Origin of the sequence: Phenylobacterium sp. (genome assembly GCF_030679875.1) — a bacterium.
Classification (GTDB): domain Bacteria; phylum Pseudomonadota; class Alphaproteobacteria; order Caulobacterales; family Caulobacteraceae; genus Phenylobacterium.
Genome location: NZ_JAUXSP010000002.1, coordinates 1 through 52312, shown reverse-complemented (window position 1 = coordinate 52312; position 52312 = coordinate 1). Strand labels below are relative to the sequence as shown.

58 protein-coding genes and 1 tRNA gene (1 of these 59 cut by a window edge) are annotated in these 52312 nt (G+C 68.5%); 27 read left to right on the top strand and 32 right to left on the bottom strand.

The genetic code is table 11. From position 1 onward, the window contains the following. From Q8K84_RS00665 to Q8K84_RS00650, 4 genes are all read right to left on the bottom strand, one after another. Positions 1–2808, bottom strand: partial view of a 2-oxoglutarate dehydrogenase E1 component gene (locus Q8K84_RS00665; protein ID WP_305279568.1) — the 5' portion only. 144 nt of this gene lie to the left of the window's left edge; only the first 2808 of its 2952 coding nucleotides appear in the window; its start codon is at positions 2806–2808; its stop codon lies off the left edge, out of view. A gap of 75 nt (positions 2809–2883) precedes the next feature. Further along, positions 2884–3762: a succinate--CoA ligase subunit alpha gene (gene sucD / locus Q8K84_RS00660; RefSeq protein ID WP_305279565.1), complete on the bottom strand. Its 879-nt coding sequence runs from the start codon at positions 3760–3762 to the stop codon at positions 2884–2886. Then, positions 3762–4961, bottom strand: coding sequence for an ADP-forming succinate--CoA ligase subunit beta (gene sucC / locus Q8K84_RS00655; protein ID WP_305279563.1), 1200 nt, complete (start codon positions 4959–4961; stop codon positions 3762–3764). Before sucC ends, sucD begins: the two co-directional genes overlap by 1 nt. A gap of 127 nt (positions 4962–5088) precedes the next feature. Next, positions 5089–5655: a DUF2306 domain-containing protein gene (locus Q8K84_RS00650; protein WP_305279560.1), complete on the bottom strand. Its 567-nt coding sequence runs from the start codon at positions 5653–5655 to the stop codon at positions 5089–5091. An 87-nt stretch (positions 5656–5742) separates the two neighbouring features. Here Q8K84_RS00650 and Q8K84_RS00645 point away from each other — a divergent pair, with 87 nt between their 5' ends. Beyond that, entirely contained in the window at positions 5743–6582 is an 840-nt protein-coding gene (locus Q8K84_RS00645; RefSeq protein WP_305279557.1) for a LytTR family DNA-binding domain-containing protein, read from the top strand. Here Q8K84_RS00645 and Q8K84_RS00640 read toward each other — a convergent pair. Then, entirely contained in the window at positions 6579–7142 is a 564-nt protein-coding gene (locus Q8K84_RS00640; RefSeq protein ID WP_305279554.1) for a GNAT family N-acetyltransferase, read from the bottom strand. The genes Q8K84_RS00645 and Q8K84_RS00640 overlap by 4 nt on opposite strands. An 81-nt stretch (positions 7143–7223) precedes the next feature. On the opposite strand from Q8K84_RS00640, the gene Q8K84_RS00635 reads away from it, so the two are divergent. Beyond that, positions 7224–7967, top strand: a complete 744-nt coding sequence (locus Q8K84_RS00635) for a lysozyme inhibitor LprI family protein (protein ID WP_305279551.1) — start codon at positions 7224–7226, stop codon at positions 7965–7967. A 91-nt stretch (positions 7968–8058) separates the two neighbouring features. On the opposite strand, the gene Q8K84_RS00630 is transcribed toward Q8K84_RS00635, so the two are convergent. Then, on the bottom strand, positions 8059–9048 hold the full coding sequence (locus Q8K84_RS00630) for a malate dehydrogenase (protein WP_305279548.1): 990 nt from the start codon (positions 9046–9048) through the stop codon (positions 8059–8061). 110 nt (positions 9049–9158) lie between these two features. On the opposite strand from Q8K84_RS00630, the gene Q8K84_RS00625 reads away from it, so the two are divergent. Then, positions 9159–9581, top strand: a complete 423-nt coding sequence (locus Q8K84_RS00625; protein WP_305280018.1) for an HIT domain-containing protein — start codon at positions 9159–9161, stop codon at positions 9579–9581. Here Q8K84_RS00625 and Q8K84_RS00620 read toward each other — a convergent pair. Then, a complete protein-coding gene (locus tag Q8K84_RS00620) occupies positions 9578–10336 on the bottom strand; it encodes a hypothetical protein (RefSeq protein ID WP_305279545.1) in 759 nt (252 codons plus the stop codon). The two genes, Q8K84_RS00625 and Q8K84_RS00620, sit on opposite strands and share 4 nt — an antisense overlap. A 33-nt stretch (positions 10337–10369) precedes the next feature. Beyond that, positions 10370–11254 (bottom strand): CoA ester lyase, encoded by an 885-nt coding sequence (locus tag Q8K84_RS00615; RefSeq protein WP_305279542.1) that lies wholly within the window; start codon positions 11252–11254, stop codon positions 10370–10372. A 52-nt stretch (positions 11255–11306) separates the two neighbouring features. Here Q8K84_RS00615 and Q8K84_RS00610 point away from each other — a divergent pair, with 52 nt between their 5' ends. Continuing rightward, a complete protein-coding gene (locus Q8K84_RS00610; protein WP_305279540.1) occupies positions 11307–11687 on the top strand; it encodes a DUF2237 family protein in 381 nt (126 codons plus the stop codon). Positions 11688–11710: 23 nt separating this feature from the next. Here the strand turns inward: Q8K84_RS00610 and thpR are convergent, their stop codons facing one another. Next, a complete protein-coding gene (thpR, locus tag Q8K84_RS00605) occupies positions 11711–12247 on the bottom strand; it encodes an RNA 2',3'-cyclic phosphodiesterase (protein ID WP_305279537.1) in 537 nt (178 codons plus the stop codon). Between the two features lie 186 nt (positions 12248–12433). Here thpR and Q8K84_RS00600 point away from each other — a divergent pair, with 186 nt between their 5' ends. Beyond that, positions 12434–13186 carry a Bax inhibitor-1/YccA family protein gene (locus tag Q8K84_RS00600; RefSeq protein ID WP_305279535.1) on the top strand — a complete coding sequence of 251 codons (753 nt, stop codon included), beginning with the start codon at positions 12434–12436 and terminating at the stop codon, positions 13184–13186. An 82-nt stretch (positions 13187–13268) separates the two neighbouring features. Here Q8K84_RS00600 and Q8K84_RS00595 read toward each other — a convergent pair whose 3' ends face one another. The 3 genes from Q8K84_RS00595 to ftsY all read right to left on the bottom strand — a co-directional run bounded on the left by Q8K84_RS00595 (position 13269) and on the right by ftsY (position 15499). Then, complete coding sequence (locus Q8K84_RS00595) at positions 13269–13871, bottom strand: MarR family winged helix-turn-helix transcriptional regulator (protein ID WP_305279532.1); 603 nt, start codon at positions 13869–13871, stop codon at positions 13269–13271. 105 nt (positions 13872–13976) lie between these two features. After that, complete coding sequence (locus tag Q8K84_RS00590; RefSeq protein WP_305279528.1) at positions 13977–14567, bottom strand: inner membrane-spanning protein YciB; 591 nt, start codon at positions 14565–14567, stop codon at positions 13977–13979. Further along, positions 14564–15499: a signal recognition particle-docking protein FtsY gene (gene ftsY, locus Q8K84_RS00585; RefSeq protein ID WP_305279526.1), complete on the bottom strand. Its 936-nt coding sequence runs from the start codon at positions 15497–15499 to the stop codon at positions 14564–14566. The genes Q8K84_RS00590 and ftsY overlap by 4 nt, the downstream gene beginning before the upstream one ends. 218 nt (positions 15500–15717) lie before the next feature. Here ftsY and Q8K84_RS00580 point away from each other — a divergent pair, with 218 nt between their 5' ends. Further along, entirely contained in the window at positions 15718–16353 is a 636-nt protein-coding gene (locus Q8K84_RS00580) for a trimeric intracellular cation channel family protein (protein ID WP_305279524.1), read from the top strand. 4 nt (positions 16354–16357) lie between these two features. Here Q8K84_RS00580 and mtaB read toward each other — a convergent pair whose 3' ends face one another. Together mtaB and dapF are read right to left on the bottom strand one after the other, a co-directional pair. Then, on the bottom strand, positions 16358–17638 hold the full coding sequence (gene mtaB, locus Q8K84_RS00575; protein ID WP_305279522.1) for a tRNA (N(6)-L-threonylcarbamoyladenosine(37)-C(2))-methylthiotransferase MtaB: 1281 nt from the start codon (positions 17636–17638) through the stop codon (positions 16358–16360). Continuing rightward, positions 17635–18465: a diaminopimelate epimerase gene (dapF, locus tag Q8K84_RS00570; protein WP_305280017.1), complete on the bottom strand. Its 831-nt coding sequence runs from the start codon at positions 18463–18465 to the stop codon at positions 17635–17637. The genes mtaB and dapF overlap by 4 nt, the downstream gene beginning before the upstream one ends. A gap of 94 nt (positions 18466–18559) precedes the next feature. Between dapF and Q8K84_RS00565 the strand changes: the two genes are divergently transcribed. The 3 genes from Q8K84_RS00565 (at position 18560) to Q8K84_RS00555 (ending at position 21895) form a co-directional block, all read left to right on the top strand. Continuing rightward, positions 18560–20653 (top strand): prolyl oligopeptidase family protein, encoded by a 2094-nt coding sequence (locus tag Q8K84_RS00565; RefSeq protein WP_305279518.1) that lies wholly within the window; start codon positions 18560–18562, stop codon positions 20651–20653. Positions 20654–20744: 91 nt separating this feature from the next. Continuing rightward, positions 20745–20834, top strand: a tRNA-Ser gene (locus Q8K84_RS00560). A gap of 521 nt (positions 20835–21355) precedes the next feature. Further along, positions 21356–21895 (top strand): SRPBCC family protein, encoded by a 540-nt coding sequence (locus tag Q8K84_RS00555; protein WP_305279516.1) that lies wholly within the window; start codon positions 21356–21358, stop codon positions 21893–21895. Between the two features lie 118 nt (positions 21896–22013). Here the strand turns inward: Q8K84_RS00555 and Q8K84_RS00550 are convergent, their stop codons facing one another. From Q8K84_RS00550 to Q8K84_RS00540, 3 genes are all read right to left on the bottom strand, one after another. Then, on the bottom strand, positions 22014–23153 hold the full coding sequence (locus tag Q8K84_RS00550) for a DUF1428 family protein (protein ID WP_305279513.1): 1140 nt from the start codon (positions 23151–23153) through the stop codon (positions 22014–22016). Between the two features lie 124 nt (positions 23154–23277). Continuing rightward, on the bottom strand, positions 23278–23928 hold the full coding sequence (locus tag Q8K84_RS00545; protein WP_305279510.1) for a class I SAM-dependent methyltransferase: 651 nt from the start codon (positions 23926–23928) through the stop codon (positions 23278–23280). 63 nt (positions 23929–23991) lie between these two features. Continuing rightward, a complete protein-coding gene (locus Q8K84_RS00540) occupies positions 23992–24567 on the bottom strand; it encodes a DUF1003 domain-containing protein (RefSeq protein ID WP_305279507.1) in 576 nt (191 codons plus the stop codon). Between the two features lie 153 nt (positions 24568–24720). On the opposite strand from Q8K84_RS00540, the gene Q8K84_RS00535 reads away from it, so the two are divergent. The 3 genes from Q8K84_RS00535 to Q8K84_RS00525 all read left to right on the top strand — a co-directional run bounded on the left by Q8K84_RS00535 (position 24721) and on the right by Q8K84_RS00525 (position 26777). Continuing rightward, positions 24721–25104 carry a DUF805 domain-containing protein gene (locus Q8K84_RS00535; protein WP_305279505.1) on the top strand — a complete coding sequence of 128 codons (384 nt, stop codon included), beginning with the start codon at positions 24721–24723 and terminating at the stop codon, positions 25102–25104. 106 nt (positions 25105–25210) lie between these two features. Next, positions 25211–25633, top strand: coding sequence for a hypothetical protein (locus Q8K84_RS00530; RefSeq protein ID WP_305279503.1), 423 nt, complete (start codon positions 25211–25213; stop codon positions 25631–25633). Positions 25634–25691: 58 nt separating this feature from the next. Next, positions 25692–26777, top strand: coding sequence for a serine hydrolase (locus Q8K84_RS00525; RefSeq protein WP_305279498.1), 1086 nt, complete (start codon positions 25692–25694; stop codon positions 26775–26777). Here Q8K84_RS00525 and Q8K84_RS00520 read toward each other — a convergent pair. From Q8K84_RS00520 to Q8K84_RS00510, 3 genes are all read right to left on the bottom strand, one after another. Continuing rightward, positions 26767–27057, bottom strand: coding sequence for a hypothetical protein (locus tag Q8K84_RS00520; RefSeq protein ID WP_305279494.1), 291 nt, complete (start codon positions 27055–27057; stop codon positions 26767–26769). The two genes, Q8K84_RS00525 and Q8K84_RS00520, sit on opposite strands and share 11 nt — an antisense overlap. Positions 27058–27131: 74 nt before the next feature. Continuing rightward, the gene (locus tag Q8K84_RS00515) at positions 27132–27989 is read right to left on the bottom strand and encodes a transglutaminase family protein (protein WP_305279491.1); all 858 of its coding nucleotides are present in this window, start codon (positions 27987–27989) and stop codon (positions 27132–27134) included. A gap of 17 nt (positions 27990–28006) precedes the next feature. Continuing rightward, complete coding sequence (locus tag Q8K84_RS00510; protein WP_305279488.1) at positions 28007–28135, bottom strand: hypothetical protein; 129 nt, start codon at positions 28133–28135, stop codon at positions 28007–28009. Between the two features lie 351 nt (positions 28136–28486). Here Q8K84_RS00510 and Q8K84_RS00505 point away from each other — a divergent pair, with 351 nt between their 5' ends. Both Q8K84_RS00505 and Q8K84_RS00500 read left to right on the top strand, forming a co-directional pair. Then, complete coding sequence (locus tag Q8K84_RS00505) at positions 28487–28816, top strand: hypothetical protein (protein ID WP_305279485.1); 330 nt, start codon at positions 28487–28489, stop codon at positions 28814–28816. Between the two features lie 70 nt (positions 28817–28886). Then, a complete protein-coding gene (locus Q8K84_RS00500) occupies positions 28887–29657 on the top strand; it encodes a TylF/MycF/NovP-related O-methyltransferase (RefSeq protein ID WP_305279482.1) in 771 nt (256 codons plus the stop codon). Here the strand turns inward: Q8K84_RS00500 and Q8K84_RS00495 are convergent. Further along, on the bottom strand, positions 29650–30135 hold the full coding sequence (locus tag Q8K84_RS00495) for a hypothetical protein (protein ID WP_305279479.1): 486 nt from the start codon (positions 30133–30135) through the stop codon (positions 29650–29652). The two genes, Q8K84_RS00500 and Q8K84_RS00495, sit on opposite strands and share 8 nt — an antisense overlap. A 169-nt stretch (positions 30136–30304) precedes the next feature. Here Q8K84_RS00495 and Q8K84_RS00490 point away from each other — a divergent pair, with 169 nt between their 5' ends. After that, positions 30305–31630, top strand: a complete 1326-nt coding sequence (locus Q8K84_RS00490; protein WP_305279475.1) for an amidohydrolase family protein — start codon at positions 30305–30307, stop codon at positions 31628–31630. An 18-nt stretch (positions 31631–31648) separates the two neighbouring features. Here the strand turns inward: Q8K84_RS00490 and Q8K84_RS00485 are convergent, their stop codons facing one another. Then, positions 31649–32722 carry a PLP-dependent cysteine synthase family protein gene (locus Q8K84_RS00485; protein ID WP_305279472.1) on the bottom strand — a complete coding sequence of 358 codons (1074 nt, stop codon included), beginning with the start codon at positions 32720–32722 and terminating at the stop codon, positions 31649–31651. Positions 32723–32933: 211 nt separating this feature from the next. Here Q8K84_RS00485 and Q8K84_RS00480 point away from each other — a divergent pair, with 211 nt between their 5' ends. Next, entirely contained in the window at positions 32934–33590 is a 657-nt protein-coding gene (locus Q8K84_RS00480) for an outer-membrane lipoprotein carrier protein LolA (RefSeq protein ID WP_305279468.1), read from the top strand. A gap of 222 nt (positions 33591–33812) precedes the next feature. Then, complete coding sequence (gene xth, locus Q8K84_RS00475) at positions 33813–34619, top strand: exodeoxyribonuclease III (protein ID WP_305279466.1); 807 nt, start codon at positions 33813–33815, stop codon at positions 34617–34619. 18 nt (positions 34620–34637) lie between these two features. Here xth and Q8K84_RS00470 read toward each other — a convergent pair whose 3' ends face one another. Next, positions 34638–35324, bottom strand: a complete 687-nt coding sequence (locus Q8K84_RS00470) for a response regulator transcription factor (RefSeq protein ID WP_305279464.1) — start codon at positions 35322–35324, stop codon at positions 34638–34640. 56 nt (positions 35325–35380) lie between these two features. Here Q8K84_RS00470 and Q8K84_RS00465 point away from each other — a divergent pair, with 56 nt between their 5' ends. Next, on the top strand, positions 35381–35887 hold the full coding sequence (locus Q8K84_RS00465) for a L,D-transpeptidase (protein ID WP_305279462.1): 507 nt from the start codon (positions 35381–35383) through the stop codon (positions 35885–35887). Between the two features lie 3 nt (positions 35888–35890). Here Q8K84_RS00465 and Q8K84_RS00460 read toward each other — a convergent pair whose 3' ends face one another. Beyond that, positions 35891–36565, bottom strand: coding sequence for a YggS family pyridoxal phosphate-dependent enzyme (locus Q8K84_RS00460; protein ID WP_305279461.1), 675 nt, complete (start codon positions 36563–36565; stop codon positions 35891–35893). Here Q8K84_RS00460 and Q8K84_RS00455 point away from each other — a divergent pair. Next, a complete protein-coding gene (locus Q8K84_RS00455; RefSeq protein ID WP_305279459.1) occupies positions 36564–37193 on the top strand; it encodes a thiamine phosphate synthase in 630 nt (209 codons plus the stop codon). The two genes, Q8K84_RS00460 and Q8K84_RS00455, sit on opposite strands and share 2 nt — an antisense overlap. On the opposite strand, the gene Q8K84_RS00450 is transcribed toward Q8K84_RS00455, so the two are convergent. Next, positions 37190–37561: an NtrZ family periplasmic regulatory protein gene (locus Q8K84_RS00450; protein WP_305279456.1), complete on the bottom strand. Its 372-nt coding sequence runs from the start codon at positions 37559–37561 to the stop codon at positions 37190–37192. The genes Q8K84_RS00455 and Q8K84_RS00450 overlap by 4 nt on opposite strands. A 268-nt stretch (positions 37562–37829) precedes the next feature. Here Q8K84_RS00450 and Q8K84_RS00445 point away from each other — a divergent pair, with 268 nt between their 5' ends. The 5 genes from Q8K84_RS00445 to Q8K84_RS00425 all read left to right on the top strand — a co-directional run bounded on the left by Q8K84_RS00445 (position 37830) and on the right by Q8K84_RS00425 (position 43477). Continuing rightward, a complete protein-coding gene (locus tag Q8K84_RS00445; RefSeq protein WP_305279453.1) occupies positions 37830–38306 on the top strand; it encodes a DUF3576 domain-containing protein in 477 nt (158 codons plus the stop codon). 119 nt (positions 38307–38425) lie between these two features. Continuing rightward, positions 38426–41005, top strand: a complete 2580-nt coding sequence (leuS, locus tag Q8K84_RS00440) for a leucine--tRNA ligase (RefSeq protein ID WP_305279451.1) — start codon at positions 38426–38428, stop codon at positions 41003–41005. A gap of 9 nt (positions 41006–41014) precedes the next feature. Further along, positions 41015–41512: an LPS assembly lipoprotein LptE gene (lptE, locus tag Q8K84_RS00435; protein ID WP_370867807.1), complete on the top strand. Its 498-nt coding sequence runs from the start codon at positions 41015–41017 to the stop codon at positions 41510–41512. A gap of 13 nt (positions 41513–41525) precedes the next feature. Beyond that, entirely contained in the window at positions 41526–42578 is a 1053-nt protein-coding gene (gene holA / locus Q8K84_RS00430; protein ID WP_305279447.1) for a DNA polymerase III subunit delta, read from the top strand. A gap of 395 nt (positions 42579–42973) precedes the next feature. Then, complete coding sequence (locus tag Q8K84_RS00425; protein WP_305279445.1) at positions 42974–43477, top strand: hypothetical protein; 504 nt, start codon at positions 42974–42976, stop codon at positions 43475–43477. Between the two features lie 63 nt (positions 43478–43540). On the opposite strand, the gene Q8K84_RS00420 is transcribed toward Q8K84_RS00425, so the two are convergent. From Q8K84_RS00420 to Q8K84_RS00395, 6 genes are all read right to left on the bottom strand, one after another. After that, entirely contained in the window at positions 43541–44476 is a 936-nt protein-coding gene (locus Q8K84_RS00420) for a ParB/RepB/Spo0J family partition protein (RefSeq protein WP_305279443.1), read from the bottom strand. A 2-nt stretch (positions 44477–44478) separates the two neighbouring features. Further along, the gene (locus tag Q8K84_RS00415; protein ID WP_305279439.1) at positions 44479–45339 is read right to left on the bottom strand and encodes a ParA family protein; all 861 of its coding nucleotides are present in this window, start codon (positions 45337–45339) and stop codon (positions 44479–44481) included. Then, positions 45323–45895: a 16S rRNA (guanine(527)-N(7))-methyltransferase RsmG gene (gene rsmG / locus Q8K84_RS00410; RefSeq protein WP_305280016.1), complete on the bottom strand. Its 573-nt coding sequence runs from the start codon at positions 45893–45895 to the stop codon at positions 45323–45325. The genes Q8K84_RS00415 and rsmG overlap by 17 nt, the downstream gene beginning before the upstream one ends. 128 nt (positions 45896–46023) lie before the next feature. Beyond that, positions 46024–47898, bottom strand: a complete 1875-nt coding sequence (gene mnmG, locus Q8K84_RS00405; protein ID WP_305279437.1) for a tRNA uridine-5-carboxymethylaminomethyl(34) synthesis enzyme MnmG — start codon at positions 47896–47898, stop codon at positions 46024–46026. Between the two features lie 190 nt (positions 47899–48088). Beyond that, entirely contained in the window at positions 48089–49399 is a 1311-nt protein-coding gene (mnmE, locus tag Q8K84_RS00400; protein WP_305279434.1) for a tRNA uridine-5-carboxymethylaminomethyl(34) synthesis GTPase MnmE, read from the bottom strand. Then, positions 49396–49650, bottom strand: a complete 255-nt coding sequence (locus tag Q8K84_RS00395) for a DUF6489 family protein (RefSeq protein ID WP_305279431.1) — start codon at positions 49648–49650, stop codon at positions 49396–49398. The genes mnmE and Q8K84_RS00395 overlap by 4 nt, the downstream gene beginning before the upstream one ends. Positions 49651–49777: 127 nt before the next feature. Here Q8K84_RS00395 and Q8K84_RS00390 point away from each other — a divergent pair, with 127 nt between their 5' ends. From Q8K84_RS00390 to Q8K84_RS00380, 3 genes are read left to right on the top strand one after another with little or no spacing between them, the layout of a single operon-like run. Continuing rightward, positions 49778–50476, top strand: a complete 699-nt coding sequence (locus tag Q8K84_RS00390) for a dienelactone hydrolase family protein (protein ID WP_305279428.1) — start codon at positions 49778–49780, stop codon at positions 50474–50476. Continuing rightward, on the top strand, positions 50476–51462 hold the full coding sequence (locus Q8K84_RS00385; RefSeq protein ID WP_305279425.1) for a quinone oxidoreductase: 987 nt from the start codon (positions 50476–50478) through the stop codon (positions 51460–51462). Before Q8K84_RS00390 ends, Q8K84_RS00385 begins: the two co-directional genes overlap by 1 nt. 12 nt (positions 51463–51474) lie before the next feature. Continuing rightward, positions 51475–51678 carry a hypothetical protein gene (locus Q8K84_RS00380; protein ID WP_305279423.1) on the top strand — a complete coding sequence of 68 codons (204 nt, stop codon included), beginning with the start codon at positions 51475–51477 and terminating at the stop codon, positions 51676–51678. A gap of 83 nt (positions 51679–51761) precedes the next feature. Here Q8K84_RS00380 and rho read toward each other — a convergent pair. Then, positions 51762–52312 (bottom strand): transcription termination factor Rho (rho, locus tag Q8K84_RS00375; protein WP_305279421.1); only part of this gene is annotated, 551 nt, incomplete at its 5' end.

Sequence of the window (52312 nt, the reverse complement as noted above, 5' to 3'; positions counted from 1 at the left end):
CCACGGATCGACGAAGGTCCAGCCGCCCATATTCTTCGGTTCTTCCTGGCACCAGACCAGCTCGGCGTCCTTGAACCGCTTGAGTTCGTTGGACAGGGACTTCACCGGCCAGGGGTAGAACTGCTCCAGGCGCAGGATGTAGACGTCATCGACGCCCTTGGCCTCGCGGGCCTCCAGCAGGTCGTAATAGACCTTGCCCGAGCACAGGAGCACCCGGCGGATCTTGTCGTCGGGAACTAGGCTGACCGTCGTGTTCTCGCCCCGCTCGGCGTCGTCCAGCAGCACGCGGTGGAAGGACGAGCCTTCGGACAGATCGGTCAGGCGCGAGACGGCCTTCTTGTGACGCAGCAGGCTCTTTGGCGTCATGATGATCAGCGGCTTTCGGAACTCCCGAAGCAGCTGGCGGCGCAGAATATGGAAATAGTTGGCCGGGGTGGTGCAGTTGGCCACCTGCATATTGTCCTCGGCGCAGGACTGCAGGAACCGCTCGAGCCGGGCCGATGAGTGCTCGGGGCCCTGGCCCTCATAGCCGTGAGGCAGCAGCATCACGAGGCCGCTCATGCGCAGCCATTTGCGTTCGCCCGACGAGATGAACTGGTCGATGACCACCTGGGCGCCGTTGGTGAAGTCGCCGAACTGAGCCTCCCAAAGGGTCAGGGTCCGGGGCTCGGCCAGGGAGAAGCCGTATTCAAAACCGAGCACCGCCTCTTCCGACAGGGCCGAATCCAGCACCTCGAAATGCGCCTGGGTCGGCGAGAGGTTGCGCAGCGGGAAATAGGTTTCCTCGGTCTTCTGGTCGATCAGGGCCGAGTGGCGCTGGGTGAAGGTTCCCCGCGCGCTGTCCTGGCCCGACAGACGGACCGGATAGCCCTCATCCAACAGCGCGGCGAAGGCGAGGTGTTCTGCGGTCGCCCAGTCCAGGCCCTCACCGCCCTCAATGGCGTCGCGGCGGGTCTGCAGAACCCGGGCGACGGTCTTGTGGACGCTGATGCGCTCAGGGGCGGCGGTGATCTTGCGGCCGAGGTCCAGCAGCTTCTGCAGGGGCACGGCGGTGTCGCCGCGACGATCCTCGGTGGTGGGCAGGGTCAGGCCTGACCACTTGCCGTCCAGCCAGTCGGCCTTGTTGGCCTTATAGTCCTTGCCGGCGTCAAATTCCTTGTCGAGGAAGTCGGCGAACTCGGCGATCCAGCCGTCCACCTCCTCGGTCGTGACAACCTTCTCGTCGATCAGGCGCTTGGTGTAGATTTCGCGGGTCGACGGGTGGCCCTTGATCTTGGCGTACATCAAAGGCTGGGTCATCGTCGGGTCGTCACCCTCGTTGTGACCAAACCGGCGATAGCAGAACATGTCGATGACCACGTCCTTGCCAAACTGCTGGCGGAACTCGGTGGCCACCTTGGCGGCGAACACCACGGCCTCGGGATCGTCCCCGTTCACGTGGAAGATCGGCGCCTCGACCATCAGGGCGACGTCGGAGGGATAAGGCGAGGACCGGCTGTTCTTCGGGCTGGTGGTGAAGCCGATCTGGTTATTGACGATGAAGTGGATCGAACCACCGACCCCATAGCCCTTGAGGCCAGACAGGGCGAAGCATTCGGCCACCACCCCTTGGCCGGCGAAGGCCGCGTCCCCGTGCAACAGCAGGGGCAGGACGTGACCACGCCCGGCTTCGGGGTTGTCCCGCAGGGCGAAGGCCTGCTTGGCCCGCGCCTTACCAATCACTACCGGATTGACGATTTCCAGATGGCTGGGATTGGCCGTCAGGGACAGGTGGACAGAGTTGCCGTCGAACTCGCGGTCCGACGATGCGCCCAGGTGATACTTCACATCACCAGAGCCCTCGATGTCGGTGGGCAGGGACGAGCCGCCCTGAAATTCGTGGAAGATCACCTGGTAGGGCTTGCCCATCACCGCGGCCAGGACGTTCAGGCGACCCCGGTGGGGCATGCCCAGCACGATGTCGCGGACGCCCAGGGCCCCGCCGCGCTTGATGATCTGTTCGAGCGCCGGGACCATGGCCTCGCCGCCGTCCAGGCCAAAGCGCTTGGTGCCGGGGAAGCGGCGGTGCAGGAAGCGTTCGAAGCCCTCGGCCTCGATCAGCTTCTTGAGAATGGCGACCTTGCCCTTCTCGGTGAACTCGATTTCCTTGTCGCGACCCTCGATCCGCTCCTGCATCCAGGCCTTCTGGTGCGGGTCGGAGATGTGCATGTACTGCACGCCCAGGTCGCCGCAGTAGGTGCGCCGCAGGATGTCGAGAATCTCCCGGACCGTGGAGGTCTCCAGGCCCAGGACATAGTCCAGGAAGATCGGTCGGTCGTAGTCGGCCTCAGTGAAGCCGTAGGAGGCCGGGTCCAGCTCGCTGGCGTCGCCGGGGACGATGGCGATGCCCAGGGGGTCGAGATTGGCCCGCAGATGTCCGCGCATCCGGTAGGCCCGGATCATCATGATGGCGCGCAGGGAATCCAGGGTGGCGGCGCGGACGGCGTCCGTGGAGGCGGCGGGCGTCCGCTCGGCGACCTTCTTTTCCAGCTTGGCTTCGACGGCCGGCCAGAGGCCGTCCAGGGCCGAGAGCCAGTCCGGACGCGCAGGCGCTGCGTCAGGCCGGACCCAGCCGGGCTTGACGGCGGCGGCCTTGATCTCTTCGGCCCGCTCGTGGAGCGAGGCGAAGAAGGCCCGCCAGGAGGGCTCCACCGAGCCCGGGTTCTCCGCCCACCGGGCGTAGAGATCCTCCACGAAGGCCAGGTTGCCGCCATAGAGGAACGAGGTCTCGGCGAGCACCTCGTTGATCAGACCTGCGTCGTCCGCCATGCTTCCGCTTCCAGACGGCCCGCGAAGCTTCTTGGTGAGAGGAGCCGACGGCGGACCGCCATACGCTTGATTGTGTCAGGCGCCCTTGAGCACCTGGAGCAGGGTTTCGCCGAGTTTCGCCGGAGAAGGCGAGACGCGGATGCCCGCATCTTCCATCGCCGCGATCTTGTCCTCGGCGCCGCCCTTGCCGCCCGAAATGATTGCGCCCGCGTGACCCATCCGCCGCCCAGGGGGGGCGGTGCGTCCCGCGATGAATCCGACCATAGGCTTCTTCTTTGGTGAATTCTTGATGAATTCAGCCGCCGCTTCCTCGGCTGCGCCGCCGATCTCGCCGATCATGATGATCGACTCGGTCTCGTCGTCGTCGAGGAACATCTGAAGCACATCGATGAACTCGGTGCCCTTGACCGGGTCGCCGCCGATGCCGACGGCCGTGGTCTGGCCCAAGCCCACCTGAGTGGTCTGAAACACAGCCTCGTAGGTAAGCGTGCCGGAGCGGGAGACAACACCCACCGAGCCGCGCTTGAAGATATTTCCCGGCATGATGCCGATCTTGCACTCATCGGGCGTCAGCACGCCCGGGCAGTTGGGGCCGATCAGGCGGGACTTGGAGCCCGACAGGGCGCGCTTGACCTTGACCATGTCGGCCACCGGGATGCCCTCGGTGATGCAGATGATCAGGGGGATCTCGGCCTGGATGGCTTCCAGGATCGAGTCCGCGGCGAACGGCGGCGGGACATAGATCACGCTGGCCTCGGCGCCGGTCTCGCGGACCGCCTCGCCGACGGTGTCGAACACCGGCAGGCCGATATGGGTCGTCCCGCCCTTACCGGGCGTCACGCCGCCGACCATCTTGGTGCCGTAGGCGATGGCCTGTTCAGAGTGGAAGGTGCCCTGGCTGCCGGTGATGCCCTGGCAGATGACACGGGTGTCTTTTCCGATGAGGATGGACATTAAGCGGCTCCCCGAACGGCCTTGACGATCTTTTCAGCGCCGTCCGACAGATCATCGGCGGACACGACGTTCAGTCCGCTCTCGGCGATGATCTTCTTGCCGAGCTCGACATTGGTGCCTTCCAGGCGAACCACCAGGGGCACCTGCAGGCCGACTTCCTTCACCGCCTCGACCACGCCCTCGGCGATGATGTCGCAGCGCATGATGCCGCCGAAGATATTGACCAGGATCCCCTTCACGCTGGGATCGGCGGTGATGATCTTGAAGGCCGCGATGACCTTCTCCTTGGTCGCGCCGCCGCCCACGTCGAGGAAGTTGGCCGGCTCGGCGCCGTAGAGCTTGATGATGTCCATGGTCGCCATGGCCAGGCCCGCGCCATTGACCATGCAGCCGATCTCGCCATCCAGGGCGATGTAGGAGAGGTCGTACTTGGACGCCTCGATTTCCTTGTCGTCCTCTTCGCTGGTGTCGCGCAGGGCCACGATGTCGGCGTGGCGGTAGAGCGCATTGCCGTCGAAGCTGACCTTGGCGTCCAGCACCCGCAGGTGATCGTCAGCGGTGACGATCAGCGGGTTGATCTCCAGCATCTCCATGTCCTTGGCGAGGAACGCCGCATAGAGCTGGCCGAGCAGGGTGGCGGCTTCCTTGGCCAGACCGCCGGTCAGGCCCAGCGACTTGGCCAGGTTCCGCCCATGATGCGGGAAAACGCCGGTGGCCGGGTCGATGGAGAAGCTGATGATCTTTTCAGGGGTCGAAGCGGCGACCTCTTCGATGTCCATGCCGCCTTCGGTGGAGGCGACCACCGAAACGCGGCTGGTGTCACGGTCGACCAGCAGGGAGAGGTATAGCTCCCGGGCGATGGCCGCGCCTTCCTCAATATAGAGGCGATTGACCTGCTTGCCCTTGGGGCCGGTCTGGTGCGTCACCAGCACCCGGCCGAGCATCTCCTCAGCGCTGGACTTCACATCGGCGGCGGACTTGACGACCCGAACCCCGCCCTTGGCGTCAGGACCGAGGCCTTCGAAGCGGCCCTTACCGCGTCCGCCGGCGTGAATCTGGGATTTCACGACCCAGACCGGGCCTCCCAGCTTCTCGGCGGCCTGGGCGGCCTCTTCGACGGTATGGGCGGCGAAGCCGCGCGGAACCGCCACGCCGAACTCTGCGAGGACGGCTTTGGCTTGATGCTCGTGGATGTTCATGAGGCTGCGATTTGTCGCTGAAATCGTCTCGCCCGGACCGGCGAGTTCTCGGGCTTATAGGCGCCGCCTCACAGCGTGGCAACCCGCTAACCCGACGTCACACCCCAACCAAAGTGACATGGTCGCCTCAGCCAAAGAATAGGTTCCACATGGTCCGGCCGGGAATGAAGGCGAAGGCCAGATTGATGGCGAAGGCGCCATAGAAGAGGCCCATCATCGCCCGGCGATGGCGAGCTACGTCGCGGCGCTTCGCCCAGATCACCGCCAAGGGCAGAATGATCAGGGTCCAGCCGGTGAAAAGGTGGATCAGCGACCACCGTCCGGGACTCAGGCTGGTGATGAACAGGGTTGAGACCGCCGTCGTCATGACCAGCGCCACCCACATCCAGCCGGCGATGCGGTGGAAGGTCCGGCCCTTGCGCGCGGTCATCAGCACGGCGCCCAGGACGAGCGCCGCGAGCGCGGTATAGAGGTGGATCTTGATCACCGGCGACAGGCCCGCCAAGAGGGCGAAATCGGGGGCGTGGGGGCGCGCCGCGGCCAGTTCCCTCCAGATCGCGGGCCAAATTCCCCACATGGCGCCGGCCAGGACGACGAGCACCACCACCATGCTCAGGGCGAAGCCGCGGCCAAAGGTCCAGGTCAAAGGCGGGCGGTTCCGATGGGGGACGCTGTCTTGCGGGGCGAGCGACATGGGTTATCTCCTGGGTCTGCGGCCAGGCCGCGATCTGAGCGGAGACAAGGCTTGAGGACGGACAGGCGACCAGCGTGGTTTCGTGGAATGACGCCAGGCCGTCGTGAATCGCCGCCCCCCGCCGGCGGCGAAGCGTCGAGCGCGCGTCGTCCCTTCGCTTGGGGGCCCTATGAGGATCACACCGGCTGGCTCCGGGGGTTCGCCATCGCCTTGGCGGTCGGGGTGTTCCTGGCCCTGTCGGGGGCCTTCGTCGATGAGGACGCTCCCATAGGGCTGCGGTTGGCCTATTGGCTGCCGATGATGGGGATCGGCGCCCTGTGGGGCGGTTTCGTCGCCCGCGCCCTCTTCCCTGACCATGGTGACGAAGACGGCCCGCCGGCCGGGCTGTGGCTCAGCTGCCTGTGGGCCGCCCTGGCCATGGCCGCGCCCTTCACCGGCCTGGTCTGGGTCGCGACCTGGCTGGCCTTTGGTCACCAGATCCCCCTGAGGGGCCTGCCCTACCTGTTTGGCAGCGTCTTCATCCTGTCACTGGCCATGACGGTGCTGAACACCCTGGTGGAAAGCCGCAGGCAGGCGATGCGGCGGCTGAGCGCGGCCGAGGCCCCGCCACGGCCGGTGCGGTTCCTCGAGCGGCTGCCCCCGCGCCTGCGGGGGGCCGACCTCTACGCCATCGAGGCCGAGGACCACTATCTGCGCCTGCACACTTCCCGGGGCCAGGATCTGATTCTGATGCGCCTGAGCGATGCGGTCGAGGAGCTGGACGGGCTGGAGGGCGCCCAGGTGCATCGCTCATGGTGGGTGGCCAGGCGCGCGGTCGAGGACGCCCGTCGCGGCGATGGCCGGGCGGTCCTGACCTTGAAGAGCGGGGTCGAGGCGCCCGTCAGCCGCACCTATTCCCGCCAGCTGCGGGCGGCCGGCTGGTACTAGAGCCGCCGGGCGCGCCAGGCCTCGCGGCTCTGGCCCCAGACATCGACCTGCACATCCATGGGGAGCGGCAGACGGGCCTGGCGCAGGACCTGCGATCCCAGCCGACGGGCGACCGCCTGGGAGTTCACATTGACCGGCTCAATCGTGTGGACCACCTCGTCCCAGCCCAGATGGTCAAAGGCGAAATCCATGGCCGCCGTCGCCCCTTCGGTGGCGTAGCCCCGCCCCCAGCAATCGCGAATGACGCCCCAGCCCACCTCCGTCCCCGGCCAGCCGAACGGGCGCCAGGGGCCCAGCCGGCCGATCCAGCGGCCGCTCTCCTTCTCGATCACCGAGAACATGGAAAAGCCCTCAAGGGACCAGGAGCCGGCGATCATCATCATCGAGCGCCAGACCTGGGCCGGCCCCATCGGCCCGCCGATATGGCGGGCCGCCTCCTCGTCGGCGGAAAAGGCGCACCAGGGCTCGAAGTCCGCCATCACGGGCGGGCGCAGGATCAGGCGCGCGGTCTCGAGCGTTGGCCCAAAGGCCTGGCCCGTCGGCGTTGTCGGCAAGCTCATCATCCACCCCCTCGCTTCGTTCAGCCGCAATTCAGGCGTATGCGGCCAGCCTTGTCGATACAGGACCGATAGATCATCAGCGTGGCCCGCATGAACCTCGACGCTCCAGAGCCCGACGCCTCAGAGACCACCCGAGCCACGCCCCCCGCGTCAGAGGCCGGAGACCTGCGGCTGGAGCCGATTGGCCCGCGGCGCGACCGGCCCAGACGGACGGGACTGTGGATCGCCGGGGCCGCCGCCCTGGCGTTGGCCTGCGTCCTGGCCGTGGGCCTCGCCCTGCCCGGCGACCCGCCCGACATGGCCCCTCCGGGCGCCGAGACCCTGGACATCCAGGTCGCCGAGCGCCCCGCCGCGACCGCCCCGCCATCGATGTCAGGCGCGCCGCTGGATGTGCTGCCGCAGGACATGGCGGAGGCCGCGCCTCATAATCCGCCGCCGGAGCCGGCGCCTCAGCCTGACCTCGCCCAGGCGCCTGAGGCGCCGCCCTTCGCCGCCGCGGATCTCCGCCAGCCTGCCAGCTTGGCCTTTTCCCCCAGTTTCGACTGCCGCCGGGCCCGCACCCCGGCTGAGCGGGTGGTCTGCGCCGATCCGGTCCTGGCCCAGGCCGACCAGCAGCTGGCGGCGGCCTATGAGCAGGCCCTGGCCGCGGGCATTCCCGACTGGCGGCTGGAGCGGCAGCAGCGCCGTTGGTTGAGGGCCCGGGAGGACGCCGCCCGGGAGGCGCCGGCCGCAGTGGCCGAGGTCTATGCCGCCCGCATCGCCGAACTCGAGGACCAGGCCGCCCTCGCGCCGCCGGAAGAACCGATCTGGCCGCCGTCCTGGTGAGATCAGGAAGCTAAGCGCCCAACAGAAAGGGCGGCGCCGGTCGCCCGGGCCGCCCTCACGTTCAGATCTGTCCTCAGGCTTAAGCCGTCGATCAGCCGAGCATGTCTTTCACGGTGTCGCGCTCGCCGACCAGCTCGTCATTGGTGATGGCGATCTTGGACTTGGCGAACTCGTCCATCTCGTAGGTGGTGACCACCTCATAGGCGCCCGGCGCCGTGGTCTTCACCGGCATGCCGGCCCAGATCCCTTCGGCGAAGCCGTAGCGGCCCTCGCTGTTGATCGCCACGGAGTGAATCTTGCCGGGCGTGACCAGGTCGCGGACATGATCGATCAGGGCGTTGGCCGCCGAGGCCGCCGAGCTCTGGCCGCGGGCCTCGATGATGGCCGCGCCGCGCTTGCCCACGGTGGGCAGGTAGTCGTTCTTCAGCCAGGCTTCGTCGCCGATGACGTCAGCCGCGGCCTTGCCGCCGATCTTGGCGTGGGTGAAGTCGGCGAACATGGTCGGGCTGTGGTTGCCGTAGATGTAGAGTTCGGAGACCTCGTTGATCGAGACGCCGGCCTTCTTGGCCAGCTGGGCGCGGCCGCGGTTCTCGTCCAGGCGCACCATGGCGGTGAAGCGGTCCGGCGACAGGCGCTTGGCCTGGCTGGCGGCGATCATGACGTTGGTGTTGCAGGGGTTGCCCACCACCGCGACGCGGGCGTCATCGGCGGCGACCGCATCGATGGCCTGGCCCTGGGCGATGAAGATCTTGCCGTTGTCCTTCAAGAGGTCGGCGCGCTCCATGCCGGGACCGCGGGGCTTGGAGCCCACCAGCAGGCTCCAGTTGGCGTCCTTGAAGGCCACCTTGGGATCGTCAGTCAGCACCATGTCGGCCAGCAGCGGGAAGGCGCAGTCGTCCAGCTCCATGGCCACGCCCTTCAGGGCCTTCTGGGCGCCTTCGGTGGGGATCTCCAGCATCTGCAGGATGACCGGCTGGTCCTTGCCGAGCATTTCGCCCGAGGCGATGCGGAAGAGCAGGGCGTAGCCGATATTGCCGGCCGCGCCGGTGACCGCGACGCGGATCGGGGTCTTGCTGGTCATGGGATATCTCCTGGCTTTGGCCGACTTGTTGGCGGTCCCTAACCCAAGCAGCGCCCCGGCGGCAAGGCTGCTGGCTTGTGGCCCGGGCGCTGTGGCTCCAGTCTGGGGCGATGTTCGCCCTGGACCCCGCCTTCGCAGCCAGCTCCCACCGGCTCCTTGAGCTCCCCCTGTGTGAGGCGAGGCTGCAGGATGACTCCCGCTATCCCTGGATCGTGCTGATCCCCAAAGTGTCGGCGGCCCGGGAGCTGGAGGATCTGTCCCCAGCCGATCTCCCCCGGCTGATGGCCGAAATCCTGGCGGCCGGCCGGGCGGTGCGCGCCATGGGCCAGGCTGTGGGCCGGCCGATCGACAAGCTGAATACCGGCGCCCTCGGCAATGTCACGCCCCAGCTGCATGTTCATGTGGTGGGCCGCAGGCGAGACGATCCGGCCTGGCCCGGCCCCGTCTGGGGACACAGCGCGGCCCTTGCCTACGAAGGCGCGGCCTTGACGCACGCCCTTGGTGTCGCCCGGCAAGCCCTGCAGGGCGCCTAGCGGCGGCGCATCATCACGCCGCGCGGGACGCCATCCTCGATCATCTCCCCCGACCACTGGCCTTCGGCGCCGGCCGAAAGGGTGATCACGCTGGGCGGCGCGCCTCGCCTGGGAGTGAAGCGCAGGGTCACCTGGCCGCCGCGCCGCTCAATATTGTCGAGGAAGCCGAAGCCATCCAGGGAGCCCGGCCGGCGGGCGTCGCGCCAGGCGCCCTCCAGGGGTCCCGAGCCCCGGTCGACAAACCGCAGGGCATAGAGGTCCTGTCCGGCCATGGTCATCAGGGCCCAACCCCCGTCGAGGGGGCCCTGTAGCCCCTGGGCCGAGTTGTAGGAGGCCCGAAGCCGATCCTCATAGCCGCGCTCCTCGGCGCTGAGCTGACCCGCCACGGCCTGACGCTCATCAAGGAAAACCGGCTGGGAGGCGATGGTCCGGTCCGGGCGCAGGGCGGGCGCCGGCGTCACCGCGGCGGCGGGCGGCGGCGGGCTCGCTTGAGGGCGCGGAGTCGGAACTGCAACCGGCGCGACCGGCGCCGGAGCCACCGGCGCCGGAACGGGAGCTGGCGCTGGCGCTGGAGCGGCCGGCGCAGGTCCGGGGGGCGGGGCGGTGACCAGCGGCCCGTCACCGCCTAGCAGGTCGCCGATGGGATCGGACGACTGCGCCAGGGCCGGGCTGGACGCCAGCAGCGCGGCGAGGGCCGCCATCAGGGGCCGCCGCAGGGGGAGCGGGCGACGGGGGGGCGGGGCGATCCATCCCATGGGGCGTGGCTCCTTCGTCTTCCGGGCGGCCAGTCAGGTCGCGGCGATGGCGTCGGCTACGGCGAGCAGACGACGGGCCTGATCCAGATGCAGCCGTTCGACCATGCGTCCCTCGACGCGAATGACGCCCCTAGCGGTGTTTTCCGGCGAATCAAAGGCCTCCACCACCCGCCTGGCCCAGGCCACGGCCTCGGGATCGGGCGAGAAGGCGCGATTGGCGGCCTCGATCTGGCTGGGATGGATCAGGGTCTTGCCGTCGAATCCGAAGGCCTCACCCTGGGCGCACTGGCGGGCCAGGCCCTGGGCGTCATCGAGGCCATTGAAGACGCCGTCCAGGATCACAAGTCCGTGCGCGCGGGCCGCGGCCACCATGAGCGAGAGGGCCGCCAGCAGGGGCGCGCGTTCGGCGTCATGTCTGCAGCCCATCTCCTTGGCCAGATCGTTTGTCCCGGCCACCAGGGTGGTCAGTCCATGCGCCTTCGCTGCGGCCCCCAGGGGGTCGAGGCGGAACAGGACCTGGCAAGTCTCGACCATGGCCCAGAGCGCAACCCCTTCGGGCCGGGCCTGGGCATAGGGCGCCAGATCGTCAGGGCCGTTGATCTTGGGAAGCAGGATGGCGTCGGGGCGGGCCTGAACCGCCGCGGCGAGGTCGGCCCCGCCCCATTCTGTCGCCAGGCTGTTGATGCGGATGACCACTTCCCGGTCGCCAAAACCCCCCGCCGCCACGGCGGCGCAGGCGGCCTGACGGGCCTCGGCCTTGGCCTCAGGGGCGACGGCGTCCTCCAGGTCGAGGATCACCACGTCACAGGCCAGGTCCCGGGCCTTGGCCAGCGCCCGGGGATTGGCGGCGGGCATATAGAGGGCGCTGCGCCGGGGACGCCCGGGCGGCGGGGGGGTGTCGGCGGAAGGCGGTCTCATGGATGCGGGACTCCCTTGGCGCAGGCCTCGTCTTAGCGTCTAGGATAGGACCATGACCATCCGATACGACGCCGAGGCCAAGAACGTTCTGGGGGAAGAGCTCGTCCGCTGCTCGATGGACCCCGTCACCGGCTTTTTCCGCAATGGCTGCTGCGAGACCGGCCCCCATGACCTGGGGCTGCACACGGTCTGCGCGGTGATGAGCGCCGAGTTCCTGGCCTTCTCCCGGTCCCGGGGCAATGACCTGTCGACGCCGGTTCCCGAGAGCGGGTTTCCGGGTCTCCGCCCCGGGGATCGCTGGTGCCTGTGCGCGCCCCGCTGGAAGGAAGCCCTGGACGCCGGTTGCGCCCCGAAACTGGTGCTGGAGGCGACCCATGAGGAAACCCTGGCCATCGTCACCCTGGGCGTCCTGAAAGACTACGCTGTCGCCTGACGACAGATTTGAGGCCTGAAACCTCAGATCAGGGGATAGTCCTTTTCCAGGCGATAGGCGGGCCCGCTGTCCCCCCGGTGGCTGGAATAGAGGCCGAAGCCGGCGACGGAGAACCCCGGAGATTTCAGAAGGTTGTGGGTCTGGATCCAGGCGGCGACGGCGGGCGGATCGGGCCGCGACAGATAGGCGAGCGTCACATGGGGCCGGTAGTTTCGGCGGTCCGGGGCAAGACCGGCCCGACGGGCGGCGGCCTCGCACCGTCCAGCCAGCTGGCGTAGCTCGGCGCTTTCCGACACCCCGGCCCAGATCGCATGAATGTCCCGGCCCTCGCCAAAGGCGCCAACCCCTTCCAGCTGGATCTGAAGGGGACGGCCGGTGATGCACCCCAGCTCGGCGTCAAGATCATCGGCCTGGTTCTCCGGGATTTCGCCGAAAAAGCGCAGGGTGATGTGCAGGGCCTCCAGAGGCCGCCAGCGTGCGCCTTCCAGGTCCCGCTGGCGGCCGCTCAGGGCCACGGCGACATCCTCGGGCACGGCCAGGGCGGCGAATAGACGAAGCATCCGGCGATGCTAGCCCACGATCGCCTGGGCCTCCAGGCGCCCCGCCTCCGACGCGACCCGCAAAATCAGGACGGATCCGCCGATATCCCTTGCCCGCTTTCCGGTTATCCTTGTCAGGAGCCTCTCGGGTCCCGATATTAGGCAGGCGTCCAATCGTGGACGCACACAAGAAAGGGCTTTGCCTCGATGAGCGACTTCAACCGCGCCCACGCGCGCTCGATCCCCGCGGATCGCGCCGACATGTCGGTGGACGCGGGTCTTCGCGCTTTCATGCTCGGCGTCTACAACAAGGTGGCGCTTGGCCTCGTCCTGTCGGCCGCCCTGGCCTTCGTGACCGGCCAGTACCCGCCCGTCCGCGACCTGATGTACACGGTCACGGCTGATGGACGCCTGGCCGGAATGACCGTCCTGGGGATGATCGTGGCGTTCGCGCCGCTGGCCGTGATGCTGTTCGGGGCCTTCGCCCTGAAGAACGCCTCGCCGAAAACCTCCGGGATGCTCTACTGGACCATCGTCGCCCTGATCGGCGCCGGCATGGGCGTGCTGACCCTGGTCTATACCGGCGGATCCATCGCCTCGACCTTCCTGATCACGGCCACGGCCTTCGGCGGCCTGTCCCTGTTCGGCTACACCACCAAGAAGGACCTTACGGCCTTCGGCAGCTTCCTGATCGTCGGCCTGTTCGGCCTGATCATCGCCATGGTGGTCAATATGTTCATCCAGAACTCGATGATGAACTTCATCATCAGCGTTCTTGGGGTGCTGATCTTCGCGGGCCTGATCGCCTTCGACACCCAGCGCCTGAAGATGACCTATTACCAGCTGGGCGGCGACCAGACCGCCATGAGCGTGGCCACCAACTACGGGGCGCTCAGCCTCTACATCAACTTCATCAACCTGTTCCAATTCCTGCTGGCCATCTTCGGCGACCGCCGCTAGGCCCCGCAGACATCACGCACGACGAAGCCCCGGCGCTCACCCGCCGGGGCTTTTTTGTGGGGCCGGCCTGGCTTGAACCGGTTCAGGCCGCCTTCTTGGCCTTCTTCTTCTTCTTGCCCTCGCCCTTGGCGCCCCGGTCCTTGGGCGCCTTGTCCTTGGAGGACTTGTCCTTCTTGAGCTTGGCGGGCTTGGTCGCGACGTCTGGCGACTGGGCCTCGGCGCCCGCCTCACCGGCGGCCACCATCTGGCGCAGCTGGACCAGGAAGGTCTCGCGCTTGGACCCGCTGATCAGCCGCATCAGGCGCTCATCGGCCGTCGCCATCCTGGGGCGGGCCTCGGCCAGCACAGCGGCGCCGGCCTCGGTCAGCCGCACCGCATTGGCCCGGGCGTCAGCCTGGGACCGCTCCCGGGCCAACAGGCCCTTGGCGATCATCCGGGCGGCCATGTCGGCCAGGGTGGAGCGATCGATGCCGGTGGCCCGCACCAGATCGGTCTGGGTCAGGCCCTCCTGGGCCTCGACCGCCGAGAGCACCGCATACTGCCTTTGGGTCAGATCACTGTCGCTGAAGGTCTCGGCATAGATGTCGAGGGAGACCTGCAGCGCCCGGTGCAGCAGGTGGCTGGGGGAGCCGTCAAGCGCCGACACGCCCGGGGTCGCGTCGCCAGAACCCTTGTCTTTCGCCATCGGCCCGCTCTCCCGCCCCACCCGATAACCCCGCAGACTATAGGCCTTGTGCGTCGCTTTGACGACGGAAGGTCCGTGGGCGGCGCAACGCGGTGACGGGCGGGCTCAGCCTGGGGTCGGCGGCGGGGGCGGCTCGTCGGTCTTGGCGTACTTCATCATCAGCGGCACCTGGGTGAACGAGAAGATGAGGGTCAGGATCAGGATGCCCGGCATGCGGAACAGCACCCAGATCTCGTCGCTCTGGGTGCGCCAGATCACCTCGTTCAGCCCCGCCAGGACGGCGAAGAACAGGCCGTAGCTGAGGGTCAGCTTGCGCCAGGCCACGTCGGGCAGCTGAACGCTCGACCCCATCAGCATCCTCAGGGGGCTCTTGCCGAAGGCCAGGCCGCCCAGCAGCCCCGCGGCGAACAGCAGGTTCATGATGGTCGGCTTGATCTTCACGAAGGTGGGATCGTTGAAAAACAGCGTCAGGCCGCCGAAGGCCAGAGCCGCGCCGCCGGAAATGGCCGGCAGGGGGGCGATCCGGCGCTCGAAGATCAGGCCGATGATGATCGCCACCGCCGAGCCCCCCACCAACCACTTGGTGGCCTCCACCAGGTCGCGGCCCGACAGAAAGAAGCCGATCAGAAAGGTGATCAGGCCGCCGTAATCGACCACGAAACGGACGGTGCGGCGGGTTGACGGCGAAAGCCTCATGGGGTGTCCAGTCCGACCAGGGACCTTGCAAAGGCCCGGGGCTCGAAGGGTTGCAGATCATCGACGCCCTCGCCAACCCCGATCAGCTTGATGGGCGAGTCTGAGGCCTGGGCGACGGGCACCAGGACGCCGCCCCGGGCGGTGCCATCCAGCTTGGTCATGACGATCCCCGACACCCCGATCTGGTTGCCGAAGATGTTTTCCTGGTTCAGCGCATTGCGGCCCACCGTGGCGTCGAGCACCAGCAGGGTCTCGTGCGGGACCTCCGGGTCGATCTTCTTGAGCACCCGGTTGATCTTCAGGAGCTCGTCCATCAGCCCCTGCTTGTTCTGCAGGCGGCCGGCGGTGTCGATCAGCAGGACATCGTAGTTCTCGGCTCGCGCCCGCTCCAGGGCGTCAAAGGCCAGCCCCGCGGCGTCCGAGCCCGTGGGCCTGGACATGAAGTCGGCGCCGGCCCGCTGCGCCCAGACCGCCAGCTGCTCGACGGCCGCGGCGCGGAAGGTGTCGCCGGCCACCACCAGCACCTTGGCGCCCTGGCGGGTCAGGTCGGTGGCGATCTTGCCCAGTGTCGTGGTCTTGCCCGAGCCATTGACCCCGATGAACATCACCACATAGGGCCTGGGGCCGCCCAAGGGGTCAAAGGTCCCGCGCCGGGCCGACAGCTCCTGACCTATCGCCTCGGCCAGGGCCTCCTTGATCTCGGTCTCGTCGGCGCTCTTGCCGAACCGGGTCTCGGCGAAGCGGGCGGTGATCCGGGCGGCCGAATGCGGACCGAGATCGGCCTCGATCAGCATCTCTTCCAGCTCGTCCAGCTTGGCCTGGTCGAGGGGCTGCTTGACGAAGCTCGCCACCACGGTGTCCGACATCTGTCGCGACGAACGCGACAGGCCGGAGGTCAGGCGCTGGAGCCAGCCAGTTTTTTCCTGCGTCATGAGGCGCTTCTAGCCGCCACCGCCCGCCCCGTCACCTGCGCTCGCAGGATCGACCACCAGAGCGCGTTCCGAACAAGTGGGAACCGGTTATCGGAACGAAACGCGCTCAAGACTTAGACTTTAGAGCCTGATTCAACGATCAGACGATACCGTCTGATCGTATCAGGCTCTAGGGGCTAGCATCGCCCTTCGCGCCGGCCGGTCAGGGAGCTTACGTCATGGAAGAAGGCCTGGGAGCGGCGCTCAGCTGGCTGGACTATGCCGCCGTGTTCGTGTTCGGCGCCTCGGGCGCCCTGGCTGCGGCCCGGCGCAAGCACGACATCGTCACCTTCACCTTCTTCGCCGCGGTCACCGGCGTCGGCGGCGGCACCCTGCGCGACCTGCTGATCGACGCCCCGGTCTTCTGGGTGGTGCGGCCGGAATATCTGATCGCCCCCCTGGTGGCGGCGCTGGCCGTCTGGCTGTTTGGCGCCGGCAAGGCCCGGCTGTTCATCCTGACCTGGCTCGACGCGCTGGGCCTCTGCGCCTACGCCGTGGTCGGCGCGGCCAAGGCCCTGGCCTTCGGCGTCCCGGCAGGGGCTGCGGTGGTGATGGGGGTGTTGACCGCCACCTTTGGTGGGGTTCTGCGTGACGTGCTGGCCGAAGAGCCCTCGGTGCTGCTCAAGCGCGAGATCTATGTGTCGGCCGCCCTGGTGGGGGCCGGCGTGTTCGTCGTCCTGACGGTGCTGGGCGTCCCCCAGATGCCAGCCGCTGTGGCGGGCTTCGCGGTTGGCCTGGCCATCCGCGCCGGCGCCATCCTCTTTCGCTGGTCCCTGCCCGGCTTCCCCGGCCGCGCCACCCCGGACGAGGACTAGGCGCCTACTCCGCCGCCGCCAGGACCGGGAGGACCGCGTGGGCCTTGCCGCCTGAGTGGCCGGTGATGCGCAGGGGCGTGATCTGGCCGACCAGCGCCTCGCCCTCGAAGACGATCTCGGTGAAGTCCGGCGCGCGGGCCAAGCCGGGGCGTTCGATCAGGGCTTCGACTGTGCGGCCCACCTGCGCCTGGAGGTGACGCTCCAGAGCCGCCGCACCCGCAGCGCGCAAGGCCGCCGCGCGCGCCTTGATCTCCGCCCGCGGCAGCTGCGGCATCCGCGCGGCCGGCGTGCCCGGCCGGGGGCTGAACGGGAAGACGTGCAGATAGGCCAGCCCCGCCTCGTCGACCAAGGCCAGGGTGTTGGCGAACATGGCGTCCGTCTCGGTGGGGAAGCCCGCGATCAGGTCGGCGCCGAAGGCCACATCGGGGCGCACGGCGCGGACCTCGGCGATCAGCCGCAGGGCGTCGGCCCGGCTGTGGCGGCGCTTCATGCGCTTGAGGATCATGTCGTCGCCGGCCTGCAGCGACAGATGCAGATAGGGCGCCAGCCGTGGCTCACGGGCGAACAGGGCCAGCAGGTCGGCGTCGATCTCGGCCGCATCGATGGACGACAGCCGCAGGCGGGGCAGTTCGGGGACCAGCCGCAGGATCCGCCCGACCAGCTGGCCAAGGCTCGGCTGGCCCGGCAGGTCGGCGCCCCAGCTGGTGACGTCCACCCCGGTCAGCACCACCTCGGCATAGCCCTCGGCGGCCAGGCGGCGAACCTGCTCGACCACCTCGCCGGCCGGGGCGGAGCGGGAATTGCCGCGGCCAAAGGGGATGATGCAGAAGGTGCAGCGGTGGTCGCAGCCGTTCTGGACCTCCACATAGGCCCGCGCCCGGTCCTTGAGCCCATCGATCAGATGGCCGGCGGTCTCGCGCACGCTCATGATGTCGTTGACCCGCACCCGGCCCTCGGCAGGCCGGTCCAGATAGGCGCCGGCCGCGCTCTTTTCGGCGTTGCCCAGGACGAGATCGACCTCGTCCATGGCCGCGAACGCCGCCGGGTCGATCTGGGCCGCGCAGCCGGTGACGATCAGCTTGGCGCCGGGCCGCTCGCGGCGGGCCTTGCGGATCGCCTGGCGGGCCTGGCGCACCGCCTCGTTCGTCACCGCGCAGGTGTTGAAGACGATGGCGTCGGTCAGACCATCCTCACCGGCCCGGGCGCGGATGACCTCGCTCTCATAGGCGTTCAGCCGGCAGCCGAAGGTGACGATGTCCACGCCCGGCGTGGTCTCTCCGCTCATGGCAGGGTTCCGGTGAAGTCGAGGCTGGCCGGCCCGGTCATGATTACGTGGTTGTCGGCCTCGCGCCATTCGATGGTCAGGTCGCCGCCGTCCAGCTCCAGGCGCGCCGTCCGGTCGGTCAGGCCCCGCCGGGCGCAGGCGACCAGCGCCGCGCAGGCCCCGGTGCCGCAGGCCTTGGTCAGGCCGGCGCCGCGTTCCCAGACCCGCAGGCGGATATGATCGCGGGCGATAACCTGGGCGAAGCCGACATTGACCCCTTCAGGAAACAGCCGGTGATGCTCGATCATCGGGCCGACCTCAGCCACCGGGGCGGTCTCGATATCGTCGACGAAGAAGACCACATGAGGATTGCCCATGGAGACGGCGCCGGGCGTATGCAGCAGCGGCGCATCGATCGGGCCGACTTGCAGCTCGATCCCCTTGGTGTCCATCGGCTCGTCTAAGGGGATGTCGGTCCAGTCGAGGCCGGGCGCGCCCATGTCGACGCTGACCAGCCCCTCGCCGGCCCGGGTGGTGCGCAGCAGGCGATCGCCCACCTCCAGCACGGCCTGATCACGGCCGGCGGCCTCCATGACCAGCCAGCCGACGCAGCGCGAGCCGTTGCCGCAGGCCCCGACCTCTTCGCCATCGGCGTTCCAGAACCGCACCCGCACATCGGCCTCGCCGGCGGTCGGCTCAATGGAGATCAGCTGGTCACAGCCGATCCCGCGCTCGCGGTCAGCGATAGCGCGCACCTCTTCGGCGCTGGGCGCGAAGGGCTCGGTGCGGGCCTCGACCACGACGAAGTCGTTGCCGAGCCCGTTCATCTTCAGGAACGGACGGCTCATAGCGGCCGACATATAGGGCAGAAGCCTCACCAAATCATCCCGCCCGACGCGGCGGGGGAAGACAGATCGGCCCCCGCAGTTCTAGGAAAGGGGCATGAACACCCTGCTTCCCCTGCTCTGCGCCGCTCTTCTCGTCCCCGCGGCCGCCTTGGCCCAGGCCTCTGGCCCCCCGCGCGCCGGCGCCCCTGATCCCTTCCAGTGGCTGGAAGAGGTCGATGGCGCCCGCGCCATGGCCTGGGTCGAAGACCAGAACGCCAAGGCGCAGGCCAGGCTCGACGGCGATCCGCGCTACGAGACCCTGCTGGCCGAGGCCCAGGCCATCTTCAGCGCCCAGGACCGCATCTCCACGCCCAGCTTCCGGGCCGGCGGCGTGGACAATCTCTGGCAGGACGACGCCAACCCCCACGGCCTGTGGCGCCATGCGAGCCTCGCCTCCTACGCCGCCGGAACGCCGGACTGGGCGCCGGTCCTGGACATGGACGCTTTAGCGAAGACCGAGAACCGCAACTGGTTCTTCCATGGCGCCGACTGCCTGAAGCCCGCCGAGACCCTGTGCCTCGTGGAGCTGTCGGACGGGGGCGGCGACGCCGTCGAGATCCGCGAGTTCGACACCACCGCCAGAACCTTCGTCGCCGGCGGCTTCACCTTGCCCGAGGGCAAGCAGAGCGTGGCCTGGCTCGACGCCGACACCCTGCTGGTGGCCCGCGAATGGGTTCCGGGGGAGGTCACGGAGTCCGGCTACGCCTATGTGCTGAAATCGCTGGCCCGGGACGGGACGGCGACCGAGCTCTATCGCGGCCAGGCCACCGACGTCTCGGTCTCGCCCCTGGTCCTGCGGGGCGAGGGCGGCCGGGCAGATGCGGTGATCGCGCGGCGCGGCGTCACCTTCTACGACAGCGACTACATGCTGCTGGGCGGGCCTGAGCCCGTCCGCCTGCCCCTGCCGAAGAAGGCCAGCTATGAGGCCTATGTGGACGGCCAGGTGGTGTTTTCCCTGCAGGAGGCCCAGGGCGACCTGCCCCAGGGCGCCCTGGTCGCCTTTGACCTCACAGCCCTGAAGGCTGACCCGGCCGGCGCCAAGGCCAGGCTGGTCTTCGCGCCCGGTCCGCGCCAGGCCATCCAGCAGGTCCGCGCCACCAAGGGCCGGCTGGTCGTCGCCCTGCTGGAGGATGTGCAGGGCGCCTTGGACGTCCATGATTTCACCGGCGGCCAGTGGCGGGCCACCCGCCTGGACCTGCCGGCGGAGTCCAACATCGTGCTGCAGGCGGTCTCCGGCCGCGATGAGGCCGTGTTCCTCAAGGTCGAGGGCTTCCTGACCCCCACCAGCCTGTGGCTGGCCGACGCCGGACTGGGCTCCGCCCGTCAGGTCGCCGCCCTGCCCGACCGGTTTGATCCCACCACCCATCTGGTGGAGCAGCATTGGGCGACCTCCAGCGACGGCGCCCAGATCCCCTATTTCGTGGTCCGGCCCAAGGCTGCGGCCCTGGATGGCCAGATCCCCACCCTGATGCTGGGCTATGGGGGGTTCGAGATCGCCATGCCGCCCCGCTACATGCCCGAGGCCGGCAAGCTGTGGATGGCCAGGGGCGGCGCCTTTGTCCTGGCCAATATCCGCGGCGGCGGCGAGTTCGGCCCGGCCTGGCACCAGGCGGTGCTGCGGGAAAACCGCCAGCTGGCCTTTGATGATTTCGCCGCCATCGCCCGGGACCTGAGCGCCCGAAAGATCACCTCGCCCCGGCGCCTAGGCATCTATGGCCGCTCCAACGGGGGCGTGCTGACCAGCGTGTCCATGACCCAGCATCCGGAGCTGTGGAACGCCGTGGTGATCGAGAGCCCGCTGATCGACATGCTGCGCTATCACCGCCTGCCGGCCGGCGCCTCCTGGATCGGGGAATATGGCGACCCCGAAGTCCCCGAGGACTACGCCTTCATCGCCCGCTACTCGGCCCAGCAGAACCTGCAGGCCGGGACGAGCTACCCGGAGGCCTACATCACCACCAACACCCGCGACGACCGGGTCCATCCAGGCCATGCCCGCAAGTTCGCCGCCGCCCTGGAGGCCCTGGACGTCCCCGTCATCTATTACGAGCCCACCTTTGGCGGCCACGCCAACGACGCCGACCCGAAGCTGAACGCCGCCCGCTGGGCCCGGCACTACGCGTATCTGATGCAGCGGCTGATGGACTGAGCATCCGCCGCTTGCGGAGCAAGCCCGACCTGAGTAGGTTCCGCGCCTCGCTCAGCGGGCCTGCTCATCCCAGGCCCCCTTGCTGGCCCTAGGAGAGGTGGCTGAGTGGTCGAAAGCACCGCACTCGAAATGCGGCGTACCTTTACCGGTACCGTGGGTTCGAATCCCACCCTCTCCGCCAGAGTCTGAGTTCAAGCCGCCAACGTTGAACTGGTCCCGCCTTTGGGGGCGCACGCCTATCGCCGCACAGCAGCGTCCAGTTAAGTGGTGTGTGTCCCCAGTTTCTCGGGCGAGGTGCGGTGGCGTTAGGCGGGAAGGTATGCTGGCGCTGAAACAGGAGTTGGGACACACCACGTCCGAAGCGAGAGTGATGCCCGCCCCCTCCCTTGGAGCCCGCCCCTAGTGCTGACCTCCACGACGCAGCCCCCCGCCGGCCCCTCCAAACAGGTCTCGACCGCAGCCTCAGCCTCCCTCGCTCAGGTCTGGAAGTTGGGACACACACGAGTTGCAGACCTTTGGCGCGGATTTCCCTCACCCCCACCTCGTCATACTCGGCCTCGTGCCGAGCATACCTGTTGATGGCAGGCGCGAGCGTCGCGAGGGATCCTGGGCACGAGGCCCAGGATGACGATACGAGTGAGGTGAGACACGCGCTACTTTCCAGGGTGATAATCGCCGGTTGCCATCACTCCGAGAGATCACATGCCAGCGTCTCCAGATCACCGTCCCGCCGGCCCCTCCGCCCAGGTGACAACCGCCGCCACGGCCCCCCTCGCGCAAGTCTGGGCCGTCTTTGTGCCGATCGACCTGGCCGAGGTCTTCCCCAAGGGCTCCGGCCCCATCCCCGCCGTTCTGCGGACCGGCGGCCAGACGGGGGCTTGGGACGTGGTGGGGAGTGCGCGGCAGGTGCATCTGGCGGATGGGTCGGCGGTGCGCGAGGAGATCCTGGCCAGCGATCCCTGCGATGGGGCCGCGCCCAGCGGCGGCCGGGCCCGCTTCGCCTATCGGGTGGGCGGGTTCTCAGGGCCGCTGGCGCGCCTTACCGAGGCGGCCTTTGGCGAGTGGACCTTTGTGGAGGTCGCGCCGGGGCGGACGGAGATCAGCTGGCGCTATACCTTCGTGCCCCGCTCAGCCCTGATGGCCGCGCCGCTTTCGCTGCTGATCGCGCTGTTCTGGCGGACCTATATGCGCCGCGGCATCGAGAATGTGCGCCGACTGGCGGAGGCGGGCTTCCCCAACTAACCCCCGTCGCCCTCGGACTTGATCCGAGGGCCCATGCACACGGCCGTTCGTCGGTGTTCATGGATGGCCCGGTCGAGCCGGGCCATGACGGTGGAAGAGGAACTATCGCCCGCCGTCCTTAAGCCTTGCGATAGCCGATCAGGCCGAAGGCCGCGCCTTGGGGGTCGAGGCAGTTCATCGAGAACTCGCCGCCGGGGATTTCATCGGGGCCCTGGACTACCTGGCCGCCGGCGGCCTCCACCGCGGCCTTGGCGAGGTCGATGTCGGGCACGCGGAAATAGGCGGTCCAGGCCGGCGCCTCGGCCGGCATCATGGCCCCGATCATGCCCCCGTGGCGGATGAACTGGTAGCGGCCCATGGGGCCCATATCCATGTCGCCGTCCTGGGCCCAGCCGAACAGATCCCCATAGAAGCTCCAGGCGCCGGCCTGGTCGGGGGTGTGAAGCTCGTTCCAGGCGGCGTGGCCGATCCGGGGTCGGTCCGAGGCGAAGGCCAGGCTGCGGCCGCCGCCCGCGGGCGTCATCACATAGAGGGTCGCGCCCTGCGGGTCGGCGACCATGGCCATGCGGCCGACCATGGGCACGTCCATGGCCGGCATCTGCACCGCCCCGCCCTTCTGGGTGATGGCCGCTGTGGTCGCATCCACATCATCGACCGCCAGATAGGGAAGCCAGGTCGGCCGCGCCCCATGCTCGGCCATCTCCGGCGTGATGGCCATCAGGCCGGCCACGTCGTGCTCCGGGGCGCTGACGAGGCGGTAGTCCATGTCGGCCTGGCCGGAATCGGCGAAGGTCCACGGCAGGACCTGGCCATAGAAGGCCTGGGCGGCTTCGGCGTCGGTGGTCAGCAGCTCGTACCAGATGAAGTCGCCCTGCACGTTCGACGCCGGGGCCTCCAGCGTCACCACCGGGGTGAAGCCGCCAAAGATCATCCGCGCCCCGTCAAAGGGCATGGGATTGTGCTCAGGGCTCATCCGCGGATCGGTGGCCATCATCGACTCCATCCGCGCCATGGCCGCGTCCCGGGTCGCCTTGTCCGGCCATTCGATCCAGGAGAAGACCACGGTCTCCTCCGCCGTGGCCTGGACCGCCCGGCGGAAGTCGGTCTGCTTGCCCTCGGGCACATCGTCGCCCCAGCATTCGAGGATGCGCAGGGCGCCCAGCTCCATGAAGACGCTGTTGCCGGTCAGCGCATGGTCGATGAATTTCTGTCGGTTGGCCGTGGGGACCGCGATCACGAAACCGTCGATATAGGTCATGGTCTAGCTCCTGGGCTTGCAGGTCAGCCGATGGGGGCGCCCGATCGAGCCTAGGACGGCCCGCGCCGGCGTTTCCCGACAATAGTCCGGCATTTTTTCGCCGATGCGACAGCGCCCCGCGTGACTAGCGCCTGCGGGCCGCCAGGAAGGGGCGCGCGTCCTTGCCCTTTGAGGCGTGGCTGGCGCGCTCAATGATCTCGAAGCCCGCCGCCGTCAGGTCCCGCTCCAGGTCCTTGGCCGACAGAAAGGCCACATGGGGCGCCTTGCCGATCAGCTGCATCAGCGGCAGCATGAGCGGCAGGGCCAGGCGCAGCAGCAGGCTCATCTCGGCCAGGCAGGGGGTCTTGGTGATCAGAAGCCCGCCAGGCTTCAGGACCCGATGGAGGCTCGCCAGGGCCACGTCCCGCTCGGCCACCAGGTGCAGGACGTTGAAGCCCAGGGCCACGTCAAACTCGCCGTCCGGCCAGGGGCCGGCCTCTGGCGTGGCCACGGCGAAGGTGAGGTGGGCGATGTCCTCGGCCTTCGCCTTGTCCTGCGCGATGGCGATCATCTCGCTGGAGAGGTCGCTCGCCACATAGCGCGCCACGGAAGGCGCCAGCTTCAGGGCGGTGGTCCCGGTGCCGCAGCCAAACTCCAGCACCGCATCACCGGGTTTCAGATAGTGCCGGGTCCGCTCCAGGGTGCGCTCGTAGCCGGCCAAGTCGGCGATGGGATCGGTGGCGTACTTCCGGGCGATCTTGTCCCAGAAGCGGGCGTCGGCGGCGGCGCGGGGCATGGGGCGTCCTTGTGCGTCTTCTGGTCCGCCTTGCTTTAGCATCATCGGACCCTCTTGCCGTCTCTACGACGCCGGCCTTGCGTCGCGCCCCGCCTCTCGCTCCAGCAGCTGGCGCATCAGGTCGAGCTGCTCCTGCTGGCGCGTCAGTATGGCCTCGATCTGCTGGACCCGCAGGTGGTCAAGCTTGTCGTGCAGGGCCATGATCTCGATCTCGGCCTTGAGGTTCACTTCGTAGTCGTGGGCGGCGTTGATCCGATCCTTCGCCGCCTGCCGGTTCTGGCTCATCATGATGAAGGGCGCCTGGATGGCCGCCAGCATGGAGAGCAGCAGGTTGAGGAAGATGAAGGGGTAGGGGTCGAAGGCGCCGCGCCCCAGGGTCAGGTTCAGCAAGGCCCAGGCGATGAGAAAGGCGGCGAACGCCAGGATGAAGGTCCAGGACCCCCCCACCGCCGCCACCCGGTCGGCCAGACGCTGACCGAAGGTCTGCTCGCCGGCGAAGGATTCATTGACGTCCCGGCTCACTGGGCTGCGGTCGATCGTCGTCGCCAGGACCCGCCGTTCGGCCGCGTCCAGGGCGCTCTCCGGCTTGCCGAACCACCGGGTCGACGCCCGGCCGAGGCCTCCGCCCTGCTCGCTCATGGAATGTCCTCTCGTGGGCCGCGCCGGGCCCGGTTACAGCGGTCCCACACGCGGGGGCTTTGATCCTGGACAAGGACGCGCCAGAGTCGAGGGCCGATGCACGGGGGCTTTCAGTTGGGGTCCCCGCCGCGCGGCTTTCGGAAGGACAGAATAATGATCGAGGCGGTCAGATACGGCTTCGCCAACTACATGAAATTCGACGGGCGCACCGGCCGCGCCACCTTCTGGTGGTGGGTTCTGGCGGTCTTCCTTGCGGGCGTCGCCGGGAGCATCCTGGATGACGGCCTGTCCTCTGGGGGCGTGGAGCCCTTCACTCTGCTGCTGACCCTGGGCCTGTTCCTGCCGAATCTGGGCATGGCCGTCCGGCGGCTGCATGACACCGGCCGGAGCGGCTGGTGGGTGCTTATCGGCCTCATCCCGTTGATTGGCTGGCTGGTGCTGATCTTCTTCTACGTCCAGCCGAGCAACCCGGAAGGCGAGAAGTATGACGCGCCCGGGCCCTCGCCCATGCCGCCCGAACCGCCGCCAGCCAGCTAGGCTGAGCTGTCCCCCAAGAGGCGTCCGCACGGCATGACCCTCGAGGTCATTGCCGCCTGCGGAGGTCGGGGGCCAGTCTGCCCCCAGGGTGACCAGGGAGATGGTGATGACGGGCTTCTGGCGGGTTTGGATGGCGGTCTGGCGGCTGTCGGTGGCCGGGTTCGGCCTGGTCCTGGCCGGGGCGGCGTTCGAGGCGACCAGCGGCCCTGTGCGGCTGATCTTCGCCCTGTTGGGCGCGGAGTCTCCCCTGGAGATGGACGGTTCGCTGCGGTTCGCCATCGCCCTGATGGGGGCGGTCACCCTGGGCTGGTGGCTGACCCTGGAGGCCGCCTTCAAGGCCATCGACCTGCTGGGGGACCGGGCCGGACCGGTCTGGCGGGGGGTGACCCTGTCGGTGGTCGGCTGGTACCTCATTGACGGCGCCCTGTCGGCGGCGACGGGGTTCGCGCTCAATATCGCGCCCAATACGGTCCTGCTCCTGGGTTATCTGATTCCAGCCCTGGCCACGGGCGTCCTGCGGCGGGCCTGAGCCCCCGGCGCCGTCACGGCCACTGGAACGGCGGGCCCGGGGCGCCTACCTCTCTCCCATGAGTTCCTACTTTCCGCCGAGACTGGCCCTTGTCCTGGCCGGCGCCCTTGCTGTCGCCTGTTCTCCCACCCCGGCCGCCGAGCGCGCCCAGGCCCAGACCGCCCCGGCGGTCGAGACCCAGGGTCTCGACGCCCAGCAGATCGCCACCGTGGTCGAGCAGGCCCGGGCCCTGCCCAATCTGCACGCCCTGATCATCGCCCGGGACGGGGAGGTGCTGGCCGAGCACCGCCTGCGGGGACCAGGCCTCGACCAGCCGGTCAACATCAAGTCGGCCTCCAAGACCGTGCTTTCGGCCCTGGTGGGCGTCGCCATCGACCGGGGCGTACTGACCGGTCCCGATCAGAAGATCGCCCCCCTGCTGGCGGGCGACCTGCCCTCAGGGGGCGATCCGCGGCTGCAGGAGATCGAGGTTGGCCATCTCTTGTCGATGCAGGCCGGTCTCGGCCGCACCTCGGGCCAGTACTATGGCGCCTGGGTGACCAGTCCGAACTGGGTGCGCCACGCGCTCGCCAGGCCCTTCGACGACGAGCCGGGCGGGCGGATGATCTATTCCACCGGAACCTCGCACCTGATGTCGGCGGCCTTGAGCGAGGCGGCCGGGGCCAGCACCCACAGCATGGCCCGTGACTGGCTGGCCGAACCCCTGGGGGTGAGCATCCCGCCCTGGCTGCGGGATCCTCAAGGGGTCTATTTCGGCGGCAACGACATGATGATGTCTCCCCGCGACCTGCTGCGATTTGGCGAGCTTTATCGCCTGGGGGGCGAGATCGATGGGGTCCGCATCCTGCCCGAGGCCTGGATCACAGAGAGCTGGACGCCGCGAACCCGCTCGCCCTGGAGCGGCCACGACTATGGCTATGGCTGGTTCACCAAGCAGGCCGGCGGCCACGACGTCCGCTTCGCCTGGGGCTATGGCGGCCAGATGCTGTTCGTGGTCCCGAGCCTCGACCTCACCGTGGTGATGATCTCAGACCCTTCGCCCCGGCCGCGGGAGGAAAGCCATGTGCGCGAGCTGCACGCCCTGCTGGACAACGGCGTCATCCCCGCCGCCGTCGCCGGGGCGGGCGCTCAGCCTAGCCCTTGAGCAGGGTGAGGCAGCGCCCGACGGCCTGACCATTGGCCTCGGCGGTCTTCAGCTTCAGCTTGCCGCCCATGACCAGGCCGCGCAGGTGCTTGCGCATCAGCTTCTCGATGTCGGAATCGGCCTGCACATGCGGCGCGACCGTCTGGTGCATCAGCCTGCCCTCCGGCGAGAGGGCCGAAGCGCATTTGTTGGCGGTGGGATTGGCCAGGGCCGAGGCGGCGCTGAGGCTGGCCACCGCCACGGTGGCGGCCATCAGGGTGCGGAGGCTGTTGCGGGTCATGGGCTGGTCCTTGGCGCAGATCGTGGATGTTCTGGCGCCCACGCTGCCAAAGGCGCGCGGCGCAATCAAGGCGTTCAGCGAACCGGTGTGATCCGAACCGAGACATCCATGCCAAGAGCGTCGCTGGCCACGCCCGCATAGCTTCCGGCCACCGGCATGATCTGGGCGTTTGAGCGGCCGACCGCCAGGGGGATGAGGCCCGCCGAGCCGATGCTGTTGTGCGTAGGGTCGAAGGTGATCCAGCCCGCGCCGGGCAGATAGACCTCGGCCCAGGCATGGGTGGTGTCGGCTTGCCGCTCGACCTGATCGGCGTCGAACATGTAGCCGCTGACGGCGCGAGCGCCGAGGCCCAGCTGGCGGACAGCCTCGATGAACAGCGCGGCCAGGTCGCGGCAGGATCCGCTGGCCAGGCGCAGGGTTTCCCCGGCGCTCTGGACGCCCTCTTCGTCCCGAACCCGATAGACCGCTGCGCCGAGCACCCCGGCGTTGAGGTCCTTCAGCAGGGACAGGGTGTCGGTCCCGGGGCGGGCGACAAAGCCATGCGCCCAGCGCGCCACGTCTGGATCGGGGTTGGGCAGGCGCAGTCGGCCAAGATCGGCGGCCTCGTCGTCGTCATAGGCGAAGGGATAGGTCTGCGCCGCCGGCGTGATGGGAAAGACCGGCCAGGCCTGGGCGCGGGAGGCCACCCGCAGGCGGCTTTCGATGACCAGGGTCTCGGCGGTCTGGTGGAAGCTCGCCACCGCGCAGAGATTGCCGAACACATCCTGGCTCCAGGTGATGTCGGCGGCGGGCGAACAGGTGAGCTGGAAGTCGAGCACGCTCAGTTCGTGGCCGTCCCGTGGCCGCAGCATCAGCCTGTGCGGATGCAGCACCACGGGCCGCGCAAACCGATAGGCGGTCTGGTGGACAATCTCGGACGTCGAGGGCCTCACCCCGGCCGCGGCGTCGATCAGCGCTTCTTGCCCGGCATGGCGCCAGTGGCGTCAAGGAAGGACCGCGCCGCGGGCTCAGGCTTGGCCGCGGCGGCCTGCTTGGGCTTGCGGACTTCTTTGTTGGACTTTTTCTGGCCCTTGGCCATGGGGGGTCTCCAGGCGGCCGACGCCGCTGTTCTTAAGGAATGGTCCGGCGCGCCGGAGGTTCATCGAAACCAGCGAGCGCTTGCGCGCCAGCAGGATGGACCTCAGCGCGGCCGAAGGCCAAGCAGGGAGAAGGCCAAAGGGGCCAGGATGGCGCTGACAACGCAGAGCGCCGACACAATGAGCAGAGGAGACATGAAAAACCAGGATCGCGCCGCATCGGAGGGGTTCGACCGCTTGAGACGCGGCACACGCCCGATGACGCATGGGCTTAAATGGGGTGTCGCGGTGGAAATAGCCAGGGCCGTCGCAAGGTCTTGGCTTGGCGCGCCATCCGTGATCCGAAGGGCGACATGACCGCGCCGCCTACAGATCCCCGCGCCGCCGAATCCCGGGCGCCCGCCGCCTGGGTGGTCGCGGTGCTGCTGGAGCCCGGCCGCGATCCCGAACAGGGCCGCCGCTACTTCGCCATCGGGCGGGCCGACCGGGCCCAGGCCGAGTGGGTCGCCGTTGATATGGCGATCAGCCTGGGTTTGCGGGTCGCCGCCAGTCCCGCCGGGGGGCAGGAGCCGGTTCAGGCGCTGGCGCCCCTGTCGCCGGTGAGGATGCGGGCGCTTGGCCTGGCCAGCGGGGAGCGCCGCGACCTGGGCGACCGCCGCCCCCGCCGGTGGCTCACCGGCTGACAGTGCGCCCTCGGGTGGCGCGGCCCAGAGACCATGATAAGTCTGCCGCGGCAAAACCCCCGGAGGCGCCATGGCCGACACCACCAAATTCGAGCATCCCACGGCGATCATGCCCCGGGCCTTCTATGGCCTGAAGGATGGCGCGCCGATCACCAACCTGGTGGAGGGTCTGGCGACGTCCTTGGTGGAGCCCCGGGGGGTGTTCGTCGGCGACAACCTGATCACCTTCGACAAGCGCCTGGGCTTCCTCGACGACAAGGTCCTTATGGACGCCTTCCTGCGCAACGCCCAGACGGTGGCTGAGCGGGGCGCCCTGTGGCGGATCGTGACCCTGGCCTGGGCGGCCCGCTCGGCCCTGCGGGTCGAGGGCGATTTCGTGGAGTGCGGTTGCTACAAGGGCAATTCGGCCCGGATCATCTCCGAGATCGTCGGCTTCGCCCACCTTTCCCGCCACTACTATCTCTACGACCTCTTCCAGCATGACGAGTCCATGCCTCATCACAGCATGATGGAGCACAGCGAAACCCTGGTCGATCAGGTCCGGGCGCGGTTTTCCGACATGCCCAATGTGACCATCACCCAGGGTCGGGTGCCCGACAGCCTCGCCGAGGCGGCGCCCGAGAAGATCGCCTTCATGCACCTGGACCTGAACAACGCCGAGGCCGAGATCGGCGCCCTGGACGTGCTGTTCGACCGGATTTCTCCCGGCGGCGTCCTGATCCTCGATGACTTCGGCTGGATGGCCTACAATCGGCAGATGGTCGCCGAGGTTCAGTGGATGCTGCCCCGGGGCTACCGGATCCTGGAACTGCCCACCGGCCAGGGCCTGGTGATCAAATAGAGGCCCAGTCGGCCCAGGAAATGTCCCGCCCCGGATAGGCCACCCGGGCGAACGGCCACTGCGCGGCGACCCAGTCGCGCAAGCCCGTGAACAGGGCCTCATCCAGGGCGGCGGCCGAGGTCCGGACCCAGCAATAGGCCTTGGCCTCATAGCCCGCCCGTTCGGCGGGGTAGATGTAGGCGCAGCCCAGGCACTCGCCCTCGCCGCCGCCGTCCTGCAGGGCCATGACGGTGTAGGCGAAGGACCGCCGTCGATCGAATTCGCCCTGGTGCCAGCCCAGGTCCACCAGGTCCTCCTCCAGGCTCATATCGGCCCGGGGCCAGTCGGCGCCGGGACCGAACACCCCCAGCAGCCGCTCCCGGCTGCTCATCACCGCGGCGTAGTCCTTGATCAGGTCGTGAATGGTCAGGGGCCGCAGGACGAAATCAGGGGTGCGAAATCCCTGAGGGATGGCGAAGTCGGCGGGTACGAATGACATGGAAACCCCTCTGAAGCGCCCTCAGCGTGGGGCGCTTGGGCCGGCGCTGGCAAGGTCTGACCCGGCCTGGGAGCCCATCGCCTGGCTCAGGCGCCCTGGACCCGAGCGAGGGGCTGGCTAGACTGCCGCAGATCAGGCCGATGTTTGCGGCCCTGGGGGGAAAGACATCATGTTGCGACCCATCGCGCTCGCCATCGCCGGCTTCTGCCTGCTGGCCCCCGCCTCCGCCATCGCCGCCCAGACCTATATCCACGCCGGCGGCCTGCTCGACCGGCCAGGCCAGTCCCCCCGGGGGGCATCAACCCTGGTGATCGAGGATGGCAGGATCGTCCAGGTCGTCGACGGCCTTCAGGCCGCGCCGGCCGGCGTACGGCTGATCGACCTGTCGACCCAGTTCGTCCTGCCGGGCCTGATCGATTCCCACGTCCATATCTTCTCGGACGACGACAAGACCGCCGCCCGGCTGGAGGCCATGAGCCGCGGACCAGAGGACCGCTTCGTCATCGCCCTGGACAATGCGCGCCGCACCCTGGGCGCCGGCTTCACCACCGTCCGCGACCTGGGCTCGGAGCCCGCCGCCATCACCGCCCTGCGCGACGGGGTGGAGAAGGGCCTGATCGAGGGGCCGACCATCGTCAACGCCGGAAGGATGATCTCCATCAGCGGCGGCCATGGGGACGGCGCCAACGGCCTGGCGCCGCGCTATGCGGAACTGGAACGCGCCGAGGCGGTGAACACCTGCGACGGCCCCGAGGCCTGCCGCCGGGCCGTGCGCATCCAGGTCTCCCAGGGCGCCCAGGTGATCAAGTTCGCCGCCACCGGCGGGGTGCTGTCCAATGTGGCTGGCGGCCTTGGCCGGCAGATGTTCGATGACGAGATGAAGGCCATCGTCGAGACCGCCCACGCCTTTGGCCGCAAGGCCACCGCCCACGCCCACGGCAAGGACGGGATCGAAGGCGCCCTGCGCGCCGGGGTGGACTCCATCGAGCACGCCACCTTCACCGACGCCGAGACCCTGGCCCTCTTCCGCCAGACCGGCGCCTATCTGGTGCCGACCATGATCGCCCCTGAGGCCGCCGTCGCCCAGGCGCGCGCCGGCCAGCGGCCCCCCGCCGTCCTGGCCAAGGCCGAGGAGGCCGCCCGCATCGCCTATGCCAAGCACATCGAGCAGTATGCTGCGGCCGGGGTGAAGATCGCCTTTGGCACCGACACCGGCGTCTCGGCCCACGGGGACAACGCGACAGAGTTCAAGATGATGGTCGAGGCCGGCATGACGCCCGCCCGCGCCATCCGCTCCGCCACGGTGGACGCCGCCGACCTGCTGGGCCTGTCAGCCAGCCTGGGGACCCTGGAGCCGGGCAAGGCCGCAGACATCATCGCCGTGGCCAGCAGTCCCCTCGGCGATGTCACCGAGCTCGAGCGGGTTCAGTTCGTCATGCGCCGGGGCGTGGTCCACAAGCTGGACGGCGCCCGCCAGCCCTGGCCTGTGGATTAGAGCGCGCTCGGTTGGCCTCTAGAGCCTGAACCGGCCGGTGTCGAAGAAGGCTTCCAGCGCCGCCTCGTAGGGTTCGGTCTCAATGCCCGCGGCCGCCAGCCAGTCAGGGTTGGAAAGCGTGCTGGCATAGCGCTCGCCGGAGTCGCACAGCAGGGTGACCACCGAGCCCGCCTGCCCGCGGACGGCCATGGCCTCGATCACCTGGGCGCAGGCGAACAGGTTGGTGCCCGTGGAGCCGCCGCAGGACCGGCCCAGCCGGCGCGAGGCAACCCGGGCGCCGGCGATGCTGGCGGCGTCGGGGACCGCGATGGCCTGATCGATCAGTTCGGGATTGAAGGACGGCTCGCATCGGGCCCGGCCGATGCCCTCGATGATCGAGCCCGGGTCGCCGCAGGTGGTGATCGCTCGATCCGCCACATGGCGATGGAAGACCGAGGCCTCCGGATCGGCCAGGCACAGGCAGGTGGGCGCACGGTTGTAGCGGATGAACCGGCCCAGGGTCGCGGTGGTGCCGCCGGTGCCCGCCCCGGCCGCGATCCAGGCGGGGACCGGGTGCGGCTCCTGGGCCAGCTGGCTGAAGATCGACTGGGCGATATTGTTATTGCCCCGCCAGTCGGTGGCCCGCTCCGCATAGGTGAACTGGTCCATGTAGTGACCGGAAAGCTCGGCGGCGAGACGGGTGCTCTGGGCATAGACCTCGTGGGCGGCGTCGACGAAATGGGTCTCGCCCCCATGGAATTCGATCTGCGCCACCTTCTCGGCGGAGGTCGATCTGGGCATCACCGCGATGAACCGCAGACCCAGCAACCGGGCGAAATAGGCCTCCGACACCGCTGTAGAACCGCTGGAAGCCTCGATGATCGGGGTCTTGGGCCCAATCCAGCCGTTGCACAGGGCGTAGAGGAACAGCGACCGGGCCAGGCGATGCTTCAAGCTCCCGGTTGGATGGGTCGACTCGTCCTTGAAGTAGAGATCCACCGACCCGGCCAGGGGCGCGCGGAGCAGGTGGGTGTCGGCTGAGCGATTGAAGTCGGCCTCAATGGTCTGGACGGCCCGGTCGATCCAGGCGCGGTCACGGCAAAGGGTCGTCATGGCGGGCCTCCCGGCTCTGGGCTGAACCCTCCGGACATGACCCATTCATCCGCCGGCGGCTAGAGGTGGGGCCGACAAGCGCGCTGTGGCTGCGCCGGAACGAAGCTCAAGCGTGGCCGTTAGGCCCTCCCTGGGCGCCGGACAGGCCGCCCGCCCTATTGACGCCGTGGACAGCCCATAGACTGTTCGCCGAACTCAAGGAGCCGATTTGATGATCCGCACCCCCGCACTGACCCGCCGGACCCTGGCGTTTGGCCTGGCCGCTGCGCCGTTCGCCGGGCTGCTGGCCGCCGGACCCGCCCTCGCCGCCCTGCCGGCCGCCGACCAGGCCCTGGTGAACAAGGCCGTGGCCTATCTCGAGGGCCTGACCCACGCCAAGGGGACCTTCGTCCAGACCGATCCCCGGGGCGTCACGACCCAGGGAGAGATTTTCCTGAAGCGACCCGGCAAGGCCCGTTTCGCCTACGCCGCGCCGTCCGGCCTGCTCGTGGTCTCCGACGGCAGCCTGGTCTCCGTCGCCAATTCGAAGCTGAAGACCTTCGAGTCCTATCCCCTGGGCGCCACGCCCCTGTCCCTGTTCCTGGCCCGACAGATCCGCCTGGACCGGGGGGTGCAGGTGACTCGGGTCACCCGTCTGGCCGACGGCTTCTCGATCACCGCCCGCGACGGCAAGAAGGAGGCGGAAGGCCAGATCACGCTCACCTTCTCTGACGGTCCGATGAAGCTGGTGGGCTGGACCATCACCGATCCGCAAGGGCAGGGCACCCGTGTCCGCCTGACCCGTCTGGACAAGGTGGCGAGCCTCGACGACAGCCTGTTTGTCCTGAAGGACCCCCGGAATCTGCGCCCCGGCCGCGCGCGAATGTGACAATCTCACAACAGGCAAGAATCATCGGGATTCGCGCTTGACTTTTATTTGCCTCGTGGCAAATATGACACGCATAGCTGATGCAGGGCCGAGGCCCAGCGGCAGCGCCGTACCGGAACCTATCCCCTCCCGGCGGCGGCTTGAGAGACGAACGACTTAGCGCCCGGGGTTCTCCAGTCCCCGGGCGTTTTCTTATGGGCCGGCGTGGCCTAAACCCCTGCCATGCGCCTCCGTATCGCCTCCTGGAACATCAACTCCGTCCGCCTGCGCGCCGAACAGGTCGCCCGCTTCGTCGATGAGCAGGCGCCCGACGTGCTCTGCCTGCAGGAGATCAAGTGCCAGGAGGGCGAGTTTCCCCGGGAAGCCTTCGCCGCCATGGGCCTGCCGCATGTGAAGATCGCCGGGCAGAAGGGCTGGCATGGGGTGGCCATCGCCTCGCGCCTGCCCATTGAGGACGCACCGATCCTGAATGTGTGCCGCGAGGGCCACGCCCGCTGTGTGTCCGCCAAGGTGGCCGGGGTGGAGATTCAGAACTTCTATGTCCCGGCCGGCGGGGATACGCCCGACCGGGCGCTCAATCCGAAGTTCGACCACAAGCTCGACTTCTTCGAGAGCCTGACCGCGGAGATGGGCCGTCGTGATCCCAAGGCGCCCCTGGCCATCGTCGGTGATCTGAACGTGGCGCCTGGTGAGTACGACGTCTGGAGCCATCGGCAGATGTCTCGCATTGTCAGCCACACCCCCGTCGAGGTGGCCGCCATGGAGGCCCTGCAGAAATCCCTCGGCTTCATCGACCTGCCCCGGGCCGCCACGCCGGAGCCTGAGAAGCTGTTCTCCTGGTGGAGCTATCGTTCGGCGGACTTCCGCAAGTCCAACCGTGGCCTGCGCCTGGACCACATCTGGGTCACGCCTGGCCTGCGCGAGGCGGCCTTCCGCACCGGTGTCGCCGTTTCCCGGGTCCACGATGACGTCCGCGAATGGGAACGCCCCAGCGATCACGCCCCGGTCACCGCCGACCTGGGGCTTTAGGCTTGCCCGCCCCTCGCCCTATGGCGCCAGGCGGTAGCCGCCGGCCTCGGTGAGCAGCAGACGGGCGTTGCCGGGGTCGGGCTCGATCTTCTGGCGCAGGCGATAGACGTGGGTTTCCAGGGTGTGGGTGGTGACCCCGGCGTTATAGCCCCAGACCTCGGCCAGAAGTTCTTCCCGCGACACCGGCTTGTCCCCGGCCCGGTAGAGATATTTCAGGATATTGGTCTCTTTTTCCGTCAGTCGGATCTTCTTCTGATCCTGGCCGATCAGGGTCTTGGCCGAGGGCCGGAACTCATAGCCGCCCAGCTGGAAGACCGCCCCTTCAGACTGCTCGTGGCTGCGCAGCTGGGCGCGGATGCGGGCCAGCAGGACCGCGAACCGATAGGGCTTGGTCACATAGTCATTGGCCCCTGCCTCCAGACCCTGGACCGTGTCCTCGTCCGAGGCCGCCGCCGTCAGCATGATCACCGGCGCGCTCACCCCCTGCTCGCGCAGGGCCTTGCAGACCTCGCGGCCATTCATGTCGGGCAGGTCGACGTCCAGCAGCACCAGGTCGGGCCGCACCTCCTGGGCCAGGCGGACGCCCTCGGCGCCCGTGGCCGCCTCGACAGCGAGGAACTCCTCGTGCAGTTGAAGTTGTTCGGCGACGGCGCCGCGCAGGTCGTCGTCGTCGTCGATGATCAGAAGGGTCTTTCTTTGCGCCATAGGGGGAACATGCACCGCATCGGCGCCCCCGGGCAAAGGGTTTTGGGAGCAGAACCTTGATCTTCCGCGCTGATTCCAAGGGCAAATTCTATGCAGGCGACCAGGTATTTTCCTGCGCCCTCGGTCGGGGCGGTCTGGGACCGGCGGCGGCCAAGCGCGAGGGTGACGGGATTTCGCCGATCGGCGTCTGGCCCCTGCGCGCCCTGCTCTATCGCCCGGACCGGAGCGAGGCGCCCGCCACCGCCCTGGACATGCGACCCATCACCCAGGCCGACGGCTGGTGCGATGACCCCGACCATCCCGATTACAATCGCCTGATTCAGCTGCCGTTTTCCGCCCGTCACGAGGTTCTGTGGCGGGAGGATGGGCTCTACGACCTGGTGGTGGTGCTGGGCCACAATGACGATCCCCCCGTCGCGCCCCTGGGTTCGGCCATCTTCCTGCATCTGGCCAAGCCCGACTATGCCCCCACCGAGGGCTGCATCGCCCTGTCGCGCCCAGACCTGGAGGCGGCGCTGGCCATGGCCCGCCCTGGCGACGCCCTGGAGATCGGGCCTGACTGAACTTCAGGCGGACGGTCGCGCCCCGAACAGGGCTGAGCCCACCCGCACGCTGGTGGCGCCGAACCGCACGGCGGTCTCATAGTCGCCGCTCATGCCCATGGAGAGCCTGGCCAGGCCGTTGCGGGCGGCGATCTTGGCCAGCAGGGCGAAGTGGGGGCCAGGTGGCTCCTCGGCGGGGGGGATGCACATCAGCCCCTCCAGTTCGAGCCCATGCGCCTGCCGACAGCGGGCGATGAAGGCGTCGGCCTCGGCGGGAAGAACCCCGGCCTTCTGGGGCTCTTCGCCGGTATTGACCTGGACATAGAGGCGCAGGGTTCGGCCCTGGGCCTGGAATTCATTAGCCAGGGCCTTGGCCAGCCGCTCGCGGTCCAGGGTCTCGATCACATCGAAGAGGGCCACGGCCTCCTTGGCCTTGTTGGTCTGCAAGGGCCCGATCAGGCGAAGCTCAACGCCGTTGCGGCGCTCAGCCCACCGGGCCTGCGCTTCCTGCACGCGATTTTCCCCAAACACCGTCTGGCCAGCCGCCAGCACCTGGGCCACAGGGTCCCAGGGCTGTTGCTTGGACACCGCCACCAGGGTCACATCGCCGGCGTCGCGGCCGCTGGCCTTTGCGGCGATGGCGATCTTGTCCATCACCTGGGCGCGGGCGGCGGCGGAATCGAAGGGGGCGTCGGACATGGGGGCTGATTTCGACTTCTGGAACCTGCAGCGGACCGCATGGTCCTTAAGCCGCCGGGCGGGCCTGCAAAAGCCCCTGCCGCCCTTGCTGCTGTTCACCGACCCCGAGAGAACGCCCGATCCGGTCGGCGCCGCGCGCGCGCTGCCGGCCGGCGCCGCCGTCGTTTATCGGACCTTCGGGGCGGCGGACGCCCTGAAGACCGCCCTGGCCCTCCGCCAGACGACCCGGAAAGGCGGCGTCGCCCTGCTGATCGGCGCCGACCCGGCCCTGGCCGCGGCCTGTGGCGCTGACGGCGTCCATCTTCCCGAGCGCTTCGCCGCCCGCGCCCGCGCCCTGCGCCAGGCCCACCCCGGCTGGCTGCTGACCTCGGCGGCCCACGGCCTGCCCGCCGCCCGGCGGGGCTTGGCCCTGGGAGCTGACGCGGTAGTGGTCTCGGCGGTCTTCCACAGTCGCAGCCCCAGCGCCGGCGCGCCCCTGGGGCCGCTGCGCCTGGCCGCCCTGGCGCGGGCGGCGGGAGGCCCGGTCTATGCCCTGGGCGGGATCCATACGAAAAACGCCCGGCGGCTGCTGGCCTCGGGCGTGGTCGGTCTGGCGGCGGTGGAGGGGCTTTCGGCCCAAAGGCCCTAGAACTTCAGGGCTGTCTCGAGGCGCACCCGCGGGGTGGCGTCTGTGGGTTGAGTCTTCTTGAAGGCCGGCTCTTCCTTCTCGCCCAGGGCGACGGCGCCGCCGACCCGCAGGCTCGGCGTGACGCTATAGAAGGCGCCCGCCTGCACGTCATTGAGCTGCACGTCCCGGCCGCTGGGCTGGTCGAGATCGAGCGACACACCCCAACGTCCGTTCTGCAGGCCCCACTTCAGGGTCTTGCCCCCCTGCGGCAGAGCCTCGCTGCGGACGGTGAAATCCACGCCCTTGGCCCGATCAGTCTGGGCGTGCGCCGCCGTCGACCCAAGAAGGGTCGCCACGGTCGCGCTCAGAACAACGGTCCGAATGGACATTTTCACCGTCTAAGGGCCCCCTGCGCCCCGCAGGCCGCGTCCGGATAGTCCGTCCGCAGCCGTCCCCTCGATTAGAAGGGCGTTGGCGGGCGGGTCAACCGGGCTTGGCGGGACTCGGGCCTCTGTGGACAATATGGCCCGTTCATGTGGCGCCAAGGCCACGCGATTCCTGTTTGGCGCCTGCAATCGGATTGTTATAGAGGGCGCCGGCGCGGGGCGGCGCCGCGGCGCGACCACGACGCGGAAAACACTACTGGAGACGGATAACATGCCGTTTGTGCGCGGAGCTCGGCTCTCCAAGATTTCGGTCGGCGTCCTGGCCCTTTGCCTGGTTTCGGTTTCGGCCTGCGCCTCCGGGGGCGAGGGAGAGCGCCGGGGCCTGTTCGGGCGCGGGGAACCGCAAGCCGCTCAGACCACCGCCATCTCCGTGAACGGGTATCTGTGGCGCGCCAGCCTCGACACCCTGGCCTTCATGCCGCTGGTTTCCGCCGACCCCTATGGCGGCATCGTCATCACCGACTGGTACTCGACCCCCGAAGCCCCCAATGAGCGCTTCAAGGCGACGGTCTATATTCTGGACGCCCGCCTGCGGGCCGATGGCCTGAACGTCGCCCTGTTCAAGCAGATGCGTGGCGCCGACGGCCAGTGGACGGACACCGAGCCCTCGGCCCAGACCGAGCTCGACCTGGAAAACGCCATCCTGACCCGGGCCCGCCAGCTTCGACTTTCGAACATCCGGGGCTGACGCCCCGGGGCGCGTTCAGCCTGTCAGATCGAACGCGCCGTCCCTGCCGTGGCCGGCGCGCCCCAAAGGCCGCCGGTCTTCGTTCCCTGAACCGAACACGATCGTGAAGGCTGCCTGAAATGGCGCGCTACAATCCCAAGGACGTCGAGCCCAAGTGGCGTCAGGCCTGGACCCAGGCTGAAATCTTCAAAGCCGAGATCAAGCTCGATCAGCCGAAATACTATGTGCTGGAGATGTTCCCCTATCCGTCGGGGCGTCTGCACATGGGCCATGTGCGCAACTACGCCCTCGGCGATGTGGTCGCCCGCTTCAAGCGCGCCCGGGGCTTCAATGTGCTGCACCCCATGGGGTGGGACGCCTTTGGTCTGCCGGCCGAGAACGCCGCCATCGAGCGCGGCGTCGATCCCCGCGGCTGGACCTATGAGAACATCGCCCGGATGCGCGACGAGCTGAAGCAGCTCGGCCTGTCCATCGACTGGGGCCGGGAGTTCGCCACCTGCGATGTTGAATACTACGGCCAGCAGCAGGCCTGGTTTCTGGATCTGCTGGCCCGCGGCCTGGTCTATCGCCGCGAAGGCGTGGTCAACTGGGATCCCGTCGACCAGACGGTGCTGGCCAACGAGCAGGTGGTGGATGGCCGGGGCTGGCGCTCCGGCGCGGTGGTGGAGAAGCGCAAGCTGAACCAGTGGTTCATGCGCATCACCGACTATGCCGATGAGCTGATCGACGACCTGAAGACCCTGGAGCGCTGGCCCGACAAGGTCCGGCTGATGCAGGAGAACTGGATCGGCCGCTCCAAGGGCCTGAAGTTCGCCTTTCCGTGGGCCGGCAAGGCCCCGGCGGGCCTCGAAGACGGCCTGAACGTCTACACCACGCGGCCCGACACCCTCTATGGGGCGAGCTTCGTCGGCATTGCGCCCGACCACCCCCTGGCCGAGCAGCTCGCCGCCGCCGATCCCAAGGTCGCGGCCTTCATCGCCGAGTGCCGCAAGGGCGGGGCCAGCGCCGCGGAGATCGAGACCGCCGAGAAGATCGGTCTGGAGACCGGCCTCACCGTCACCCATCCCTTTGATCCCAACTGGAAGCTGCCGGTCTGGATCGCCAACTTCATCCTGATGGACTACGGCACGGGCGCCATCTTCGCCTGCCCGGCCCACGACCAGCGCGATCTGGACTTCGCCCGCAAGTACGACCTGCCGGTTAAGCCCGTGGTCCTGCCGCCGGGCGAAGCGCCGGACGCCGTCCGCGTTGAGTCCGAGGCCTATACAGGCCCCGGCGTGATCTTCAATTCGAGCTTCCTGGACGGTCTGGATATCGAGGCCGCCAAGGCCGCCGCCATCGCCCGGATCGAGGAGCTGGGACTTGGGGACGGCGCCACCGTCTATCGCCTGCGCGACTGGGGCGTGGCCCGCCAGCGGGGCTGGGGCTGCCCGGTGCCTGTGATCCACTGCGCCAAGTGCGGCGTGGTCCCCGTGCCCAAGGACCAGCTGCCCATCGCCCTCCCGGACGATCTGGAATTCGGCAAGCCCGGCAACGCGCTCGACCGCCATCCGACCTGGAAGCATGTGGCCTGCCCGACCTGCGGCGGCGAGGCTCAGCGCGAGACCGACACCCTCGACACCTTCGTCGACTCCTCCTGGTATTTCGCCCGCTTCACCAATCCGGCGTCCGAGGCCCCGATCGACAAGGCCGCGGCCGACTACTGGCTGCCGGTGGACCAGTATGTGGGCGGGGTGGAGCACGCGGTCCTGCACCTGCTCTATGCCCGCTTCGTCACCAAGGCCCTGGCCGATGAGGGCATGCTGTCGGTGCGCGAGCCCTTCGCGGGCCTGTTCACCCAGGGCATGGTCACCCACGAGACCTATCGCCGTCAGTCCGGCGAGTGGCTGGAGCCAGGCGATGTGGAGATCGAGGCCACCGGCAAGACCCGCCGCGCGGTCCTGACCTCGACCGGCGAACAGGTGATGATCGGCGACGTCGAGAAGATGTCGAAGTCCAAGAAGAACACCGTGGCGCCCGAGGAGATCTTCGAAGTCTATGGGGTGGACGCCGCGCGCCTGTTCGTCCTGTCCGACAGCCCGCCCGAGCGCGACACCCAGTGGTCCAATGCCGGGGTCGAGGGCGCCTGGCGCTTCGTCAACCGGGTCTGGGCGGAGTTCGAGAGCCAGCCAGCCGGGGGCCCGTCCGCCGAACCCGATGAGGCGGCCCAGGCCCTGACCCGGGCCAGCCACCGGCTGATCAAGGCCATGACCGAGGCGGTGGAGGATTTCCGGTTCAATTCCGGCATTGCTCGCCTCTATGAATTCCTCAATGTTCTCAAGGCCAACCCAGCCCAGGGCGCCAGCCCGGCCGTGCTGGCGGCCCGCCGCGAGGCCCTGTCGGTGTTCGCCCGGCTGGTGGCGCCCTTCACCCCCCACCTGGCCGAGGAGTGCTGGTCTGCGATCGGCGGCCAGGGGCTGGTGGCTGTCGCGCCCTGGCCAGACTATGATCCCGCCCTGGCTGAGGACGCGGTCAAGATCCTGCCCGTCCAGGTGAATGGAAAGCGTCGCGGCGAGATCAGCGCCCCGGCCGGCGCCGAGCCCGCCGATGTGGAGAAGATGGTGCTTGAAGACCCCGAGATCGCCCGGCGCCTGGAAGGCCTGACCATCCGCAAGGTGATCGTGGTGAAGGACCGTATCGTCAACATCGTGGCCAACTAGGTGATGACCATGCCCCCGCGCCTCGCCGTCGCCCTGGTTCTGGCCTGCGCCGCCCTGACACTCAGCGCCTGCGGCTTCCGACCCCTCTACGCCCAGCCCGGCGTCACCCCTGGCCTGTCCGACATCCAGGTGGCCGCCCCCCGGGGACGGGCGGGCTATCTGCTGGGGGAAGCCCTGGACGACACCCTGAACACCGGGGGCGGCGCCCCGACCTGGCGGCTGGACCTGGACCTCTCAGAGCAACGCTTTCCCCGCGGTCTTCGCGTGGACAATGTGGCCACCCGCTACGAATACGTCCTGACCGCCGCCTACACCCTGCGGGCCAGCGCCACTGGAGAACCGGCCAAGACCGGCCGGGTTCGGGTGGAGCTGACCTACGACTCCGCCGACCAGCCCTATGCCTCGGTGGCCGCCCAGCAGGACGCCCAGGAGCGCGCCGCCATTGAGGCCGCCCGGCGCATCCAGCTTGAGCTCGCCGCCTGGTTCGCCGAGCAGGACGCCCCGTGAGGGACCGGCCGGCATGATCCTCAGCCGCCGGCCGGATATTGAGCGCTTTCTGGCGCGGCCCGACCCCGCCGTGCGCGGGGCGGTGATCTATGGCCGCGACATCGGGGTGGTCCGGGAACGGGCCAACCAGCTGGCCGCCAAGATCGCGGCCAATCCCGATGATCCCTTTGACGTGGCGCTGCTGACCGATGGCGACATCGACGGGGACGCCGGGCGGCTGGACAATGAGCTGGCCTCTCAGTCGCTGATGGGCGGTCGGCGCCTGGTGCGGCTAAAGCTCTCCAGCGACAAGGCCAGCCTGGACAAGATGGCCGCCGAGGCCGCCAAGGGCCATGCCGACGGGGCCTTCAATCCCGAGGCCTTCTTCCTCATCGAGGCCGGCAATCTGGGACGGGACTCGGCCCTGCGAAAGTTCGCCGAGAAGGCGGCCGCCATCGCCGTCATCCCCTGCTACGAGGACGAGCCTGGCGACATGGCCCGGCTGGTGCGGGAAGCCATGAACGCCGAAGGGGTCGGGGTGAACGCCGACGCCCTGGCCCTGTTTGTCGGCCGCCTGCCCAAGGATCGCGGCGTCGCCCGTCAGGAAATCGAGCGGCTGATCCTCTATCTCGGCCCCCGCAGCGGGATCACCGCCGGGCCCAAGGACCTCGACGACTTTCTGGGGGTGGAGCCTGAGGCCTCCCTGGCGGACGCCGCCTCCGACGCCTTTGGGGGCAAGATCGCCGAGGCCCAGAGCGGCCTGCGCCGGGCCGCCGCCGAAGGGGAGTCCGGCCCCGCCGCCGTCCGCGCCATCAGTCAGCATCTGGGTCGCCTGCGTCGCACCCTGACCCTGGTCAAGAGCGGGGCGGGGCTGCCCGAGGCCGCCAAGGCCTCTGGCGTGTTCTGGAAGAACGAGCGGGAGTTCCTGCGTCAGGCCCGAGCCTGGAGCCTGGAGACCCTGGACGTGATCCAACCCGAGGTCCTGGCCGCCGACCGCGCCTGCAAGACCACCGGCAGTCCGGACCGCCTGATCGCCGAGCGCCTGGCGCTCACCATCGCCGCCCGCGCCCGGCGCATGGGACTGTAGGCCAGGACCCGCCGCTACAATCTGGCGTTGACGTCAACAGCTTCCAGGTGCAGCTTGCCGAACGGCGTTCTCTGGGGGTGGTCATGCGTCGTCTGTCGGTTCTGAGCCTCGCCTTGGCGAGCCTTCTCTGGGGTTGCGCGACCGCGCCGGCGCCGGCGCCATACGCACCTACGCCCCCACCACCGCCTGCCGCCACCGCACCGTCCGCGGCCATGGGGACGCTGCCCTGGCTCGCCGTCACCCGAGAATATGCGGGGCCTTCGTCCTATCTCGGCCCCCTGCCGACCGCGGTCGTCCTCCTCGAGAGGGATAGCGCGCCCCGAAACAGCGTCTTCTGCAACAGCTTCAAGGCGGTGCCGCAATCTGGCAGCCCTGGCGGTTTCGTCAGGAGCGCCGTGGCCACGCGTTGGCCTCTAACCGTAGGCGTCATGTCGGAGGCCCAGTCGATCGACTGTGGCTATCTCATTGAAAAATATGACTATACGCGCGCGGATGAGTTGCGCCTCGCGCTTCGGCAAGCGGGCGCCGACCCGCGAAGTCTGGAAGGCGCGGGACCCTTCATCGCCCAGTTCCTCCCCACGGGCGGGGTCGTCGTGGTCAACCTCTCGCCCTTCGACGAAGGCACGCTGGTGGATGCGGCCCAGCAATGGATCATGCTGGCGGGCCAGCAGTCGGTTGCGACAGGGGCTCAGCCCGAACAACGGCACGTCACCTGTAATCTTCTGCAAGGGGGCGGCGAGGCCTGCACGGTGGAGCGCGTGTTCTTGGAAAGCGTCGTGGGAGTCCTGCGTGAACGCTTCCCTGAGGCGGCTGTGGGGGTCGCGCTCGGCCAGCGTGTGCTGTGCGCCCTGCTCCGCGGCGGCGCCCAGGCCAGCTGGTGCGGCCCAGGGCCGGCCTGATCGCCCCGATAACTCGTCACCCTCGGACGTGATCCGGGGGTCCATGGGCGGTGAGCCGCAGGCTCACCCCGTCCGGGAGAGTCGCCGGCAGAGATCGTCCAGCTGTTCGAGGGTCTTGTAGCTGATCTTCAGCTCGCCGGCACCGCCCCGGTCGGCGATCTGGACCGACAGGCCAAGCACCTCGGCCAGGTCGTTTTCCAGGGCCAGGGTGTCGGTGTCCTTCTCCGCCCCCGACCCGCCGCCGCTGCGCCCCGCCCCACCCCGCTGGGCAGGGGCCGCGCCCTTGCGGACCAGGGCCTCGGTCTCGCGCACCGACAGGCCCTTGGCCATGACCTGTTCGGCCAGGGCCTCGGCATTGTCCGAGGTGATCAGGGCCCGGGCGTGCCCGGCCGAGAGCTTGTTCTCCACCACCAGGTTCTGAACCGTGCTCGGCAGGGTCAGCAGGCGAAGCATGTTGGCCACATGGCTGCGGCTCTTGCCCACCACCTGGGCGACCAGCTCCTGGGTTCGACCGAACCGGACGATCAGCACCTCATAGCCGCGAGCCTCTTCGATGGCGCTGAGATCGGCCCGCTGGACGTTTTCGACAATGGCGATTTCCATCACCTGCAGATCGTCCAGCTCCCGGACCACGGCGGGCACCGTATGCAGGCCGACCTTCTGGCTCGCCCGCCAGCGCCGCTCGCCGGCGACGATCTCGAAGCGCCCATTGGGCAGGGGCCGCACCAGAATCGGCTGCAACACCCCACGTTCGCGGATGGAGTTGGTCAGCTCCTCCATATCCTCGTCGTGGAACACCGCCCGTGGCTGGGCGACATTGGGATCGATCAGGTCGATCGGCACGTCGCGCATCGGCGACAGGGGCCGGACCGGACCGCCGGCTTCGGCGGCCGCGGCGGCCTCAGCGGCGGCGGCGGCCGCATCGGCGGCGTTTTCGTCCTCGGCCTCGCCTAGCAGGGCCGACAGACCCCGGCCCAGACCCCTGCGGTTCTCCGCCATGTTCAGACTTCCTGCTTGCTGGCCAAGGCCTTGCGGCGCTGGCGCTCGCGAACCACGACCTCGCGGGCGAGCTTCAGATAGGCCTGGCTGCCGGCGCACTTCAGATCATAGACGAGCACCGGTTTGCCGAAGGACGGCGCCTCGGAGACGCGCACATTGCGCGGAATGACCGTCTCATAGACCGTCTTGCCGAAGTGGCCGCGGACATCGCTGGCCACCTGCTCGGACAGGCTATTGCGCTTGTCGTACATGGTCAGGACCACCCCCTGGATCTCCAGCGCCGGGTTGAGGCTGCCCCGCACCAGCTCGACGGTGCGCATCAGCTGGGTCAGGCCTTCCAGGGCGAAGAACTCACACTGCAGGGGCACCAGGACGGCGTCGGCCGCGGTCATGGCGTTGACGGTCAACAGGTTGAGCGACGGCGGGCAGTCGATCAGGACATAGGTGAAGTCACCTTCCCGGCGGATCTGGTCGAGGGCGTCCCGCAGCTTGAAGGAACGCCGGCTCTGATTGCCCAGCTCCAGCTCCACCCCGGAGAGGTCGGGATCGGCGGGGATCAGGAACAGCCCCGGCAGGTCGGTGGCCACCACCGCCTCAACCGCCGGCTTCTCCCCCATCAGCACGTCATAGAGGGTGGTCTTGCGCCTGGCCCGGGCGACGCCCAGGCCCGTCGACGCATTGCCCTGCGGGTCGGAGTCGATCAGCAGCACCTTCTCGCCCACGGCGGCCAAAGCTGTGCCCAGGTTGATGGCCGTGGTGGTCTTGCCCACTCCGCCCTTCTGGTTGGCGATCACCAGCACGCGGGCGCGGCTGGCCGGCGCGGCGGCGGGCCGGACCTCCTGGACCTCAGCTTCGGCGGGCATGGATCTTGTTCCTCAGGCGAACGATGCGACCACGGGGATCGCTGGTGCTGGGCAGAAGCTCGGCCTCGAACCGCCAGGCCTCCCGGGCGGCCTCAATCTCAGCGGCGACATCCTGGCCCTTCAGGAAAAGGCCCTGGTTGGCGCCTGACAGCCAAGGTTGCGCATAGCCCAGCAGTCGGGTCATCGGCGCGCAAGCCCGGGCGGTGACGATATCCACATCCCAAGACAGGTTTTCCGCACGCTCGTGGTGAACGGTCGCCGGCAGGTCCAGCTCGCCGACCACCTCCTCCAGGAAGCGGCAACGCTTGGCCATGCTCTCCACCAGATGAACCTCGAACCCTTCGCGGTCCTGGCCCAGGATCGCCAGCACGATTCCGGGCAGTCCGGCGCCGGCGCCCAGATCGGCCCAGGTCAGGGCCTCGGGCGCCAAAGAAATGAGCTGGGCGGAGTCCCAGGCATGCCTTCCCCAGAAGTCGGGCAAAGTCGCCGGGCCGACCAGATTCATCCTTTGATTCCAGTCAGTTAGGAGCTCGAGATAGGTGTTGAGGGCGCGCATTTGCGGCTCAGTGGCCCCGCTCAGGCGCGCAAATTCCGCCGCGTCGATATGAGGTACGGCGCTGTGCGTCACAGAGGCGATTTTTTCGGGGCCGTTTTCGTCACTTTCGGGGACCGGCGGTGTGTCAGTCATGCCGCCACCTTGCGACGGACATAGGCCAGCAGGGCGGACAGGGCGCCCGGCGTCACCCCTTCGATCCGGGCCGCCTGGCCCAGCGTCAGGGGGCGGATGGCCGCGAGCTTTTCGCGCACCTCGTTCGACAGGCCTCCGACCGCGCCATAGTCCAGCTCGGCGGGCAGGCGCAGATCCTCGTCCCGGCGGAAGGCGGCGACGTCGGCGGCCTGCCGATCGAGATAGCCGGCATAGCTGGCGTCGATCTCCACCTGTTCGCGAACCTCCGGGGTCCAGGCGGCCAGATCCGGCCAGACGACGCAGAGGTCATCAAACCCGATGGTCGGATAGGCCAGCAACTCGACCACGTTGCGGACGACGCCATCGGCCTTGACCGGCAGGCCGGCCCGGGCGGCCTGGGCCGGCGTCAGGGTCAGGCTTGCGGCCTGAGCGCGGGCGCGCTCCAGGGCTGTGGCCTTGGTGGCGAAAATCTGAGCCCGATCGGAACCGACAACCCCCAGGGCGAGGCCCGTAGCGGTCAGTCGCTGGTCGGCGTTGTCGGCGCGCAGCAGCAGTCGGAACTCGGCCCGGCTGGTGAACATGCGGTAGGGCTCGGTCACACCCCGGGTGACCAGGTCATCGATGAGCACGCCGATATAGGCCTCATCCCGGGCGAAGACATGACCCTCGGCGCCGCTGGCTGCGCGGGCGGCGTTGAGCCCAGCCACCAGGCCTTGCGCGCCGGCCTCCTCATAGCCTGTGGTGCCGTTGATCTGACCGGCCAGATAGAGGCCCGGCAGGCGCTTGACCTCCAAGGTTGGGTAAAGCTCCCGGGGGTCCACATAGTCATACTCGATGGCGTAGCCATACCGGCGCACCTGAACCTGCTCCAGCCCAGGGATGGTGCGCAGGAACAGGTCCTGGGTCTCTTCGGAGACCGAGGTCGAGATGCCGTTGGGATAGACCGTGTCGTCATCCAGGCCCTCGGGCTCCAGGAAGATCTGATGACTGGTCTTGTCGGCGAAACGGACCACCTTGTCCTCGATGGAGGGGCAGTAGCGCGGACCCCGGCCACTGATGCGCCCCCCATAGACCGCCGATTCCGACAGGCGCTCGGCGATGATCTTGTGTGTGGCCTCTGTCGTATAGGTGATCCCGCAGGCGATCTGCGGGGTCGTGATCGCGGCCGTGAGGAAGGAAAACGGGACGGGCTCCGCGTCGGCCTGCTGCATCTCCAGCTGGTCCCAGGCGATGGTCCGGCCATCCAGCCGCGCCGGGGTGCCGGTCTTCAGACGGCCCATGGCCAGACCGCTGGCATAGAGACGGTCGGCCAGGCCAATGGCCGGGGCCTCGCCGGCCCGGCCCGCCGGAATGCGGCGGTCGCCCAGATGGATGAGCCCCTTGAGGAAGGTGCCGGTGGTCAGGACAACCCGGCCAGCGGCATAGATGGCGCCGGTGGCGCCGACCACCCCTGTCACGCGGCCGTGCTCGACCACCAGATCCTCGACCGCCTCAGCGTGCAGGGTGAGGTTCGGGGTTGCGGCGAGCTCAGCCTGCATGGCCTCCCGATAGAGTTTTCGGTCGATCTGCGCGCGGGGGCCGCGCACGGCCGCCCCCTTGGACCGGTTCAGCAGCCGGAATTGAATTCCGGCCCGGTCCGCCAGGCGGCCCATGACCCCGTCCAGGGCGTCAATCTCGCGGACCAGATGGCCCTTGCCCAGGCCGCCAATGGCGGGGTTGCAGGACATCTCCCCGACCGTCTCCAGCTTGTGGGTCAACAGAAGGGTGCGCGCGCCGGTGCGGGCGGCCGCCGTCGCGGCTTCGCAGCCGGCATGGCCGCCACCGATGACGATCACGTCCCAGGCGGTGTTGGATGTGGGGTTGGAGCTCACGCCGTCGCCTTGAAGCAAAGACACCCCCGCGCGGGCGGGGGCGATCGCCTTCTATATAGGGGATGATGGGGCTGAGGTCGACGGGCCGCGCCGTCGCATCGTTGGTTTGACCCGGGGTCGGCCGGTTCGACAGCAGGCTGTTTCACGTGAAACACGGTCAAGCTTCAGCATGACCGTTTCACGTGAAACATCACTTTCCGATACAGAAGCTCGAAAACACCCGGTCGAGCACGTCCTCGGCCCCAATCCGCCCGGTGATGCGGTCCAGGGCCCTCGCGGCCAACCGCACATCCTCCGCCGCAAGCTCAGGCTCGACCTCGAGACCCGCCGCCCGCTCCAGCCGAGCCAGGGCCTCAGCCAGCAGCTCCCGGTGCCGCAGCCGGGTCGCCGCCGGCGGCTCAGCGCCCCCCAGGGCCTCGGTGACCCGGGTCGCCAGCACACCCTCCAGCCAAGTCAGATCCTCGGCGAGCCTGGCGCTGAAGCCTCGCCCCTCCCCGTCCACGCCGCCGCAACCCGGGGCCAACAGGTCCCGCTTGGTGCGCAGGACGATATCCCCCGCCCCAGCGGGCTCGTCCGAAGACGAAGCCGGCTCAGCCCCGTCGCGCAGCCAGATCCGAAGGTCGGCCTCCGACCCCCATGCCCGGGCCCGCCGCACCCCTTCAGCTTCAATCTCGTCGGCGGTGTCCCGCAGGCCCGCGGTGTCTGCGAGGATGACCTTGTAGCCCCCAAGGACCAGGGGGACCTCGATGATGTCCCGGGTGGTCCCCGCCGTCGCCGTGACAATGGCCGCGTCGCGGCGCGCCAGGGCGTTCAACAGGGTGCTCTTGCCCGCATTGGGGGGCCCCATCAGCGCGATGCGATAGCCAGACCGGACCTTCTCACCCCGTTCGGTCTCGGCCGCCGCCGCCGCCAGCTCAACGATCAGGGGCCGCAAGAGGGGCGCGGCGCGGCCCGCCACGTCGGCGGGAATCTCTTCGTCTGGAAAGTCCACCGCAGCCTCGAACACCGCCAGAGCAGCGATCAGGGCCTCCCGCCAGCGCGCCTGGGCGCCGCTCAGCCGGCCCCCCACCTGATCCAGAGCCTGGCGCCGCTGGGCCTCGGTTTCAGCCTCGATCAGATCGGCGACCCCCTCGGCCTGGGCCAGGTCAAGCCGGCCATTCTCGAACGCCCGGCGGGTGAATTCCCCGGGCTCGGCCAGCCGCAGGCCAAGCCCGGCCAGGGCGTTCAGAACCCCGGCCACTACTGCCGGGCCCCCATGCAGATGCAGCTCAGCGCTGTCTTCGCCGGTATAGCTGGACGGGCCCGGGAACCAGAGGATCAGGGCCTCATCCAGAACGCCGCCGGACCCGTCGCGCAGACGCCGCAGAACCGCACGGCGGGGTCGCGGCAATGCGCCGGCGAGAGTCCGGAGAGCGGCTCCCGCCCCGGGCCCCGACAGACGCACCACCGCCACGGCGGCGCGGCCGGCCGCCGTGGCCGGCGCATAGATGGTGTCGCTCATTTCGGCCGGGCGCCGCCGCTCATCGCGCCCTCGGCGGCCGCCGTCATCAGCTTGCGAAACTGTTCCTGCGCGCCCATGCCGAAGGTCGTCCAGGCCTTCACCAGCTCGTCCGGAGAGGCCATGGCCATATTGGCCTCCATGCGGGTCTGCATCTCCTTGATCAGGCGCTCATTGAGATCGCTGACGTCCGGCAGGCCCAGAAAGGCCCGGGCCTCAGCTGGGGTGCAATCAACTTCGACGGTCATCTTCATGGGAGTCTCCCTGCCCGGAGGGGCGTTGTGGCGACAATGTTGCGCGGGCTTGTTAGGCTCCGCGACCAGGGATCGGGTCACCCCCATCCTGACCCCATATGCCGATGAAACCAACGGGAGCAGATTAATGGCCGGGCAGACCCTAGAGATTCAAACCGCCGACGGCGCCTTCTCGGCCTATGTGGCCAGGCCAGCCCAGACCCCGGCGCCCGCGATTGTCGTCCTGCAGGAGATCTTCGGGGTCAACAAGGTGATGCGCGACATCTGCGATGACTATGCGGCGCAAGGGTATCTGGCCATCTGTCCGGACCTGTTCTGGCGGATTGAGCCCGGCGTCGACATCACTGACCAGTCGGAAGCCGAGTGGAAGAAGGCGTTCTCCCTGATGAACGCCTTTGATCCCGACCAGGGCGTACGCGACATCCGCGCCGTGATCGACACCATCCGGGGCCACGAGTCCTGCTCCGGCAAGGTGGGCGCCGTCGGCTTCTGCCTGGGTGGCCTGCTCGCCTTTCTCACCGCCACCCGCACCGATGCGAACGCCAGCGTCTCCTATTACGGGGTGGGGATTGAGCAACGGACGGGGGAGGCCGAGCGCCTGGCCAACCCTCTGATGATGCACATCGCCGAGGAAGACCAGTTCGTGCCAAAGGCCGCCCAGGGACTGATCATCGCCGCCCTGAAGAACCATCCCCAGGTGCAGATCCACACCTATGCCGGCCGTGACCACGCCTTCGCCCGCAAGGGGGGCGAGCACTACGACGCCGCCGACGCCCAGCAGGCCGATGCGCGCACCCTGGCCTTCTTCAAAGCGAACCTGTCCTGATGCGCGCGATCCGCATCAGCCGCACCGGCGGCCCCGAGGTTCTGGACGCCGTCGAGATCGAGGCGCCGCGGCCGGGCCCGGGGGAAATCCTGGTCCGCAACCAGGCCATCGGCCTCAACTTCATCGACACCTATCACCGCACCGGCCTCTATCCGGTGAAGCTCCCCTCCGGCCTTGGCATGGAGGGGGCCGGCGAGGTGATCGAGACCGGCGATGGGGTTGACCGCTTCACCCCCGGCGATCTGGCCGCCTATGCCTCGGGTCCGATCGGCGCCTATGCCGAATTTCATGTGGTCAAGGCCGCCCGCGCGGTGAAGCCGCCGCCCGGGATCACGGCGGAGGTGGCCGCCGCCGCCCTGTTGAAGGGCATGACGGCGGAGTTTCTGCTGCGCCGCTGTTACCTCGTCCAGCCGGACCAGACGATCCTGGTTCATGCGGCGGCCGGCGGGGTCGGATCGATCCTCGTTCAATGGGCCAAGGCCCTCGGCGCGACCGTGATCGCCACGGTCGGGTCAGAGGAGAAGGCGGCCCGCGCCCGGGACCTGGGGGCCGATCACACCATCCTCTATCGCGACCAGGACGTGGCCGCAGAGGTCAGGCGGCTGACAGACGGCGCCGGCGTGCCGGTGGTCTATGACTCCGTCGGTGCGGCGACCTTTGAGGCCAGCCTGATGAGCCTCGCGCGCCGTGGCCTGATGGTCTCCTACGGCAACGCCTCGGGCCCCGCCCCAGCCATCCTGCCGGCCAGGCTCTCACAGCTGGGCTCCGTCTTCCTGACCCGGCCGACCCTGTTCGACTATGTCGCCACCACCCAGGAGCTCGACGCCAGCGCCGCAGCCCTGTTCGCGGTCATCGCCAGCGGCCAGGTGCGGATCGACATCGGGCAGACCTTCCCCCTCGCCCAGGCCCGGGCGGCGCATGAGGCGATGGAGGGCCGCGAGACCGTCGGCGCTTCGCTGCTCATTCCTCGAATCGTCACACCATAGAAAGAGGCGAGAATGGAGGGCTTTTCAGTCTGGCACTGGCTGATCGTGCTGGTGTGGCTGTTTGTGTTCATCTTCCCGGTGGGGAAGATTCTGTCGCGGATAGGCATCCCCTGGGGCGTGGCCTTCCTGACGGTCGTGCCGGTGGTCAACCTGGTGATGTTGTGGGTGGTGGCCTTCATTAAGTGGCCCCGGGACAATGTCCCGCCGACGAACTGACGTTTCACGTGAAACATCGAGCCTAGGCGAAAGCTGTCCCGCCTAGAGGGACAAAAAAGGGGGCCGCTCGGGCCCCCTTTTCCTCAGGTGTTCATCGACTGGAAGAAATCGTCGTTGTTCTTGGCGTTGCGGAGCTTGTCGAGCAGGAACTCGATGGCGTCCTGCGCCCCCATGGGGTTGAGAATCCGGCGCAGCACATAGGTCTTCTGCAGCTGGCTGGTGGGGGTGATCAGCTCTTCCTTACGGGTGCCGGACTTCAGCACGTCGATGGCCGGGAAGATGCGCTTGTCGGCGACCTTCCGGTCCAGCACGATTTCCGAGTTACCGGTGCCCTTGAACTCTTCGAAGATGACCTCGTCCATCCGGCTTCCGGTGTCGATCAGGGCCGTGGCGATGATGGAGAGCGAACCGCCCTCCTCCACGTTCCGCGCCGCGCCGAAGAACCGCTTGGGCCGCTGCAGGGCGTTGGCGTCGACGCCGCCGGTCAGCACCTTGCCCGAGGACGGCACCACGGTGTTGTAGGCGCGGCCCAGACGGGTGACGGAGTCCAGCAGGATGACCACGTCGCGCTTGTGCTCGACCAGACGCTTGGCCTTTTCGATGACCATTTCAGCGACCTGCACGTGGCGGGTGG

What these genes read in the sequence shown, in the direction of transcription:
- sucD (WP_305279565.1), bottom strand. Translation starts at nt 3,762, where the DNA reads ATGTCCATCCTCATCGGAAAAGACACCCGTGTCATCTGCCAGGGCATC.
- sucC (WP_305279563.1), bottom strand. Translation starts at nt 4,961, where the DNA reads ATGAACATCCACGAGCATCAAGCCAAAGCCGTCCTCGCAGAGTTCGGC.
- Q8K84_RS00650 (WP_305279560.1), bottom strand. Translation starts at nt 5,655, where the DNA reads ATGTCGCTCGCCCCGCAAGACAGCGTCCCCCATCGGAACCGCCCGCCT.
- Q8K84_RS00645 (WP_305279557.1), top strand. Translation starts at nt 5,743, where the DNA reads ATGACGCCAGGCCGTCGTGAATCGCCGCCCCCCGCCGGCGGCGAAGCG.
- Q8K84_RS00640 (WP_305279554.1), bottom strand. Translation starts at nt 7,142, where the DNA reads ATGAGCTTGCCGACAACGCCGACGGGCCAGGCCTTTGGGCCAACGCTC.
- Q8K84_RS00630 (WP_305279548.1), bottom strand. Translation starts at nt 9,048, where the DNA reads ATGACCAGCAAGACCCCGATCCGCGTCGCGGTCACCGGCGCGGCCGGC.
- Q8K84_RS00625 (WP_305280018.1), top strand. Translation starts at nt 9,159, where the DNA reads ATGTTCGCCCTGGACCCCGCCTTCGCAGCCAGCTCCCACCGGCTCCTT.
- Q8K84_RS00620 (WP_305279545.1), bottom strand. Translation starts at nt 10,336, where the DNA reads ATGGGATGGATCGCCCCGCCCCCCCGTCGCCCGCTCCCCCTGCGGCGG.
- Q8K84_RS00615 (WP_305279542.1), bottom strand. Translation starts at nt 11,254, where the DNA reads ATGAGACCGCCTTCCGCCGACACCCCCCCGCCGCCCGGGCGTCCCCGG.
- Q8K84_RS00610 (WP_305279540.1), top strand. Translation starts at nt 11,307, where the DNA reads ATGACCATCCGATACGACGCCGAGGCCAAGAACGTTCTGGGGGAAGAG.
- thpR (WP_305279537.1), bottom strand. Translation starts at nt 12,247, where the DNA reads ATGCTTCGTCTATTCGCCGCCCTGGCCGTGCCCGAGGATGTCGCCGTG.
- Q8K84_RS00600 (WP_305279535.1), top strand. Translation starts at nt 12,434, where the DNA reads ATGAGCGACTTCAACCGCGCCCACGCGCGCTCGATCCCCGCGGATCGC.
- Q8K84_RS00595 (WP_305279532.1), bottom strand. Translation starts at nt 13,871, where the DNA reads ATGGCGAAAGACAAGGGTTCTGGCGACGCGACCCCGGGCGTGTCGGCG.
- Q8K84_RS00590 (WP_305279528.1), bottom strand. Translation starts at nt 14,567, where the DNA reads ATGAGGCTTTCGCCGTCAACCCGCCGCACCGTCCGTTTCGTGGTCGAT.
- ftsY (WP_305279526.1), bottom strand. Translation starts at nt 15,499, where the DNA reads ATGACGCAGGAAAAAACTGGCTGGCTCCAGCGCCTGACCTCCGGCCTG.
- Q8K84_RS00580 (WP_305279524.1), top strand. Translation starts at nt 15,718, where the DNA reads ATGGAAGAAGGCCTGGGAGCGGCGCTCAGCTGGCTGGACTATGCCGCC.
- mtaB (WP_305279522.1), bottom strand. Translation starts at nt 17,638, where the DNA reads ATGAGCGGAGAGACCACGCCGGGCGTGGACATCGTCACCTTCGGCTGC.
- dapF (WP_305280017.1), bottom strand. Translation starts at nt 18,465, where the DNA reads ATGAGCCGTCCGTTCCTGAAGATGAACGGGCTCGGCAACGACTTCGTC.
- Q8K84_RS00565 (WP_305279518.1), top strand. Translation starts at nt 18,560, where the DNA reads ATGAACACCCTGCTTCCCCTGCTCTGCGCCGCTCTTCTCGTCCCCGCG.
- Q8K84_RS00555 (WP_305279516.1), top strand. Translation starts at nt 21,356, where the DNA reads ATGCCAGCGTCTCCAGATCACCGTCCCGCCGGCCCCTCCGCCCAGGTG.
- Q8K84_RS00550 (WP_305279513.1), bottom strand. Translation starts at nt 23,153, where the DNA reads ATGACCTATATCGACGGTTTCGTGATCGCGGTCCCCACGGCCAACCGA.
- Q8K84_RS00545 (WP_305279510.1), bottom strand. Translation starts at nt 23,928, where the DNA reads ATGCCCCGCGCCGCCGCCGACGCCCGCTTCTGGGACAAGATCGCCCGG.
- Q8K84_RS00540 (WP_305279507.1), bottom strand. Translation starts at nt 24,567, where the DNA reads ATGAGCGAGCAGGGCGGAGGCCTCGGCCGGGCGTCGACCCGGTGGTTC.
- Q8K84_RS00535 (WP_305279505.1), top strand. Translation starts at nt 24,721, where the DNA reads ATGATCGAGGCGGTCAGATACGGCTTCGCCAACTACATGAAATTCGAC.
- Q8K84_RS00530 (WP_305279503.1), top strand. Translation starts at nt 25,211, where the DNA reads ATGACGGGCTTCTGGCGGGTTTGGATGGCGGTCTGGCGGCTGTCGGTG.
- Q8K84_RS00525 (WP_305279498.1), top strand. Translation starts at nt 25,692, where the DNA reads ATGAGTTCCTACTTTCCGCCGAGACTGGCCCTTGTCCTGGCCGGCGCC.
- Q8K84_RS00520 (WP_305279494.1), bottom strand. Translation starts at nt 27,057, where the DNA reads ATGACCCGCAACAGCCTCCGCACCCTGATGGCCGCCACCGTGGCGGTG.
- Q8K84_RS00510 (WP_305279488.1), bottom strand. Translation starts at nt 28,135, where the DNA reads ATGGCCAAGGGCCAGAAAAAGTCCAACAAAGAAGTCCGCAAGCCCAAG.
- Q8K84_RS00505 (WP_305279485.1), top strand. Translation starts at nt 28,487, where the DNA reads ATGACCGCGCCGCCTACAGATCCCCGCGCCGCCGAATCCCGGGCGCCC.
- Q8K84_RS00500 (WP_305279482.1), top strand. Translation starts at nt 28,887, where the DNA reads ATGGCCGACACCACCAAATTCGAGCATCCCACGGCGATCATGCCCCGG.
- Q8K84_RS00495 (WP_305279479.1), bottom strand. Translation starts at nt 30,135, where the DNA reads ATGTCATTCGTACCCGCCGACTTCGCCATCCCTCAGGGATTTCGCACC.
- Q8K84_RS00490 (WP_305279475.1), top strand. Translation starts at nt 30,305, where the DNA reads ATGTTGCGACCCATCGCGCTCGCCATCGCCGGCTTCTGCCTGCTGGCC.
- Q8K84_RS00485 (WP_305279472.1), bottom strand. Translation starts at nt 32,722, where the DNA reads ATGACGACCCTTTGCCGTGACCGCGCCTGGATCGACCGGGCCGTCCAG.
- Q8K84_RS00480 (WP_305279468.1), top strand. Translation starts at nt 32,934, where the DNA reads ATGATCCGCACCCCCGCACTGACCCGCCGGACCCTGGCGTTTGGCCTG.
- xth (WP_305279466.1), top strand. Translation starts at nt 33,813, where the DNA reads ATGCGCCTCCGTATCGCCTCCTGGAACATCAACTCCGTCCGCCTGCGC.
- Q8K84_RS00470 (WP_305279464.1), bottom strand. Translation starts at nt 35,324, where the DNA reads ATGGCGCAAAGAAAGACCCTTCTGATCATCGACGACGACGACGACCTG.
- Q8K84_RS00455 (WP_305279459.1), top strand. Translation starts at nt 36,564, where the DNA reads ATGGGGGCTGATTTCGACTTCTGGAACCTGCAGCGGACCGCATGGTCC.
- Q8K84_RS00460 (WP_305279461.1), bottom strand. Translation starts at nt 36,565, where the DNA reads ATGTCCGACGCCCCCTTCGATTCCGCCGCCGCCCGCGCCCAGGTGATG.
- Q8K84_RS00450 (WP_305279456.1), bottom strand. Translation starts at nt 37,561, where the DNA reads ATGTCCATTCGGACCGTTGTTCTGAGCGCGACCGTGGCGACCCTTCTT.
- Q8K84_RS00445 (WP_305279453.1), top strand. Translation starts at nt 37,830, where the DNA reads ATGCCGTTTGTGCGCGGAGCTCGGCTCTCCAAGATTTCGGTCGGCGTC.
- leuS (WP_305279451.1), top strand. Translation starts at nt 38,426, where the DNA reads ATGGCGCGCTACAATCCCAAGGACGTCGAGCCCAAGTGGCGTCAGGCC.
- lptE (WP_370867807.1), top strand. Translation starts at nt 41,015, where the DNA reads ATGCCCCCGCGCCTCGCCGTCGCCCTGGTTCTGGCCTGCGCCGCCCTG.
- holA (WP_305279447.1), top strand. Translation starts at nt 41,526, where the DNA reads ATGATCCTCAGCCGCCGGCCGGATATTGAGCGCTTTCTGGCGCGGCCC.
- Q8K84_RS00420 (WP_305279443.1), bottom strand. Translation starts at nt 44,476, where the DNA reads ATGGCGGAGAACCGCAGGGGTCTGGGCCGGGGTCTGTCGGCCCTGCTA.
- Q8K84_RS00415 (WP_305279439.1), bottom strand. Translation starts at nt 45,339, where the DNA reads ATGCCCGCCGAAGCTGAGGTCCAGGAGGTCCGGCCCGCCGCCGCGCCG.
- rsmG (WP_305280016.1), bottom strand. Translation starts at nt 45,895, where the DNA reads ATGCGCGCCCTCAACACCTATCTCGAGCTCCTAACTGACTGGAATCAA.
- mnmE (WP_305279434.1), bottom strand. Translation starts at nt 49,399, where the DNA reads ATGAGCGACACCATCTATGCGCCGGCCACGGCGGCCGGCCGCGCCGCC.
- Q8K84_RS00395 (WP_305279431.1), bottom strand. Translation starts at nt 49,650, where the DNA reads ATGAAGATGACCGTCGAAGTTGATTGCACCCCAGCTGAGGCCCGGGCC.
- Q8K84_RS00390 (WP_305279428.1), top strand. Translation starts at nt 49,778, where the DNA reads ATGGCCGGGCAGACCCTAGAGATTCAAACCGCCGACGGCGCCTTCTCG.
- Q8K84_RS00385 (WP_305279425.1), top strand. Translation starts at nt 50,476, where the DNA reads ATGCGCGCGATCCGCATCAGCCGCACCGGCGGCCCCGAGGTTCTGGAC.
- Q8K84_RS00380 (WP_305279423.1), top strand. Translation starts at nt 51,475, where the DNA reads ATGGAGGGCTTTTCAGTCTGGCACTGGCTGATCGTGCTGGTGTGGCTG.